At 38.2% G+C, this 57,671-nt stretch carries 52 protein-coding genes, 1 tRNA gene, 6 pseudogenes and 1 other annotated feature (1 of these 60 running past the window's edge); of the genes and pseudogenes, 43 read left to right on the forward strand and 16 right to left on the reverse strand.

Annotation, left to right across the window (positions count from 1 at the left end; genetic code table 11):
• Positions 1–307: 307 nt before the first annotated feature.
• Positions 308–549: pseudogene (locus WS44_RS09715) on the forward strand (DUF4767 domain-containing protein).
• Between the two features lie 143 nt (positions 550–692).
• On the opposite strand, the gene eno reads toward WS44_RS09715, so the two are convergent.
• Positions 693–1,979, reverse strand: coding sequence for a phosphopyruvate hydratase (gene eno / locus WS44_RS00365; protein ID WP_013437707.1), 1,287 nt, complete (start codon positions 1,977–1,979; stop codon positions 693–695).
• 226 nt (positions 1,980–2,205) lie between these two features.
• On the opposite strand from eno, the gene WS44_RS00370 reads away from it, so the two are divergent.
• Positions 2,206–3,039 (forward strand): DegV family protein, encoded by an 834-nt coding sequence (locus WS44_RS00370; protein WP_022087193.1) that lies wholly within the window; start codon positions 2,206–2,208, stop codon positions 3,037–3,039.
• A gap of 52 nt (positions 3,040–3,091) precedes the next feature.
• Here the strand turns inward: WS44_RS00370 and WS44_RS00375 are convergent, their stop codons facing one another.
• On the reverse strand, positions 3,092–3,667 hold the full coding sequence (locus WS44_RS00375) for a phosphatase PAP2 family protein (RefSeq protein WP_013437709.1): 576 nt from the start codon (positions 3,665–3,667) through the stop codon (positions 3,092–3,094).
• Positions 3,668–3,770: 103 nt separating this feature from the next.
• Entirely contained in the window at positions 3,771–4,748 is a 978-nt protein-coding gene (bsh, locus tag WS44_RS00380) for a choloylglycine hydrolase (protein WP_046432461.1), read from the reverse strand.
• Between the two features lie 129 nt (positions 4,749–4,877).
• On the opposite strand from bsh, the gene WS44_RS00385 reads away from it, so the two are divergent.
• From WS44_RS00385 to WS44_RS00405, 5 genes are all read left to right on the forward strand, one after another.
• Positions 4,878–4,966: transfer RNA gene (locus WS44_RS00385), tRNA-Ser, on the forward strand.
• Between the two features lie 134 nt (positions 4,967–5,100).
• Entirely contained in the window at positions 5,101–6,489 is a 1,389-nt protein-coding gene (locus tag WS44_RS00390; RefSeq protein ID WP_013437711.1) for an amino acid permease, read from the forward strand.
• A 127-nt stretch (positions 6,490–6,616) separates the two neighbouring features.
• Positions 6,617–7,573 carry a thymidylate synthase gene (locus WS44_RS00395; protein ID WP_014565772.1) on the forward strand — a complete coding sequence of 319 codons (957 nt, stop codon included), beginning with the start codon at positions 6,617–6,619 and terminating at the stop codon, positions 7,571–7,573.
• An 8-nt stretch (positions 7,574–7,581) separates the two neighbouring features.
• Entirely contained in the window at positions 7,582–8,088 is a 507-nt protein-coding gene (locus WS44_RS00400; protein WP_013437713.1) for a dihydrofolate reductase, read from the forward strand.
• Positions 8,089–8,169: 81 nt separating this feature from the next.
• Complete coding sequence (locus WS44_RS00405) at positions 8,170–10,587, forward strand: cation-translocating P-type ATPase (RefSeq protein WP_013437714.1); 2,418 nt, start codon at positions 8,170–8,172, stop codon at positions 10,585–10,587.
• A gap of 45 nt (positions 10,588–10,632) precedes the next feature.
• Here the strand turns inward: WS44_RS00405 and WS44_RS00410 are convergent, their stop codons facing one another.
• Positions 10,633–11,565, reverse strand: coding sequence for a DNA/RNA non-specific endonuclease (locus tag WS44_RS00410; protein WP_013641794.1), 933 nt, complete (start codon positions 11,563–11,565; stop codon positions 10,633–10,635).
• Positions 11,566–11,701: 136 nt separating this feature from the next.
• Positions 11,702–11,941, forward strand: a binding site (T-box leader).
• A 42-nt stretch (positions 11,942–11,983) separates the two neighbouring features.
• On the opposite strand from WS44_RS00410, the gene WS44_RS00415 reads away from it, so the two are divergent.
• The 14 genes and pseudogenes from WS44_RS00415 to WS44_RS09720 all read left to right on the forward strand — a co-directional run bounded on the left by WS44_RS00415 (position 11,984) and on the right by WS44_RS09720 (position 24,050).
• Positions 11,984–12,838, forward strand: coding sequence for a MetQ/NlpA family ABC transporter substrate-binding protein (locus WS44_RS00415; RefSeq protein WP_046432470.1), 855 nt, complete (start codon positions 11,984–11,986; stop codon positions 12,836–12,838).
• Between the two features lie 11 nt (positions 12,839–12,849).
• Positions 12,850–13,911 carry a methionine ABC transporter ATP-binding protein gene (locus WS44_RS00420; protein WP_013437717.1) on the forward strand — a complete coding sequence of 354 codons (1,062 nt, stop codon included), beginning with the start codon at positions 12,850–12,852 and terminating at the stop codon, positions 13,909–13,911.
• Positions 13,904–14,605, forward strand: coding sequence for a methionine ABC transporter permease (locus WS44_RS00425; protein ID WP_013437718.1), 702 nt, complete (start codon positions 13,904–13,906; stop codon positions 14,603–14,605). The genes WS44_RS00420 and WS44_RS00425 overlap by 8 nt, the downstream gene beginning before the upstream one ends.
• A 130-nt stretch (positions 14,606–14,735) precedes the next feature.
• Positions 14,736–16,139 carry a class II fumarate hydratase gene (locus WS44_RS00430; protein ID WP_046432472.1) on the forward strand — a complete coding sequence of 468 codons (1,404 nt, stop codon included), beginning with the start codon at positions 14,736–14,738 and terminating at the stop codon, positions 16,137–16,139.
• Positions 16,140–16,149: 10 nt separating this feature from the next.
• Positions 16,150–17,526 (forward strand): flavocytochrome c, encoded by a 1,377-nt coding sequence (locus WS44_RS00435; protein ID WP_046432475.1) that lies wholly within the window; start codon positions 16,150–16,152, stop codon positions 17,524–17,526.
• Positions 17,527–17,689: 163 nt separating this feature from the next.
• Entirely contained in the window at positions 17,690–18,616 is a 927-nt protein-coding gene (locus WS44_RS00440; protein WP_013437721.1) for an L-lactate dehydrogenase, read from the forward strand.
• 125 nt (positions 18,617–18,741) lie between these two features.
• On the forward strand, positions 18,742–20,058 hold the full coding sequence (locus WS44_RS00445; RefSeq protein WP_013437722.1) for a C1 family peptidase: 1,317 nt from the start codon (positions 18,742–18,744) through the stop codon (positions 20,056–20,058).
• A gap of 218 nt (positions 20,059–20,276) precedes the next feature.
• Positions 20,277–20,986 (forward strand): annotated as a pseudogene (locus WS44_RS00450) (anion permease).
• 59 nt (positions 20,987–21,045) lie between these two features.
• Positions 21,046–21,837, forward strand: a complete 792-nt coding sequence (locus WS44_RS00455) for an alpha/beta hydrolase (RefSeq protein WP_013641797.1) — start codon at positions 21,046–21,048, stop codon at positions 21,835–21,837.
• An 89-nt stretch (positions 21,838–21,926) separates the two neighbouring features.
• Positions 21,927–22,308 (forward strand): annotated as a pseudogene (locus WS44_RS10250) ([citrate (pro-3S)-lyase] ligase); the annotation flags it as partial.
• 173 nt (positions 22,309–22,481) lie between these two features.
• Positions 22,482–22,928 (forward strand): annotated as a pseudogene (locus WS44_RS00465) (collagen-binding domain-containing protein); the annotation flags it as partial.
• 56 nt (positions 22,929–22,984) lie between these two features.
• Positions 22,985–23,176 carry an LPXTG cell wall anchor domain-containing protein gene (locus tag WS44_RS00470; RefSeq protein WP_013641799.1) on the forward strand — a complete coding sequence of 64 codons (192 nt, stop codon included), beginning with the start codon at positions 22,985–22,987 and terminating at the stop codon, positions 23,174–23,176.
• Between the two features lie 222 nt (positions 23,177–23,398).
• A complete protein-coding gene (locus WS44_RS00475) occupies positions 23,399–23,854 on the forward strand; it encodes a DUF441 domain-containing protein (RefSeq protein ID WP_013641800.1) in 456 nt (151 codons plus the stop codon).
• A gap of 31 nt (positions 23,855–23,885) precedes the next feature.
• Positions 23,886–24,050, forward strand: a complete 165-nt coding sequence (locus tag WS44_RS09720; protein ID WP_013437729.1) for a hypothetical protein — start codon at positions 23,886–23,888, stop codon at positions 24,048–24,050.
• Between the two features lie 21 nt (positions 24,051–24,071).
• On the opposite strand, the gene WS44_RS00480 is transcribed toward WS44_RS09720, so the two are convergent.
• The 3 genes from WS44_RS00480 to WS44_RS00490 are packed head-to-tail and all read right to left on the reverse strand — an operon-like array spanning position 24,072 to position 27,176.
• A complete protein-coding gene (locus WS44_RS00480) occupies positions 24,072–24,905 on the reverse strand; it encodes an energy-coupling factor transporter transmembrane component T (protein ID WP_013641801.1) in 834 nt (277 codons plus the stop codon).
• A gap of 1 nt (position 24,906) precedes the next feature.
• Complete coding sequence (locus WS44_RS00485; RefSeq protein WP_013641802.1) at positions 24,907–26,607, reverse strand: ABC transporter ATP-binding protein; 1,701 nt, start codon at positions 26,605–26,607, stop codon at positions 24,907–24,909.
• Between the two features lie 11 nt (positions 26,608–26,618).
• Complete coding sequence (locus WS44_RS00490; RefSeq protein ID WP_013641803.1) at positions 26,619–27,176, reverse strand: ECF-type riboflavin transporter substrate-binding protein; 558 nt, start codon at positions 27,174–27,176, stop codon at positions 26,619–26,621.
• A 204-nt stretch (positions 27,177–27,380) separates the two neighbouring features.
• Between WS44_RS00490 and WS44_RS00495 the strand changes: the two genes are divergently transcribed.
• Complete coding sequence (locus WS44_RS00495) at positions 27,381–27,653, forward strand: hypothetical protein (protein ID WP_288145666.1); 273 nt, start codon at positions 27,381–27,383, stop codon at positions 27,651–27,653.
• Between the two features lie 239 nt (positions 27,654–27,892).
• Here WS44_RS00495 and WS44_RS00500 read toward each other — a convergent pair whose 3' ends face one another.
• Complete coding sequence (locus WS44_RS00500; protein ID WP_248616412.1) at positions 27,893–28,144, reverse strand: hypothetical protein; 252 nt, start codon at positions 28,142–28,144, stop codon at positions 27,893–27,895.
• 119 nt (positions 28,145–28,263) lie between these two features.
• Here WS44_RS00500 and WS44_RS00505 point away from each other — a divergent pair.
• A pseudogene (locus WS44_RS00505) lies at positions 28,264–29,334 on the forward strand (FAD:protein FMN transferase).
• Between the two features lie 3 nt (positions 29,335–29,337).
• Complete coding sequence (locus WS44_RS00510; protein WP_046432485.1) at positions 29,338–29,718, forward strand: DUF1828 domain-containing protein; 381 nt, start codon at positions 29,338–29,340, stop codon at positions 29,716–29,718.
• A 284-nt stretch (positions 29,719–30,002) separates the two neighbouring features.
• Here the strand turns inward: WS44_RS00510 and WS44_RS00515 are convergent, their stop codons facing one another.
• Positions 30,003–30,335 (reverse strand): hypothetical protein, encoded by a 333-nt coding sequence (locus WS44_RS00515; protein WP_046432488.1) that lies wholly within the window; start codon positions 30,333–30,335, stop codon positions 30,003–30,005.
• Positions 30,336–30,350: 15 nt separating this feature from the next.
• Complete coding sequence (locus WS44_RS00520; RefSeq protein ID WP_046432491.1) at positions 30,351–31,289, reverse strand: sugar-binding domain-containing protein; 939 nt, start codon at positions 31,287–31,289, stop codon at positions 30,351–30,353.
• A gap of 188 nt (positions 31,290–31,477) precedes the next feature.
• On the opposite strand from WS44_RS00520, the gene WS44_RS00525 reads away from it, so the two are divergent.
• Positions 31,478–32,824 carry a threonine/serine exporter family protein gene (locus tag WS44_RS00525; protein ID WP_046432494.1) on the forward strand — a complete coding sequence of 449 codons (1,347 nt, stop codon included), beginning with the start codon at positions 31,478–31,480 and terminating at the stop codon, positions 32,822–32,824.
• Between the two features lie 94 nt (positions 32,825–32,918).
• Here WS44_RS00525 and WS44_RS00530 read toward each other — a convergent pair whose 3' ends face one another.
• Both WS44_RS00530 and ybaK read right to left on the reverse strand, forming a co-directional pair.
• Positions 32,919–33,380, reverse strand: a complete 462-nt coding sequence (locus WS44_RS00530) for a hypothetical protein (RefSeq protein ID WP_205838287.1) — start codon at positions 33,378–33,380, stop codon at positions 32,919–32,921.
• 431 nt (positions 33,381–33,811) lie between these two features.
• On the reverse strand, positions 33,812–34,321 hold the full coding sequence (ybaK, locus tag WS44_RS00535) for a Cys-tRNA(Pro) deacylase (protein ID WP_013437740.1): 510 nt from the start codon (positions 34,319–34,321) through the stop codon (positions 33,812–33,814).
• A gap of 62 nt (positions 34,322–34,383) precedes the next feature.
• Between ybaK and prmA the strand changes: the two genes are divergently transcribed.
• The 6 genes from prmA (at position 34,384) to aspS (ending at position 41,871) form a co-directional block, all read left to right on the forward strand.
• Complete coding sequence (prmA, locus tag WS44_RS00540; protein WP_013641810.1) at positions 34,384–35,328, forward strand: 50S ribosomal protein L11 methyltransferase; 945 nt, start codon at positions 34,384–34,386, stop codon at positions 35,326–35,328.
• Positions 35,329–35,383: 55 nt separating this feature from the next.
• Complete coding sequence (locus WS44_RS00545; RefSeq protein WP_013437742.1) at positions 35,384–35,746, forward strand: hypothetical protein; 363 nt, start codon at positions 35,384–35,386, stop codon at positions 35,744–35,746.
• Between the two features lie 14 nt (positions 35,747–35,760).
• Positions 35,761–38,001 (forward strand): bifunctional (p)ppGpp synthetase/guanosine-3',5'-bis(diphosphate) 3'-pyrophosphohydrolase, encoded by a 2,241-nt coding sequence (locus tag WS44_RS00550; protein ID WP_046432497.1) that lies wholly within the window; start codon positions 35,761–35,763, stop codon positions 37,999–38,001.
• Positions 38,001–38,438: a D-aminoacyl-tRNA deacylase gene (gene dtd / locus WS44_RS00555; protein ID WP_013641812.1), complete on the forward strand. Its 438-nt coding sequence runs from the start codon at positions 38,001–38,003 to the stop codon at positions 38,436–38,438. The genes WS44_RS00550 and dtd overlap by 1 nt, the downstream gene beginning before the upstream one ends.
• Positions 38,439–38,728: 290 nt before the next feature.
• Positions 38,729–40,015 (forward strand): histidine--tRNA ligase, encoded by a 1,287-nt coding sequence (hisS, locus tag WS44_RS00560; RefSeq protein WP_013641813.1) that lies wholly within the window; start codon positions 38,729–38,731, stop codon positions 40,013–40,015.
• A 2-nt stretch (positions 40,016–40,017) separates the two neighbouring features.
• A complete protein-coding gene (gene aspS, locus WS44_RS00565; protein ID WP_014565780.1) occupies positions 40,018–41,871 on the forward strand; it encodes an aspartate--tRNA ligase in 1,854 nt (617 codons plus the stop codon).
• 59 nt (positions 41,872–41,930) lie between these two features.
• Here aspS and WS44_RS00570 read toward each other — a convergent pair whose 3' ends face one another.
• Complete coding sequence (locus WS44_RS00570) at positions 41,931–43,115, reverse strand: aminotransferase class I/II-fold pyridoxal phosphate-dependent enzyme (protein ID WP_014565781.1); 1,185 nt, start codon at positions 43,113–43,115, stop codon at positions 41,931–41,933.
• Between the two features lie 105 nt (positions 43,116–43,220).
• Complete coding sequence (locus WS44_RS00575) at positions 43,221–43,478, reverse strand: hypothetical protein (protein ID WP_013437748.1); 258 nt, start codon at positions 43,476–43,478, stop codon at positions 43,221–43,223.
• 96 nt (positions 43,479–43,574) lie between these two features.
• On the opposite strand from WS44_RS00575, the gene coaBC reads away from it, so the two are divergent.
• The 4 genes and pseudogenes from coaBC (at position 43,575) to WS44_RS00595 (ending at position 47,799) form a co-directional block, all read left to right on the forward strand.
• Entirely contained in the window at positions 43,575–44,771 is a 1,197-nt protein-coding gene (gene coaBC / locus WS44_RS00580) for a bifunctional phosphopantothenoylcysteine decarboxylase/phosphopantothenate--cysteine ligase CoaBC (protein ID WP_046432503.1), read from the forward strand.
• A gap of 386 nt (positions 44,772–45,157) precedes the next feature.
• Positions 45,158–45,953: pseudogene (locus WS44_RS10255) on the forward strand (aldo/keto reductase).
• Between the two features lie 46 nt (positions 45,954–45,999).
• Positions 46,000–46,809, forward strand: coding sequence for a sugar-phosphatase (gene yidA, locus WS44_RS00590; RefSeq protein ID WP_013437750.1), 810 nt, complete (start codon positions 46,000–46,002; stop codon positions 46,807–46,809).
• Between the two features lie 24 nt (positions 46,810–46,833).
• Positions 46,834–47,799: a 2-hydroxyacid dehydrogenase family protein gene (locus WS44_RS00595; protein WP_013641816.1), complete on the forward strand. Its 966-nt coding sequence runs from the start codon at positions 46,834–46,836 to the stop codon at positions 47,797–47,799.
• A 47-nt stretch (positions 47,800–47,846) separates the two neighbouring features.
• On the opposite strand, the gene WS44_RS00600 is transcribed toward WS44_RS00595, so the two are convergent.
• Positions 47,847–49,232 (reverse strand): amino acid permease, encoded by a 1,386-nt coding sequence (locus tag WS44_RS00600; RefSeq protein ID WP_013437752.1) that lies wholly within the window; start codon positions 49,230–49,232, stop codon positions 47,847–47,849.
• Positions 49,233–49,335: 103 nt separating this feature from the next.
• Entirely contained in the window at positions 49,336–49,950 is a 615-nt protein-coding gene (locus WS44_RS00605) for a DedA family protein (RefSeq protein ID WP_013437753.1), read from the reverse strand.
• A 137-nt stretch (positions 49,951–50,087) separates the two neighbouring features.
• Here WS44_RS00605 and uvrC point away from each other — a divergent pair, with 137 nt between their 5' ends.
• The 8 genes from uvrC to WS44_RS00645 form a co-directional block, all read left to right on the forward strand.
• The gene (uvrC, locus tag WS44_RS00610; RefSeq protein WP_013437754.1) at positions 50,088–51,890 is read left to right on the forward strand and encodes an excinuclease ABC subunit UvrC; all 1,803 of its coding nucleotides are present in this window, start codon (positions 50,088–50,090) and stop codon (positions 51,888–51,890) included.
• Between the two features lie 78 nt (positions 51,891–51,968).
• Positions 51,969–53,273: a GTPase ObgE gene (gene obgE, locus WS44_RS00615; protein WP_013641818.1), complete on the forward strand. Its 1,305-nt coding sequence runs from the start codon at positions 51,969–51,971 to the stop codon at positions 53,271–53,273.
• Positions 53,274–53,293: 20 nt separating this feature from the next.
• The gene (locus tag WS44_RS00620; RefSeq protein ID WP_022087819.1) at positions 53,294–55,213 is read left to right on the forward strand and encodes an acyltransferase family protein; all 1,920 of its coding nucleotides are present in this window, start codon (positions 53,294–53,296) and stop codon (positions 55,211–55,213) included.
• A gap of 18 nt (positions 55,214–55,231) precedes the next feature.
• Positions 55,232–56,167, forward strand: a complete 936-nt coding sequence (gene rnz, locus WS44_RS00625; RefSeq protein WP_013437757.1) for a ribonuclease Z — start codon at positions 55,232–55,234, stop codon at positions 56,165–56,167.
• Entirely contained in the window at positions 56,167–56,961 is a 795-nt protein-coding gene (locus tag WS44_RS00630; RefSeq protein WP_013437758.1) for an SDR family oxidoreductase, read from the forward strand. Before rnz ends, WS44_RS00630 begins: the two co-directional genes overlap by 1 nt.
• Before the next feature lie 5 nt (positions 56,962–56,966).
• Complete coding sequence (locus WS44_RS00635) at positions 56,967–57,218, forward strand: lipopolysaccharide assembly protein LapA domain-containing protein (protein WP_013437759.1); 252 nt, start codon at positions 56,967–56,969, stop codon at positions 57,216–57,218.
• A gap of 100 nt (positions 57,219–57,318) precedes the next feature.
• Complete coding sequence (gene rpmF, locus WS44_RS00640; protein ID WP_013437760.1) at positions 57,319–57,507, forward strand: 50S ribosomal protein L32; 189 nt, start codon at positions 57,319–57,321, stop codon at positions 57,505–57,507.
• Positions 57,508–57,566: 59 nt separating this feature from the next.
• Positions 57,567–57,671 carry the start of a bifunctional UDP-sugar hydrolase/5'-nucleotidase gene (locus WS44_RS00645; RefSeq protein ID WP_046432508.1) on the forward strand. 1,452 nt of this gene lie beyond the right edge of the window, so 105 of the gene's 1,557 nt are visible here — the first part of the coding sequence; it begins with the start codon at positions 57,567–57,569; the stop codon falls past the right edge of the window.

Below are 57,671 nucleotides of genomic sequence, written 5' to 3' on the forward strand. Positions count from 1 at the left end.
TATTTAACTCGATTCTCCGGGAGCCATTTCCCGATTAGGCCTGTATTTCAAAATAAAATTGCTTAAAATCGTTGATAACACTTGACTTAGAGTAGAAAAAGCAGCAAGTAGCAGTAGCAAAAAGTCAGTTAAAAAACTACTAAGAAAGTTGAAAAGACTAAAGATAAAAAGGCAAAAGATAAGAATAAAAAGAAAAAGTCCAAATCAAAAACTAAAAAGATAGTTAAAACTAACTGAAATAAACCAAAACTAAAAAACTGCAAGCTGCAGTAAATCATCTGGTCAAACTTATCGTTTCTACGATGGTATTCATCTTTTAAAGACTAAAAAGGGCGATACTTATCCGCAAGCTTTTACGCAAGCAAGATTTGTCTTGAAGAAAAAGCCAATCAAGATCGGTTGGAGTCCTTTAGGTAAAAATAAGTACCAATATAATGTTGTGCAATTGCTAATGATAACTTTAAATCTTGGCATAATACTTATTTATTCTGTTTAAAGAATAAGAAACCCGTAATTTTACTTGATCAGTCAAAAAAGGTGGAGTTGTAGTAGTTAAACAAGTTAATGATGCCACTTTAATTAAAGGCTTTAAAAAAGCTTATCAAAAATAAATCAGTTTAAAGATGAAACAAAAAAGCATGTAGAAATTAATCTACATGCTTTTTGTTGAAATTGTACTCGGTTAATCGAAATTAATCGTGGTCAACATCATCTGGGAAGAATGCAAGACGTTCGCCCTTGCCAAGTTCTTCTTCGATTTCAAGCAAACGGTTGTACTTTTCAACACGTTCTGAACGAGCTGGAGCACCAGTCTTAAGTTGACCACCGTTGATAGCAACAGCCAAGTCAGCGATGAAGGTGTCACCAGTTTCACCTGAACGGTGAGAAATCATAGTGTTGTAGCCGTTCTTACGTGACATACGGATAGTTTCAAGAGTTTCAGTAACAGTACCGATTTGGTTCAACTTGATTAATGAAGCGTTGCCGGCACCTTCCTTGATGGCCTTCTTCAAAAGTGCTGGGTTAGTACAAATGAAGTCGTCAAGAACGATTTGGATACGGTCCTTGTGTGATTGAGTGAACTTAACCATACCTTCAACATCGTTTTCGTCATATGGGTCTTCCATTGACATTAATTCTGGGAATTCGTCCAAAAGCTTGTCATAGTATGCAGCTAATTCTTCATCGTCAAGAACCTTGCCTTCAAGGTGGTACTTGCCGTCTTCTTTGTTGTAGAAGTATGAAGCAGCACAGTCACATGCAATACCGATATCTTCGCCTGGCTTGTAACCAGCCTTAACAATTGATTCGTGTAAAGCCTTTAAAGCTTCTTCTGAGTTCTTCATGTTAGGTGCGAAACCACCTTCGTCACCCAAGCCAGTTTCGTAACCCATGTCTTCAAGAACTTTCTTCAAAGTGTGGTATACGTTAACGATCTTTTCGAAACCATCACGGAATGAAGTCTTAGCAATTGGAGTGATCATGAATTCTTGGATGTCGATACCGTTGTCAGCGTGTTCACCACCGTTGATAACGTTGTGGAAAGTTTGTGGCATTTCAAGATCAATACCGCCAAGGTAACGGTAAAGAGGTTGGTGGTTAGCCTTAGCTGCAGCAACAGCAGTAGCCATTGATACACCTAAGATAGCGTTAGCACCAAGACGACCCTTGTTTGGAGTACCGTCTAAGTCGATCATAGTTTGGTCAATCTTAGCTTGGTCAAATGGGTCCATACCCTTTAAAGCGTCGTTGATTTCAGTGTTAACATTGTTAACAGCCTTTGAAACGCCCTTACCACCAAGACGTGAACCACCGTCACGTAATTCAACGGCTTCGTTTTCACCAGTTGAAGCACCTGATGGAACTTCAGCCTTACCTACGACACCGTTTGAAAGGGTAACGTGAACTTCAACAGTTGGGTTACCACGTGAGTCAAAAATTTCGAGTGCGTGTACATTTTCAATAACTGATTTGAGCATTATAAACCTCCTCAAAAATTATGGCATGTAACAAAAATTTTGCATGCCATACGGAACAATTTTTGTCCCGCTTACAATTCAAATTTTAGCCTAACTTTGTGATCATGTAAACATATGAAAGCGGTTTACATTTTAAAAATTAATAAAGGCAATAATAAATTACTATATCAATGCGCTATAATACATGTATTAAAATAATTGTCTATGATAAATAAGGAATTTGATTATGGAGAATATTAAATTAATTATTGATTCTAGTAGCAATATGAAAAGCGATCCTGACCACAACGTGGAAGTAGTACCTTTGACTATTTCTTTTGGCGGTAAGGATTATATTGACGATCAAAATTTGAATATCAGAGAATTTTTGAATGATATGAATCAAAATCAAGTTGCCGGTAAGACTACTTGTCCTAGCATTCAAGCTTGGCTTAATGCACTAGAAGGTACCGAAAAAGCTATCATCATCACGATGACTAGTGGTATGAGTGGTACTTTTTCCTCAGCACTTCAAGCAAAAACAATGTATGAGGAAAAGCATCCCACCAGTCAAATTATTGTAGTTGACTCAAGAAGTGCGGGCCCTGAATTAACTATTGTTTTGCACGGTATTGAGAAAATGATTCAAGGCGATATCCGCTTTGTTGATCTCGAAGAAGTAATTGCCAAATTCAGAATGCGTACGCATTTGCTCTTTATTCTGCAATCACTACATAATTTGTCTCTGAATGGGCGTGTCTCACCAGTCGCAGCCAAGGTTGCCGGTCTTTTGAAAATTAACTTGATCGGTACGGCAAGCAAGGAAGGTAAGCTTGAACCATTAACTAAGGCTAGGGGTATGAAAAAAGCAATGCGTGAATTGCTTAAATACATGAAGGACGACAATTATCACGGCGGTGAAGTGATTATTGACCACTGCGAAAATGAAAAAGATGCCGAGATTATCAAAGATAAGATCTTGGCTGAATATCCTGATGCTCAAGTTACAATTCGTCCAATGCGCGGCCTTTGCAGTTTTTATGCTGAAGAGGGCGGCATTATGGTTGGTTTTCACGAATAAAAGATAAATTAAAATAAGACGAGTATGTTCCAAGAAACATACTCGTTTTTGTTTAGAGTGCTAAAAATAATTGTTGTGAAATGCTAAAGCAAACGATTGCCAAACTAGTTGCACCAATTATGTCTGATGGGTAATGGGCTTTTAAACTCAAGCGAGAAATGATTACCATTATCCAAACAGCAATAACTGTGATGATGAAGGCGAGTCCTAAATCTTTAGCAAAAAGCTGCAATAGAATTAGCCCCATGGTCGTTGCTCCTAAAACGTGCCCACTAGGGAAGCTGTAGCCTTCTTCCATGTCTGAGTGGAGAATAGGACGCTTGCGCCGGATCAATCTCTTTAAAATGATGCCGGAAATATCCGCAAAACCTAAGGTACCCAATACCCAAAGTGCAGTTAAATTGCGCTCTTCATTTAACAAAAGGCCAGCTAAGAGCACGTCCCAAACGACCATCAATTTGGGATCGTTAATAAAGGCAATTACTTGCCATTTGTAACCACTGCGTTTTTTAACTAATTGATGGTGTAGCCAGTGGTCAAATAGATTAAAACGACGTGAGGTCTTGATATTAAAAATGAGTAACAATAAAACAGTTGCTGCAAGGAGCAACACTAAATAATTATTCATTGATGCACAATATCCCCAATAACTTATTTGTAAAATCTATTTTAACCGCAAAAGAAAAAATAATGCTAATCTTTAAACAAAATTAACATTATTTGCGCAATTTTTAGTTTTGATGATTAAATTTACCTTTAGTGAGCATATCGTAAGTAATTAAATCACTGCTGTCTAAATCTTCTTTATTCATATCAACTACGTTGATTTGCTTATTAGTGTAAGTAGTGTAGTAGAAGATACCTTTATCCAAATTGATACCATCAGAGTAAATAGTGTACTCAAAAGCATCTGGGCCGACTTGATCCAGGCCTTTTTGTTGTTCTACTGAATGCAGAATATGGAAGTAAGTGTCCACGTTTTCTTCTTCAGAATCGGAAGTAGGGGCGTTAAACTTGTTGAAGGCTACTCTGACAAAACGAGATTCTGAATCCATACCACCTGGCAAATTGTGTGAACCTAAGCCGCGGCTGTAGCCGTCCATTTTAACTTGATCTGAGAAGTTGTTCTTTGGCATTGCGGCAGAAACATCTGCGTAGTTGTTTAAGTTGAACAATTGCTTAGGGAATTGTGGGTTGTTAGTTAAGCAACCAACAGGGTTATCGTAAACATGCATACCATCTTTATCAGTTTCAACAACAATTGAAGTGCCGGTTTTATCGGCAATTAACCAGTGAAGTTTAGAAGCAACCATTTTTTCGCTAAAGTTGATGTCAGCAATGTTGATTTTGGCAAGCAATTTCTTAGCTTCTTCTACTGTAGCGCATTGGCCCAAAATCCAAGGGATGAATTCAAAAGAAGCAACATTGTCTTTGCCATCTTTGACGTCATAGTAAGTGGCATTGCCAGGATAATTTAGTCCGGCCATTCCCAAGCCCTTTTCATTAGCAGCATCAAAGTATAAAGGATAACCGCCAGCATTAAGGGCGATTCCTACCATAGCGTAATGTTGTTTTAATTCCGGCATCTTGCGGAACTTAAAACCATAGTTGCGAGGGGTAATCACGACTTGCTGACCGAAAGTTATTTCTAGGTCAAGATTACGACCAAAGTAGTGATCTTTAGGACTAAACACAATTGAAGTACACATATTAAAAACTCTTTTCTATATCTTATTTCAAATATTAGGTATACTCTAATTGTAACAATAAGTTATGCTGTGTAAAGTGAAAATAGTTTTGGACTATTTCTAACAATAAGGTTATAATATCAGTGTTATGGAGTGTTGGCAGAGTGGTAATGCACCGGACTCGAAATCCGGCGAACCAAGTTTTCCTTGGCGCGCAGGTTCAAATCCTGTACACTCCTTATTATTTATGAATTTTGATGAAGCTGCTAATTTATAGTGGCTTTTTTATTTTTGCCCTTGACAAAACGCCAAAAGCAAAAGTAAATTAATTCCAGTAATTAATAGGAATAGATTAATTATATGGAGTTGAGTTATGAGTAAAAAGAATAACGCGCCCCAGCTGCGTCGAACAATGACTGCTGGCCAAATGGAAATGATTTCACTTGGTGGAGCAATTGGTGTCGGCTTATTTATGGGGTCTACGTCAACAATTAAGTGGACTGGTCCTTCAGTACTTTTGGCCTATATGTTTGTGGGCCTGATTTTGTACATTGTTATGCGAGCACTCGGGGAAATGCTTTACATCAATCCGGGGACAGGTTCATTTGCGGATTATGCAACAGAATACGTTCATCCCTTAGCTGGATATTTAGCCGAATGGGCCAATGTCTTTGAATATATCATTGTTGGTATGTCAGAAGTGGTGGCCGCGACAGAATATCTGAAATATTGGTGGCCGAATATCAGTGCTTTATGGTCGGGGATCATCATTATTGCATTTTTGCTTTTAGCCAATTTAGCTAGTGCCAAAGCATATGCTTCACTGGAATTCTGGTTTGCGATGATCAAGGTAATCACCATTATTTTAATGATTGTTTTGGGCTTCATTGTTATCTTCTTCGGTGTTGGTAACGGTGGCAAGCCAACTGGTTTCAGCAATTTATGGGCTCATGGCGGTTTCTTTACTGGTGGCGTCAAAGGTTTCTTCTTCTCAATGTCAATTATCGTTGGTTCTTATGAAGGAATCGAACTTTTAGGTATTTCAGCTGGTGAAGTTGCTCACCCACAAGAAGCAATTGTTAAAAGTGTTAAGTCAGTTTTATTTAGAATTTTGATTTTCTACGTGGGTGCGATCTTTGTTATCGTGACTATTTATCCATGGAATAAATTGAGTAGTCTTGGTTCACCATTTGTAACTACTTTTGCTAAAGTAGGAATTACTGTGGCAGCTTCAATTATCAACTTTGTTGTGTTAACTGCGGCTTTGTCAGGTGCAAACTCAGGAATTTATTCATCAAGTCGGATGCTGTTTAAATTGTCACATGATGGTGAAGCACCTAGTCCTTTCAAGCATATTTCCAAGAGAATCGTGCCTGATCGCGCTATTATGGGTATCTCAGGTGGTATCTTTATTGGTTTTGTCTTGAACGTAATTGCCTCACAATTTAATCATTCTGCTTCAGACTTATTTGTTATTGTGTTCAGTTCATCTGTTTTACCAGGGATGATCCCATGGTTTGTGATTTTGCTGGCCGAACTTAGATTTAGAAGACACAATAAAGATAAAATGGCCACTCACCCATTTAAGTTGCCACTTTATCCATTCACAAATTATTTTGCCTTTGCCATGCTCTTAGTAATTGTAGTTTTCATGTTCATTAATCCTGATACGAGAATCTCAGTTATTGTCGGCGCATTGGTCTTGATTGTTGCAACAGTCGTCTACCTGATTAGACATAAAGGCGAATTTAAGAAAAATTAATGAAAAAGATGATTCAGTTCATCTATTTTATTTTGCTTAAAAATACTAAATCTTGTAGTTTACATTATCAAATACACCAGATCTATGGTATCTTAAACAAGATGAAAACTTGAAAGGTGTGTAGAAAATGGCAATTCTTGAACAACCATATTTGGATCTTTTGCAAAAGATAATGACTGAAGGCCATGACAAGAGTGATCGAACCGGTACGGGTACCAGAAGTTATTTTGGTGCACAAATGCGTTTTGATTTATCAAAAGGCTTTCCATTATTAACGACTAAGAAGGTTCCCTTTGGTTTGATTAAAAGTGAACTTCTCTGGTTCTTACGTGGCGATACCAATATTCGCTTTTTGCTAGAACATAATAATCATATCTGGGATGAATGGGCCTTTAAAAATTGGGTAACTAGTGCTGAATACCAAGGCCCCGATATGACTGATTTCGGTTTGCGTAGTCAAAGTGATCCGGAATTTAATAAGGTCTACCAAGCAGAGATGAAAAAATTTGATCAAAGAATTCTCGATGATGAAGACTTTGCTAAAAGGTATGGCAATTTAGGCGATGTATATGGTGCACAATGGCGTCATTGGCAAAAACGTGATGGTGGTTTTATTGATCAAATTGACAATGTAATTAAGCAAATTAAGGAGACCCCAGATTCACGTAGAATGATCGTGACTGCATGGAACCCAGAAGATGTGCCAACAAGTGCACTGCCACCATGTCACGTCATGTTCCAGTTTTATGTGGTTGATGGAAAGATTAGTGTTCAACTTTACCAAAGAAGTGGTGACATGTTCTTGGGTGTGCCATTTAACATTGCTTCATATGCACTTTTGCTTAATATGATTGCACGTGAGACTGGTCTTGAAGTGGGTGAATTTGTTCATACTTTGGGGGACGCACACATTTACCGCAACCACTTTGATCAAGTAAAGGAATTGCTTTCCCGTAAGCCTTATGATTCACCACAACTTTGGCTCAATCCTGAGAAGAAGCACATTGAAGATTTTAAAATGAAAGATATCAAGGTAGTAGATTACAAGCACCATGGTACGATTAAGGCACCAGTTGCGGTTTAGGTGATAGCATGATCGAATATGTTTGGGCAGAAGATAAAAAAAGACAAATTGGCGTAGATGGGCACTTGCCTTGGCATTTACCAGCTGACTTAAAGCATTTTAAAGAAAAGACAATGGATCATCCAATTTTAATGGGTAGGAAAACTTTTGCTAGCTTACCCAAGTTATTGCCAGGACGAAAGCACATTGTTTTGACCCACAATGAAGAAATGAAAAGTAAATGGAAAGATAATAACCAGGTAGAGATTTTGACATCAATCGATGAAATGAATGAATATCTTTCCAATCATCAAAGTGAAAAGATATGTGCGATTGGTGGCGTATCAATTTTTAAAGCCTTGCTTGATCAGGTTGATATCCTTGAAAAAACTGAAATTGAGGGCGCCTTTAAAGCAGATACAGTTATGCCAGAGATTGATTACTCACAGTTTGATTTAGTGCATCAAGAGCATCACGATGCCGATAGCAAGAATAAATATCCTTATACTTTTTTGACTTATATAAGAAAACACTAAAATAAGCTCGCAGATTTGCGAACCTTTTTTATTCTTGGTTATAATGGAATATATTAACTATTTATTTACCGGGTAATAAAAATGAGTGAAGAAAAAATAAATTTAGAAACAGGCTTAACTAGTAGCCAGGTTGAACAGCGTATTCAAGCTGGTGAAGTCAATAAAGCCGTTGATGATCAATTTAAAACAAATAAACAAATCATCCGAGAAAACTTGTTTACTTACTTTAACTTGATTTTCTTGGTACTCTCAATTTTGCTAGTCTTAGTTGGCGCATATAAGGATTTGACCTTCTTGCCAGTTATTGTGTTAAACACGGTAATTGGTATTGTTCAGGAAATCCGTGCTAAAAAGATCTTAAGTAAATTGAACGTCATGAATGCAACAGAGATCGTGGCATTACGTGATGGTAAAGAAGAAAAAGTCCCAATTGAGAAACTAGTTAAAGGAGATCTGGTTTTACTTAAAACAGGGGATCAGATTCCTGCCGACGGCCAAGTTGTCAAAGGTGACATCAGGGTTAATGAATCTCTTTTAACTGGTGAATCTGATGAAATTACTAAAGATGTTGGCGATCAGCTAATGTCTGGCTCCTTTGTAGTTTCGGGCTCTGCTTATATGCAACTAGAAAAAGTGGGTAAGGAAAGCTACATTTCTAAGCTGACGATTAAAGCTAAAGCCATGGGCAGCAGTGAACAGTCAGAAATGGTTCGCTCAATTAACAAATTGATTAAATGGGTCGGCATTATCATTATTCCCCTGGGAATAGCACTGTTCTCGATGAGTTTCTTTGTCAACCACATGTCTTTATACCGTAGTATCGTTTCCATGGAAGCTGCGATTATCGGTATGATTCCAGAAGGCTTGTACCTTTTGACGACTATTGCATTAGCACTTTCTGCAGTTCGTCTAGCACGGAAGCAGGTAATGCTCCACGATATGAAGAGTGTTGAAACTTTAGCTCGAGTTAATGTACTTTGTGTTGATAAAACAGGTACGATTACCGAGCCAAAGATGAGCGTAGAAAAAGCAGTTGCTTCTAAAGACTTTAAAAGAAACAACTTAGACCAACTCATAGGTGATTTTGCTGCTAGCATGCCGGCAGATAATGCGACAATGAAGGCTGTTCACGAGCATTTCACTGAAAATACTGGTAAAACAGCCAGCGGTATTCTGCCATTTACTTCAGTTAATAAATATAGTGGCGTAATTTTTGACGATCATACACTTTTAATTGGCGCACCAGAAATGGTTTTGCGTGACCAGTTCGATCAGTATAAGGATGAATTTGAACAATATGCCGCAACTGGTTATCGTGTTTTAATCGTAGTCAATTATCCAGGTGTTTTAACTGAAGACGATTCTAAATTATCTAAACCAGTTGAAGTTTACGGCTATATTCTCTTGTCTAACCCAATAAGAAAAGAAGCTAAAGCAACCTTTGAATACTTTGCTAAACAGGGTGTAGAAATTAAGGTTATCTCAGGTGATAACCCTGTAACTGTCTCAAGAGTTGCTAAGCAAGCTGGTATTAAAAATTCTGATAAATATATTGATGCACAGGAAATACCTGATGATGGTTATGAAGATGCAGTGAAGAACTACAGTGTCTTTGGTCGAGTTAAGCCAGAACAAAAGCGTAAGTTTGTTAATGCTTTGCAAAACTTAGGCAATACCGTTGCTATGACTGGTGATGGTGTTAACGATATTTTGGCAATGAAGAAAGCAGACTGTTCAATTGCGATGGCATCCGGTAACAGTGCGGCTGTTCAAGCCTCTCAAGTAGTATTGCTTGATTCAAATTTTGCTAGAATGCCTAAGGTGGTAAATGAAGGTCGGCGCGTAGTTAATAACATTCAGCGTTCAGCCAGTTTGTTCTTGGTAAAGAATATCTTCTCATTTTTGATGGCTATCTTCTCACTCGTAATGGTTATTGATTATCCATTACAGCCATCACAGATTACCTTGATTTCTGCCTTCACCATTGGCTTGCCATCATTCTTGTTGGCTCTAGAAAGTAATCACAATAGAATTCGCGGACAATTTATTCCCAATATTTTGGCAAGAGCAATCCCTGGTGGGGTAACCGATATGCTGGCGGTAAGTATTTTGGTGGTTGCAGGCGGCTATATATCGCTTGATCATAATGATGTAGGTACAACGGCAACACTTTTATTGGTGGCAGTGGGAATGATGGTACTTTACCACATTTCAGCTCCATTAAATAAATTCCGTTTATGCGTAATGATTGGATCATTCGCCGGGTTAGTTTTAGCGATTATCTTCTTACACAATCTGTTCTCACTGACCATGATTTCTGATAAGGCAATGTTCATTCTATTTGTCTTGTTCTGTGCGGCAACTACAATTTTCCGCTGGTTATCAAGAATTTTGGATGGTGTGCAAGAAGTATTGGTTGTCTTTGATCAAAAGGGTAAGAATATGACTTTTGCGGAACTGCATGAAGCTTATCAACGCGGGCGCAAGAGCGTTCAATAAAAAAATAAGAGCTATCTGTTTAAAAAAGCAGATAACTCTTTTTCATTATCTTAATGATTTACGATAACCAGCACGTCTAGCAGCAGCTTCTGAAGGGAAGTAAACTGCATTGGCTGAACTCATATGATAGTTTTCACCACTGGCAACATGATAAATCTTGCTGCGTTTGTTACCAATTACACGGTAATTTGCAGTAGAAATCTTGTGCTTAATGTTATGAATGGTTCTTGCTTTAGTCACATGATGGCTTCTAGCTTTTACATGTTCAGCAATCGTACTTGAACCATGTTTAACGCGACTAGTACCATCTTTGTAGTTTAAGATTACGCCAGGTTGCTCATTGAAAATATAAACATTGAAATCAACAGCATTGCTGCCGATTGATTTAGCTTCCATTTCAACACCGTTTGCTAACAAGTCATTACCTTTGAAAATTGGTGTAACTCTGTAGCGAACGTAATTACTTGAAGAGTCTTTCAAATAATCGGCAACTTCATTTTCGTACTTGAGCATGTCTGGATCGTTTAATTCACGTGTTCCAGTAATTAGATTGCGCGGATTATTATTTTGACCGGTTAATTGATAGCCAACTAGGTGACAACGGTTGTAAAGCCAGCCACTAGCAATGCGTTTGTTGTGCCAACCAGTTGGATCCCAAGTCAAACCGGCTCTTGGACTATGGGGCATCAATCTCTTATTCAAAAGGGCATTAGCCGCCTGAGCTCTATTTAAGTAATCTAAATTACTGTATTTTTGCCAGGGACCATTTTTCTTTGACAACGTACTTTTAGAGAAGCGCGGTTCATTATGGTCGACCGTAACAATTTCTTGTTTATGAAATTTCAGATTAGCGAGTGATTTATCTGAAACGGCATAAACGGTTTGGTTATTGCATGGGACATTAGTATTGGCAAAGGAAATCAAGCCTACTGCCGCTACTAATAAGAGAGCCAAACTTCGAAAGTGATTTTTCTTCATTTCTTTCTCCTTAGCAATTATTAAATTATAAGATATAACCACATTATAAAATAAAACCGCTTACTCAGAAGAATAATTAAAAAATATGTTGACTAGATTAAAAAGTGATGATAACTTATTTATAACAAATTATTAATCAAACATCTTGAAGAGCTGAGTAACTAGTTCCCTATTTATAAAGAGAGCTAACGTGGTGGTGAAAGTTAGCAAATAGGCCCTAGCGAATATGGGCTTGGAACGATGACTGATAGTGATATTTAGCTATCAGCGGATTTGCACCCGTTAACAGTGCAGGCTATTAATTTGATAGCTAATGAGATTTATCGCGTGAGTGATAAATGAATTAAAGGTGGTAACACGAGCATTCGTCCTTTTAGGATGAATGCTTTTTTATTTTCATTATTAGGAGTTGAGTTACATGCGTAAGCGTAGACGGAGAAATACAATTATTTGGACAATTATCGGCGTTTTAATCTTAATTGCTGGTTGGTTTAGTTTTGGACCAGGAATTCCAAGTAAAACCCAAGCCAAGACTGTAACAGTTGGTGTTGTCTCACAAAGTAAACAAGATGCAGCTATTTGGAAGAGCGTTGCTCAAACGGCTAAAGATAAATATGGTATTACGATTAAGATAAAGAATTTTACTGATTACAACCAGCCAAACAAGGCTTTGAAATCTGGCGATGTTGATTTGAATGCTTTCCAACACTACGCCTTCCTTAAAGCATGGAACAAGTCAAATGGTGGTGGTGTAGTTTCAATCGGTAAAACTTATATTGCACCAATTCGTTTGTACTCTAAGAAATACAAGAAGTTGTCTCAATTGCCAGATGGTGCAACTATTGCCATTCCAAATGATGCAACTAATGAATCAAGAGCATTGTTTGTTCTTAAAAACGCTGGCTTAATCGGTTTAAGAAAGGGCAAGACACTTGTTACTGTAGCCGATATCACTAAGAACCCACGCAACCTTAAGTTAAAGGAAGTTGGTGCTGAACAAACTGGTCGAGTAATCAACTCAGTTGATGCTTCAGTAGTTAACAACGACTATGCTGGTCCAGCTGGTTTAGGCGATAAGCAAACTATTTACGTTGAACCAGTTAACAAAGATTCTAAGCAATGGATCAACATCATTTGTGCTAAGAAGGGTCAAGAAAACAACCGACTTTACAAAGATGTGGTTAAGGCCTACCAAACTGAAAAGACAAAGAAGATGACTAAGCACTACTACGGTAATTCACAAATTGCTGCTTGGGATATCAAGATTAAGTAGGAGGGGTTAGAATGAGCATTATTCAATTAGATCATATTGATGTAGATTTTCCTCAAAAAAAGGGTAAAGTTGTCAAAGCAGTTAGCGATGTAACTTTGCACGTTGAAAAAGGCGATATTTATGGAGTTGTCGGCTTCTCTGGTGCCGGTAAGTCAACCTTGGTTAGAACGATTAACCTCCTGCAACATCCTAGCAAGGGTAATATCAAGGTCAACGATGTCGATTTTGTTAAAGAGGGCAAACAAGTTATTTCTAATAAACAATTGCAACTGGAACGTCGAAAAATCGGTATGATTTTCCAAGGTTTCAACCTATTGAATGAAACAACGGTTTTAGAAAATGTTGCTTTTGCATTAAAGCACGCAAAACTTTCCGATGAAGAATTAGAAAAACGTTCATTAGAATTGCTTGATTTAGTTGATTTGAAAGATAAGGCTAACTTTTATCCAGTTGAATTATCAGGTGGTCAACAACAAAGAGTAGCTATTGCTCGTGCTTTGGCTAACCACCCCGATATCTTGATCTCTGATGAAGCTACTAGTGCGCTTGATCCACAAAATACACAACAAATTTTGGATCTATTGAAACAACTCAATAAGCAATTAGGTTTGACTGTAGTTTTAATCACCCACGAAATGGATGCCGTTAAGAAGATCTGTAATAAGGTTGCTGTAATGGAACACGGTAAGATGATTGAAAAAGGCAATTTGCGTCAAGTCTTCTTGCATCCTAAGAAGGAATTGACTAAACGCTTTGTTGGTGGTGGCCTTGAAGCTATTCAAACTTTAGAGGCCTTGAACCTTGGCAAGCTAGAAGCAAATGAAGAGGTATATCAACTGGTTTACAGCATTGCTAATGTGACTAAGTCCATCATTATTGAACTTTACCGTCAAATTGGAGTAGAGGTTTCAATGCTTTATGGTAACGTGGAACTGTTAAATGGCGAAGCGATCGGTACTTTGGTTGTTTTGGTTAAAGGGGATGCCGATAAGCAAAAGCAAGCTAGAGAATTCTTGGAGAAGCAAAACGTTACTTTGACTAGATTGGATGAAAAGGGGAATTTAGATGATTAGTTGGTTTGAAAAAGTTTGTCCAAATGTCGTACAACTCGGCTGGGGCGGAGACGCTGGCTGGGGAACTAGTATCTTTCAAACATTATTCATGACTTTTTGGGCCACAATCTTCGGTGGCATTCTCGGAATTATTTTTGGTGTTTTGCTTGTTGTAACCAAAGAAGACGGTATTCGTCCAAACAAGTTCTGGTATAACGTTTGCGATAAGATAGTTTCAATTTTTAGAGCTATTCCATTTGTAATCTTGCTTGCCTTTGTTGCACCTGTTACGCAAAAGATTGTTGGTACTCAAATCGGGATGAAGGCAGCCTTAGTTCCATTAACTTTAGGTGTTTTCCCATTCTACGCTCGTCAGGTACAAGTTGCCCTTGAAAGTGTTGATACAGGTAAAGTAGAGGCTGCTCAAAGTTTAGGCGCAACTGTTTCAGATATAATTTTTGATGTTTACTTACGTGAATCACGTTCAGAATTAATCCGCGTTTCAACAGTAACCATCATTTCATTGATTGGTTTAACTGCAATGGCTGGTGCCATCGGTGCCGGTGGTTTAGGTAACACAGCTATTTCATATGGTTACAATCGTTTTAACAATGACGTTACCTTAGTTGCTACTGTCTTAGTAATTATTTTGATTTTTATTGTACAAATTGTTGGTGACTTCTTTGCTAAAAAGATGAACCATCAAAATAGGTAGAAATTTTTAAGATGAGATCTAGGCTATCCTAGATCTTTTTTCTTTAATTGAAAAAGAAAGCCTTTACAGGTATCATAAAAGGTGATTGAAAACTAACAAAAACCTTATGCTTATGTAAGGAGGAAAAATAATGAGCGAAGAAAACTATCGTATTGAAAGCGACACCATCGGTCCTGTAAAAATTCCTAAGGATGCTTTGTGGGGTCCACAAACAGAAAGAAGTCGCAATAACTTCCCAAGCGGTGAATTAATGCCAATTCAAATCATCCGTGCCTTTTTGCATTTGAAGAAGGCCGCAGCTGAATCAAACGTTGAGGTTGGGGATGAACCTAAAGAAAAAGGTGAAGCAATTGAAGATGCAATTGATCATCTTTTAGCACTTAATGATACAGATTTAAGAAAAGACTTCCCATTACACGTACTTCAAACTGGTTCAGGTACTCAAAGTAACATGAACGTTAACGAAGTAGTGGCTAACTTGGCCAACAAGCTTCACCCAGGTTTAGGTATTTTGCCTAACGATGATGTTAACCGTGGTCAATCATCTAATGATACTTATCCAACTACTATGAATATCGTTGCTGTTGAAGCCTTAGACAAGCTTGAACCTGCTATCAAGCATTTGATTGATGAATTAGTAGTTAAGGAAAAGAAGTACTGGAAGACTGTTAAGGTTGGTCGTACTCACTTGCAAGATGCAACTCCACTTACTTTTGGTCAAGAATTATCTGGCTACATTTCCGCATTGAAACATGATCTTTCATACATTCAAGAATTGAAGCCAACTCTTTATGAATTGGCTATCGGTGGTACTGCTGTAGGTACCGGACTTAACGCTGCACCAGGCATGACTGAAAAGATTGCTGGTAAATTATCAGAAGTATATGGTCATGAATTCAAGGTTAAGACCAACAAGTTCTGGGGCTTAGCTCACCACTCAGGTCTTGATGTTGTTCATGGCGCACTTAAGACCTTGGCTGCTGATATGTTTAAGATTGCTCAAGATGTTCGTATGCTTGCTTCAGGTCCTCGTGCCGGTTATCACGAATTAAATATTCCAGCTAATGAACCAGGTTCAAGCATTATGCCAGGTAAGGTTAACCCAACTCAGGCAGAAGCCGTAACTATGGCTGCTGCTAAGGTATTCGGTAATGATACAACAATTACTTTTGCTTCAAGCCAAGGTAACTTCGAAATGAATGTCTTTAAGACTGTAATCATTGCAGCATTTCTTGATTCATGTGACATTTTGACTGGTACAATTACTGGTTTTGCTGATAAAATGATACATGGCTTAACTGTTAACGAAGAGCGTATGGATGAATTGCTTGAAAATTCACTTATGACAGTTACCGCATTGTCACCACATATTGGTTATCATGCAGCTGCCAAAATTGCTCAAACTGCTGATAAAGAAGGCACTACCTTGAAGGAAGCTGCCTTAAAGAGTGGTAAAGTTACAGAAGAACAATATGATAAATGGATGGATTACATGAAGATGACTAATGTTGATCAATCCACTCCAGAAGAATAAGGGATGTAGTATGCCAAATAATAAAGAATTAAAAAATAAATATGATGCAATAATTGTTGGTTCAGGTGGTACTGGTTTAACAGCAGCACTTCAAGCTCGTGAACTTGGTTTGAATGTTGTTATTTTGGAAAAGAACGGTAAAACTGGTGGTAACACTAGTCGTGCTTCTAGTGGTATGAACGGATCTGAATCATTGGTTCAACTTGATGAAGGAATCATTGACAACAACCGTGACTTTTACGAAGAAACTTTAAAAGGTGGCGGTTTATTAAACGACCGTGCAATGCTTAAGTACTTTGTTAACCACTCCGCTATTGCAATTAGCTGGTTAATGAAATATGGCGTTCGTTTGACTGATTTAACCATTACCGGTGGGATGAGCGTAAAGAGAGCTCACCGTCCAGGTTCAATGGAACCAGTTGGCTTTTATTTGACGTCACGTTTAACTAACCAAGTTAAAAAGGCCGGTGTAGATATCTTTACTGGTGCTAAAGTAACTAAATTGTTGCAAGACAAGAATGGCAATGTTAACGGCGTAGAAGTTGAAACTGATAAAGGCGTTAAAACAATTAAGGCTAAGGCAGTTTTGCTTGCTACTGGTGGCTTTGGCGCTTCTAAAGAAATCATCAAGAAGTATCGTCCAGATTTAGTTGACTACAAGACTACCAACCAACCAGGTGCTACTGGCGATGGGATTAAGCTTGCTAAAGAAATTGGTGCGCAATTGATGCAAATGAACTTTATTCAAGTTCACCCAACTGCAGATACTGATAACCCACACGTTTACTTAATCGGTGAAGGTTTACGTGGTGAAGGTGCTATTTTGGTTAACAAGGCCGGCAAGCGTTTTGTTAACGAATTAAACACCCGTAAAATTGTTTCAAGTGCGATTACTGGTTTAAACGAAGACGGTGCATACTTGGTCTTCGATTCAGGTGTTCGTGCTCATTTTGCAGCTGTAGAATTTTATGACCACATTGGCTTGGTTAAGGAGGGCAGCACTTTGGCTGACTTAGCTAAGGAAATTGATGTTGATCCAGAAAACTTAGCTGCCACAGTAGATGAGTGGAACAAGGCCGTTGAAAACCACAAGGATAAGGAATTTGGCAGAACTACTGGTATGGATCGTGAATTAAACCGTGGACCATACTACGCTATTCACATTCACCCAGCTATTCACTACACTATGGGCGGAATTCATATTAACACCGAAACTCAAGTATTGGATACCAACGGTAACGTAATTAAAGGTCTTTATGCAGCTGGTGAAGTTTCTGGCGGACTTCACGGCAACAACCGTATTGGTGGTAACTCAGTTGCTGAAACGGTTATCTTTGGTCGCCAGGCTGGTATTCAAATGGCTAAATACGCTAGAGAACACAAATAAATCTAACCGAAAAAGAGACAATGAGAGTTGTCTTTTTTTCAATATATTTGTTAAGAAAAGCACAATATTAACGTAATTAATTAATAAATAGTGTCTAATGTAAGCGCTTAGTGTATAATGGAATATGTAGAAAATTACGTTTATGAAAGGACTAATATAACTTATGAGTAGAAAAGTATTTCTTGTTGGTGATGGTGCCGTAGGTTCAACTTTTGCAAATGACTTATTGCAAAACGCTACTGTTGATGAATTGGCAATTTGCGATGTAGCTAAGGATCGTCCAGTTGGTGACTCAATGGACCTTGAAGATATCACTCCGTTTATGGGTCAAACCAACATCCACCCAGCTGAATACAGTGATGCTAAAGATGCTGACGTTTGTGTAATTACTGCTGGTGTTCCTAGAAAACCTGGTGAAACTAGACTTGATTTGGTTGCTAAGAACGTTAAGATTTTAAAGAGCATTGTAGAACCCGTTGTTGAATCAGGATTTAAGGGTGTATTCGTTGTTTCCGCAAACCCAGTAGATATCTTAACTACTTTAACTCAAAAGTTATCAGGCTTCCCTAAGAGCCGTGTAATTGGTACTGGTACTTCACTTGATTCAATGCGTCTTCGCGTTGAACTTGCTAAGAAGCTTAATGTTCCAGTTGCCAAGGTTAACTCAATGGTTCTTGGTGAACATGGTGATACTAGTTTTGAAAACTTTGATGAATCAACTGTTGATGGCAAGCCGCTTCGCGACTATGCAGAAATTAATGACAATGTTTTAAGTGAAATTGAAACTGACGTCCGCAAGAAGGGCGGCAAGATCATCGCTAACAAGGGTGCTACATTCTATGGTGTTGCAATGATGCTTACCCAAATCGTTAGTGCCATCTTGGACAACCGTTCAATCTGCTTGCCATTATCAGCACCAATTAACGGCGAATATGGCATTAAGCACGACTTGTACTTAGGTACTCCAACTGTTATCAACGGTGAAGGTATTGAACAAGTAATCGAAACCAAGCTTTCAGATGCTGAAAAGGCTAAGATGCTCAACTCAGCTGATAAAATGCAAGAAGTTTTATCTGGTATTGAACTTTAATTGATATAGATATATTAAGAAAAAGGCGTTCATTGAGCGCCTTTTTTTGCTTGCTAGATAATACAAAAGAAGGTATTATTATGATTAAAGAATTAATAAGAAATTAGAGACTAACGAGGTAGGATATGACAGTTATTTCTGATCAAGAGATCGCAGACTTTTCTGCCGATTTCAATACTAATAGCAAAAATCAAGTTGCTTCACGTGCTGCTCGTCGTAGCGGATTACTTGAAGCATCCTTTAACGATCGCGTTTCAGAACGTTTAAACCATGTTTTTTCAACTGAACTTGATGTAGGTGGCGTAACTGACCAAAAGCATTCTGGTCGTTGCTGGGAATTTGCCACATTGAATGTTTTGCGTCATTACTTTGGCAAGCAAAACAAAGTAAAAGATTTCACTTTCTCACAAGCTTATAACTTTTTCTGGGATAAGATTGAACGTGCAAATGCCTTTTATAATGCAATGATCCGTTTGGCTGATAAGCCACTTAACGACCGCGAAGTGCAATCATGGTTAGCTTTTGCTGGTGAAGACGGCGGCCTTTGGAGCATGGCCATCAACCTAGTTAAAAAATATGGTGTTGTACCTTCATACGCAATGCCTGAAAGTTTTAACTCCAACAATACTACTGGTTTGATCGATTCTTTAGCACGTAAGGAAAGAAAAGATGCTATTGCTTTACGTAAATTAGTGAGTGAAGGCAGTTCACAAGATGAACTTGAAAAGGCTAAGAAGCACTTTTTGAATGAAGTTTACCGCATGGTATCTGTTGCCTTAGGCGAACCACCAAAGAAGTTTGACTTGGAATACCGCGATGACGACAAGAAATATCACTTGGAAAGAGACTTAACTCCACGTGAATTCGTACAAAAGTATTTCAAGGATTTTAAGTTTGATGATTATGTAGTTTTATCAAACTGTCCTAACCACGAATTTAACAAGCTTTACCATATGCCACTTTATGACAATGTTGATGGCGGTGATCAAATTAAGTTTTTGAATGTGCCAATTGAATATTTGGCTCAAGCTGCTGTAGCACAACTTAAGTCTGGGGATGCCGTAATCTTTGGTAACGACGTTTTGAAGCAAATGGAAAGAAAGACTGGTTATCTTGATACCGAACTTTACCAAACCGATAAATTATTTGGTGTTGATACCAAGATGAGCAAGGCTGATCGTTTAGCGACTGGCGAAGGTTTTGCTACTCACGATATGACCTTAGTCGGCGTTGATGAAGATCACGGCCACATTCGCAAGTGGAAGGTTGAAAACTCTTGGGGCGATAAATATGGTCACAAGGGCTTCTACGAAATGAGCCAACCATGGTTTGAAGATTATGTTTACGATGTCGTAGTTAGAAAAGAATTTTTGACTGATGAACAAGTTAAATTGGCAGAAGGTCCAGCAATCGACCTAAAGCCATGGGACAACATTGGTTAATAGCTCAAAGCCTAGTTCTTACTAGGCTTTTTTCTTTTGCCTATAAAAATAACAAGTTATTTATGAACTAATTTCACAAGTTAATATATTTTTATAAAATACTAAAAAATCGATATTTATTTAAAGATGCTTAAATTTCGAATAAAAAGTATATAATACTATGTGAAAACATTCATTTTTAAAATTTAGTTTATTAAAGCTAAGCAGGGGAAGAAAAAATGAAATATCTAGAAAGAGTAAACTACAAAGGCTTTATTTGGCCTTTAGTAATGGGGATTGTGTTGTGGCTGATCACTCCGTGCGGCCTAGTGGATTAACTCCTCAAGCATGGGAAATGTTTGCTATTTTCGTAGCGACTATTGTGGGATGTATAACAAAGCCGCTCCCAATTGGTAGTACCACGCTTTTAGGGATGGTTGTAACTGTCTTGGTTGGAATTGCTCCAGTTAAAGACGGGGTTAACTCAAAAGGTGTTGTCGTTCAAACTGGTATTTTGAGTTCATTCGGTAACTCAGCTGCCCGGTTAATTGCGATGGCCTTTATCATGGCTCACGGTATTAGCAAGACTGGTTTAGGTAACCGTGTCGCATACCTCATGATTAAACGTTTTTGTAAAAAATCAATTGGTATCGGTTATGCGATTACTGGTTTGGAATTGATTATGGGTGCTTTGATTCCATCAAATAGTGCTCGTACTGGTGTGTTACTTGGCTAGTAGTTGAATCAATTTCTAATGCTTTTGGCATTCACTGGCGCAATCAACGCATCAACCACGCACTATGCTAACGGTCCAGCTTCTATTTTGGCTACGACGGGCTATGTCAAACAAAATGAATGGTGGAAGATGAACTTTGTTTTAGGTATCGTCTACATCTTGATCTTTGGTATTGTTGGTACTTTATGGATGAAAGTTATTGGTGTCTGTTAAAAGTAAAGTCAATCTGGGATAACCGGGTTGCCTTTTTGTGTAATAGAAAGTAAGGAAAAATGGAATTTAAAACAAATGATAATGTAACTTTACATTACAGTGATACTGGTGAAAAAGATAAGCCAGTTTTGCTCGGAATCCCAGGAATCGGTGGTTCTAGTCAGATGTGGCGCGATTTAATTAACTTATTTAAGAAGGATTATCGCTTCATTATGCTGGATCCAAGAAACCAAGGAAAATCTGAACGTACTTATCGCGGACAACGCATTAGTCGTCATGCCGCAGATCTAGAAGAATTACTAGTTAAACTAGACTTGCATGATGTTGTTGCAATTGGCAACTCCATGGGTGCCGCCAACATCTGGGCTTATTTATCCATCTATGGCAAGGGTAGACTCAAGGCAATGGTTGACTTGGATCAATCACCAAAGATGATCGCCGACAAGAATTGGAAGTATGGTTTTAAAGATCTAAATTGGGATAACTATCCTGAAATGTTAAAGCTAGATTTTGGCAAGGCTTTTTATCACCATATTGATGACGAAATGTTTGAAGCAGCTAAGAAGGAATATCAAGAATTTCCTTATGATCCGGAAGAAAACTATAAATGCTTAGTTGAACATGCTGAGCAAGATTGGCGCGACGTGGTCATGGATATGCCTGTGCCACTTCTTGTAATTGCTGGGGCTAAATCGCCATATTTCAATCCTGATTTCATTAAGGCGGTTAAATTCTTAAATGATCAGGTAGAAACTGCTCTAATTCCTGAATGTGGTCACTTACCACAGGCAGAACAACCTGAAAAAACACATGAGATCATCGCTGATTTTTTGAAAAAATTAAAAATTTAGTGATTAAATTAAAATAATTAAAATTTGGGAGTACACTGAATTTGTGAAAATAATTACTTGTTATTAATGCTTAGTAAGGTGGCATGTTTATGGACAAAGTCGTTGATTTATTTTTAAACGACTCCTCGACTAGAAAAAAGTGGGAACTGGTAGTGTTAGTGGCAATGTTTTGAAGTATATCGGTGTTAAAAACGATAATGCTTGAACAAGGTAGTCACCAATTTGATGAATTACCTAACCCAAGAAAAGACTTTCCATTCCTTTATTTTTACGAAAGCAAAGTATGCGGCAAGCTTTGAACACTTGCACTTCAATCTCTTGGCGAAAACTGACGAGGCAGCCTTTCTTGAAAATGGTACGCCTGATATCCAAGACTACTTGCATGACTTGCCCAAGATTGACGATCAAGCTAATAAGAAGATAGCTGCGATTGTGATGAATGCTAATCCGTTCACGCTAGGTCATAAACATTGACTTCCGGTACAATAACATTTCATGGCCTAACAGATACTAAAGAATCTCCATTGATTATTATTAATGTTGGAAAAAATGAAAATCTGACTTCATTATCGTCTGCTGCCAATATGGATTTATATTATGGTAATGAAAAAATCGATTCATAAGAATATCATAAATATTCCAATCGTATTTTATGGAATTTTGGTAGCAATTTACAAGAATTGAAAATTGCTAATGGTCATTTCATGGGAAGTATTTTAGCTCCAAATGCTGTATTTGATACTGGATTTAATGTAGATGGTAACATAGTAGCTAAAGAAGTTACTATTGGTAGTGAAAATCACCGTTGGGATTGGATGATGCCAGCTTATCCAGTTGTTCCTAATCCCCAACCAGAACCTGAACCAGAGCTCCAACCTAAACCAACACCAAATTCTGATCCTGAACAACCTAACTTCTTCCCACCAGCTCTAAAGATTCAGACGAGCCGGAAACACCTCAATTTGGTGAACCCCAAGTCAAAACTCATTTACCTGATGCAGGTACAGTTAGCCAAGCTCCAGCGACCAACAATAATGAGGAAGTATTCTTTCAACCTCAAGCAAAACGCCATTTTGGCAAAGCAGTACTGACCGATAAAAAGACAAAAACAGTTAAAAAAGCCAAGACTGCTACAACCGCAGTTAAGGTGGATAAACCAGTTATCAAACATATCTCAGTAAAAAAGGTAGTCACTCCTCAAGTTAAAAAAGTAAATAAAAAGGTGGCAACTACACTTCCACAAACTGGACAAAAGCAAAATCATGTTACTTTACTTGGTTTGGTCTTAGGCGCTGTATCAATAATGATCGGCTTCTTCGATCAAGCCAAGAAAGAATAAATTAATCCTTAATAAACTTATGTCCCAAAAAGTCCGAGCAATCGGGCTTTTTCTTTTACAAACAAAAAAGTCCACGTTTCCGTGGACTATATTTGCGTATACAATATTCATTCCTTGCGTATTTTTATTATTGCATATTTGGAATTAGATTTCACTTATTTTGTCTTGAAAACAATTTTTTGTTAAAGTAAGAAAATAAGTATTTTTGAGGGGGAAAAGTAGATGGAGAGTTGGCTATTTTTAGCCTTAATTTTAGTAGTAGCATTAGTTGGAAAAAATATGTCATTGATTATTGCGACAGGGGTTGTGATGCTATTCAAATTACTACCTTTTACCAGTAAATGGCTGCCAACAATTCAAGCAAAAGGAATCAACTGGGGCGTGACTGTCATCTCAGTCGCAATCTTAATCCCTATTGCTACCGGACAGATTGGTTTTAAAGACCTAATCAAAACTTTTAAAACACCAGCAGGATGGATCGCAGTTTTAGCAGGTATCTTAGTCGCTATTTTATCTAGATATGGCGTTGACCAATTAGCCGCCGTACCACAAGTGACCGTTGCCTTAGTGCTCGGTACGATCATCGGTGTGGTGGTCTTCAAAGGCGTGGCAGCTGGCCCCGTAATTGCCAGCGGTATGACATATCTAGTGATCACCTTATTTAATCTGCACTTTTAGATGTATAATTAGAAAAAAGAAGGTGGACTAAATGACAATAATTGTTCACGAAAATATAGGTAAAGAACTAGACGATTATCTAGAACGACGTTTGCGCAATTATGAAGTAATTACACCGCCAATACCTAAAAAGCCAGAGATCGTTACCTTAGAAGACGACGATAAAAAGAAGAAACATCATAAAAAGGATCGCTAAATTGATAGCGATCCTTTTTAATTATACAAATGGATTATAGAAGCGGCCGTGATCAAGTTGCCAAAGAAGTACGACAAGTAAAACTAGTACAACGGCTAATCCCATTACCCAAAAATCATCTTTTTTAAATGATTCTGCAACATACCAAGTACGCTTTTTCTTGGAACCAAATCGTCTGAGTTGCATTGCCGTACTGATTGTATCGATTCGATCCAAACTAGTGAAGATTAGTGGCATGACAATGTTTAATGTGCCCTTGATTCGTTTAGATAATTTAGCTTTCTTAGATAGTTCAACACCACGTGCCTGTTGTGCGGCCGAGATGGACCAATAAGAATTTTGAATATCAGGGATGTAGCGCAATGCCAATGCTACGGCATAAGAAATCTTATAGCTGATACCGATGCGATTTAAACTTGCCGCAAATTGACTTGGATTCGTTGTGAGCAAGAAAAGCAGCACGACTGGAATTGAGCAGACGTATTTCAAGAATAAATTAAATAGGTAGAAAACTTCTTGAATGGTCAATGTAAAGTAACCAGCATGAATCAAGATACTCTTTGAATGATAGATATTTTCACCATAAGTTGGTTGGAAAAGGTAAACAAAGAGCAAATTCAAAATCATGAAAGCAACGATAAATTTAACGATAAAAGAAATTTGGCGCCATTTGATGTTTGCTTCCTTAAAAAGATAGATCGAGAGAATACCAATCGCAACTAGAAAACGGGTATCGTAAGTAATCATACAAGCTGCCGAAACTAGCAACATGAAAACTAACTTGGTCGTGGCATTTAGCTGATAGATAAAACCACTCCCTGGTTGATAGCCTAGTATTTGACTTTCATCATGCATATTACTTGTTCCTTTCTGAATTGATGTATGAGCGAACGAATGCGTCAGGATCCCTTAACTGATATTTTTTAGCTAAATCATATAAGCTGGTTCGCTTTAAAGCTGCCTTTCTGATTAAGCTCTTTTCAGTTAAAAGCTTGATTGGCAGAGTATCTGCAATTAATTCACCATCCGCAAAAGCAAGTGAGCGATTGGTGTATTCCATCATGAGGTACATGTCGTGAGTGATAATCATGATCGTTTTGCCTTGCTCATTAAGTTGATTTAAGAAGCTCATGATCTCAGTGTAAGTCTTCCAATCTTGTCCTGCAGTTGGTTCATCCAAGATAAGCAGATCAGGTTCAAGCACCAGAATTGCAGCAATTGTCACACGCTTTTTTTGACCGAAACTTAAAGCAGAAATAGGCCAGTTACGGTAAGGGTAGAGGCCACAAATCTTTAGCGCATGATAGACTTTTTCTTTGATTGCTTCCTTATTATAGTTGCGCAAACGTAAACCCAATGCGACTTCGTCAAAGATCATCTTTTGGGAGATCATTTGATTAGGATCTTGCATGACGTAGCCAATTTTTTCTGAACGTTCTTTGATTGAGAGTGAGGCTAAGTCATCACCGTTAAAAAGAACGCGTCCTTCGTTTGAGATGAAGCCACAGATAATACGGCAAAGGGTAGTTTTACCAGCACCATTTTGACCAACGATTGAAACAAAGTCGCCTTTGTTGATGGTAGCTGTGACATCGTGCAATGGATTAACCTGCAATTTGTTGTAGCGGTGACCAACGCCTTTTAATTCAAGCAAAGGAGTAGTCTCTTCTTTTTCACCTTCCAGTATGCTGTGATTAACCCAGTCTTGCAATTGATGACCGATTTCGGGTTCATCGGGCAGAGCTACAACGGAAGTTAAGTCAGGGATGTTGGCAATATCAATATTGGCTTTTTCCAACGCCTTTAAATAAAGCGGACTTCTAACGCCAATGTCTTCTAATCTGTTTTCGTGTAAAAGATCATTCGGCTTTTTATCAGCAACGATTTCACCATCATTAATTAAAATAATACGATCAAGTGATTGACGCATCACTTCTTCAACGCGGTGTTCGATGATGATTACCGTGGCATTTAATTCCTTTTGAATTTGATCAATTAAGGCCATTGTTTTAACGCCAGAAGCAGGATCCAGGTTGGCTAATGGCTCATCAAAAAGCAGAATAGGTGATTCATCAATTAAGACACCTGCTAAAGCCACAATTTGTTTTTGCCCGCCTGATAAATTCTGGGGTGATTGTTTTAATAAGTGCGAAATATTAAGCTCATCAGCCCAGCGATGTACCGTTTGACGAATCTTGTTTTGCGGCTTGCAGTCATTTTCCAAAGCAAAAGCAATGTCCTCCCCAACGGTTAATCCAATAAACTGACTGTCAGTATCTTGCAAAATAGTTGAAGTAGTAAAAGATAAATCGAATAAATTAGTATTCTGGATATTTTTACCGTCAACCAGGCATTCACCTTCGATATCACCTGTATCGATATTAGGAATCAAGCCGTTAAGACAGCGACCAATCGTTGATTTACCACTACCTGATGGTCCGGCAATGAGAATCTTTTCGCCTTTATTAATATCTAAGTTAATATTTTTCAGCGTTGGAAATGCCTGACTATCATATTTAAATGTAAAATTCTTGAATGAGATAATTGGTTGGGTCATAAAACGCCTTTCTAATCTTCTTTGCGCAAACTGCCTTTTTTGATTTTGGTTCCCGCGTATGCTTTAAGTAGCAGTGTACCCACAATCATGATAGTAATTCCGTTAGAGATCGTTGCGCTGATGCCCTGCACGAATACCTTATTGGCAGGTTCACTGTAAATCAGAATATCGCCGACTGGTGCAACAGCAATCCAGGCGATAGCGTTAGCCAGAATTTGCACGATATTAAAGAAAATAATTTGTTTAAAACCAAAAATGCCGTTTTTAAGATCCAATGGTTTTCTGGAAAGCCCAATTATCAAACCGAAGATTCCTGTGGCTAGAACCCAGCTCCACCAAGTTTGTCCATACATAATAAAGTCAGATAAAGCATGACCAATAAAACCTACTGCAAAGCCAACTTTAGCGCCATAGATTGCCGCAAGTAGGGCAAGAAAAGGGAAGACGAGTTCAATATTGGTGTTAGGAATAGGCGTAGGAATTGAAGTAAAACGGGCTAAAATGACATAGATAGCCGAACCAATTCCGATCGCTACAACGTTTTTAACTGATAAGCCTCTAGTTTTCATAAATTTCTCCAAAAATTAGTATAGGTAAAAGGTATAATTAGAAAGCGGTTACTGTCAAGGCGGGATGCTTTTTCAGATTATTCACATAAAAGTTATTTAATTTGAATATTTTAGAATAATTTATAATAAAATAAGTTACACTTTTCACATTATGTTAAAACAGAACTATATGAATGAAAAAGGGTTAGAAGAATGTTCGCAACGGTGTTTTATTGGTGTGTTGTAGTTGCAGCATGTGCTTGGTCATTAGCAAAGTATGAGAACGGCAACTTATGGATCTTTGCCATTATCAATGCTTTAGGCTTAATTGCATTGGGTATTTTATACTGGATTTATAGTTCACAAGACAACCAATGGTACTGGTTTGCTTCGAAGCAACTCGATATCGCTGGCTTAGTTTATGTATTTTACTTCTACATTGTTTGGGTTGTCTTCCAAGCTATTGCAGGAATTACTAAAAAGACGAAAAAAGCTTAATTGGTTTGGTTAGAAGTAGTCTGGTTCGTTGAATCAGGCTACTTATTTTTGAAAAAAAGAGAATGTCACTAAAAAAGCATTTTAAATTTGTTGATATCAAAACATCCATTCTTTCCCTATATGCTTATGCGCTAGAAGCAGCGTTTATTTTCTATTATTTAGGGGCAAAATGCCTTGGTTTTCTTTTTTGCTGAAATGATTCAGGACAACATGGTAACAGGTATTAATAATGTCATGGATTATCGCCATGCTAAAACTGCATAATCATATGGATATTCGCCGTTTTTACCGATAACCTTTTTAGACTTTTGGTCAATCTTGGTAACTTCATCTGTAACTACATCAACATGCTTTCTACGTGAAAACAGTCTTTGTAAGTCGTACTTAAGTGCGCTAGGATCAACACGATCTGCAGCAACTTCGTGCAAAGAAGTCATCATTGATACTTTAAGCAAAGAATTTAAGGCTAACGGCGCTAACGTAAACGGCATTCAAGTAGTTTCAGGTGCTACTGAATCTTCAAACGACTTCATTACCTATGTATCACAATTGTTGAACGCTGCTCAAAAAGGTAGTATGAAAGCTACTCTTTTTTATTGGAGATTTAAAATTGAAAAGAAAATTACCTGTTGTATTCTTGCTTTTAGTAATGCTTCTTTCTGTAGTTACGGGATGCAGCACGAAGAGTAAGACGCAAAATAAAAGTACAATTAACCTAACCACTAAGCCGACTGAAGACACGCAATTTTTTATGGGTACTGTTTGTACGATCAAGGTTAATAACAAGAATAAGAGTGCAGCGCTAGATGATGGTTTGGCTCGTATTAAAAAACTAGCCGATGAGATCACTATTAACCAAAAGGGCAGTGAAGTTGATAAGATTATTGCTGAAGCCGGTCAAAGTTTCCGCTGATGTTTATGATTTATGCAAGAAAGCATATTACTACAGTCAAAATTCGGATGAATCCTTTGCCATGGCAATTGGGCCAATTACTAGTTTATGGCGGATCGGTTTTCCAGATGCCCATAAGCCAACGTAAAAGCAAATTGATGCTCGCTTGCCACTAGTTAACTATCGTAATGTTAAGTTCAATGATGCAAAATGCACCGTTTATTTAACTAAAAAGAATATGAAACTAGACCTAGGCGGAATTGCCAAGGGCTATATTACCGACCAAGTTAAAAAAATTTTGGTTAAAGATGGTGTAACAAGTGCAATTATTGATCTAGGTGGTAATGTATATGTATTAGGTCCTTCACCAACTAACCACAGTAATTGGACGGTCGGTATTCAGGTCCTAAGAAGAGTCGTGGTACCGCTATTGGTTCTATCCCAGAAATGAATAAGACAATTGTTACCTCAGGTATTTATAAACGTTACTTGAAGGTTGGCAAGACCGTTTATAGTCATTTGATGGATCCTAAGACTGGTTATCCTTTCCAAAATAATTTGATGGGCGTTTCTATTGTGACCAAGAATTTGGTTGATGGGGATGCACTTTCAACTGCTACCTTTGATAAAGGACTGGAAAAAGGCTACCAGTACATTGAACAAAAGAGGGGTACCGACGCAATTTTTATCACTAAGGATAAGAAAGTTTATGTAACTAGTGGTTTGAAGAATAAATTCAAGCTGTTTAAGGATTCAGGCTACAAGTTAGCTCAGATCAAGACGAGGTGAAAAATGAAACAAGAAGAGACAAAGGCATTAAGCAGAGAAATCGGTGATTATGTAGCTGCAAATACCAATGTTATTTGGGTAGATGATCATACGATGCAAATTGCCACAATGATGATTGATGCTTATGGTGATACGGTTTATGTCTGGGTAGACGAAGCAGAAGATCATTGTCGTGTTAGTGACGGCGGTCGGATTTTATTCAAGCTTGACCCTAATGATGAAGACGTAGAACTAAATGATACGGCAAGAGAAATTGCTTTAGGATCAGGTTATCAATTTGACGATGAGCACTTTGAAATTTATGTCGATGTTGATCGCAAAAATGTTGCTCAAGCTGCGATGAAATTAGCACAATTACAAGTAGCGATTTCATATTTAGGCTAAAAATACATCCCTAAACTCCAGTTTTAGTAGTTCAGGGATGTATTTTTATCTTCAGTTTTCTTCGGACATCATTAATCATTAGCAGGGATCCTTTCTACATTAACATCTTCCGGCTTTTGCCCATTTAAATCAAAATTAGCAACAGTCTCATTTAAGTTCATCATGCTTTCTACATCTGGAATACAAGATTCAGTTCAAAACTCCTTATATATCACCTCACTGCCGTTGTAAACCGCTTACAATAAAAAGCTTAAGAAAAGCCGCAACTTTTGTTGCGGCATTTTTTAAGCTTTTTTCTTATTATCGTGTTGCATAAAAATAAAGAAAGCAGAAATAATGTTGATGATTACGGCAGGCAAAGCCAGGACAGCGGTAAAGCCATAAAGAGCATTACCAACCACGCCTAATATTGGTCCAATCATGGAAATTTTTAAATTATGTGCTTGAACAATGGCAATAGCATTAATAATTACGCCGGCCCAAGCAAATAGGTAGTAGAACATCGCCATTCTAGTGGTGAAACTTGCGCCGAAAATAGCGAACCATGAAGCGATGAATAAGAGGCAGTTAAACAGGTTAATGGCCCCGATCCATAGGTCGAATTTAGTTTTTTTCATTTTTTCCTCCAAAAATTAGTCTTCATGTTGCAGTACTCGCTCTGCGATAGCATCGTTGATTACCAAGTGAGTGATAATACCGCTACGAAGTGCTCCAAGCAAGGCCTCTGACTTAAAGCGATTGCTTACAACGCAAAAACGAATTGGTGTTTTCATGATATCCTTCATTGAAATACCACAGATATGCTTTTCAATGGAAGGAAAGAAGTTGCCATTGATATCGTAAGGACGGCCCATTATCATGCCTGCCACTTTATCTTGAGGGATATCTTTAAATAATTTTGGTCCGTAGTTAGTAAGTAAGAATTGGTTAGTTCTGAAAGAATCAAAGTTTCCTAAGCCAGTAAACAACAATTCAAGATCATGGTAGCAGTTTTCAATTATCTTGAAGTATGGTTCAGTTCTTAAAATAGGAATGATCTTAGGATTAATGATATATAGTGGTGCAGGCAGATTTAAACTGTGTGCATGCAAACTGTCAGCCGCTTCTTGAGCTAATGGATTCTTACGTCTGTTAGCGTTGATTGGTTGACCTAAAAGCTGCACGAAGTAAAGCTTAGTCAAAGTTCCTTCAGAAAAATCATTGATTATGCCGCGCATGGTTGCCCCCCAACTAACTCCAGCTATCTTAGTATTTTGTAAGTAGTTTTCGATTTGTTTAGAGGCAAAGTTGATGACAGCTTCACTATCGTCTTCCTTATCTTCATAGCAGTGCAAGATGAAGACTTCTTTTAAACCAAATTTCTTCTGAAATTCGCGCTCTAATAACTGATTGCGTTTGACGCCTTGGGTAATTTGAATTTTAACAATACCGCGCATTTCGGCATCATCCAGCGCCTTAGTAATTAAGTAGCGTGATAAATTGTATTTTTGTGAAATCTCGCCAATGTTTAATTTGCTTAAATAAAAATCATGAGCAATATCGGCTAATTGTTCATCTGTTAATTGTGCCACTTTAAATTTCTTCCTTTATGTCTATTTGTCTTACTCTCTAAAAAATATTATAAGTTTAAAGTAATAAAAAAGGAGTACTTATTTTTAAAAATATAAAATTTTATGCCGGACTTGATAAAAATCCTGTGGTAGAATAAAAGAGCTATAATTTTGCTAAAAATCAAGGATAGAGGAAAGTAATCATATCAATGAATGAAAAGGAACAAGAACATCATTTATCTGAAAAGCACCATATGAAAATTCTATGGGAAGAGTTCTTCAAGAGTGATGATGATACACTGGCCCAAGATGCAACCCTAGTTGAAAAAGCTTCGATTGTAGGTAGAGTTGGCATCATGCTTTTAAGCTGCGGTACAGGAGCTTGGCGTGTGCGTGATTCAATGGACACAATCGCAAGAACGCTCGGCATCACTTGTTCAACGGATATTGGTTTGGTATCGATTGAATATACTTGCTTTGACGTTGATAATGAATCATACTCGCAAACCTTGTCTTTGCCAGCTACTAGTGTAAATATGACCAAGTTGAATGAGTTGGAGAAATTTGTCCGCCAATTCGAAGCTGGTGATGGACAATGGACTATTGGTCAAATTCATAAACGTTTGCGTGAAATTGCAAATCAAAAGTCGGCTTATTCTTCTGTGATTGCTGGGTTAAGTTCTGGTCTTGCTTGTGCTGGATTTATTTTCTTGTTAGGTGGCGGCTTGCCAGAAGTTATTTGTGCCTTTTTTGGCGCGGGAGTCGGTAACTATGTCCGTTCACTTATGGGTAAACGGAAAATCACTTTGGTAGCCAAAATTGCAGTTGCAGTTGCGGTAGCCTGCGTAGTTTACTTTGCCTGCTTCAATTTAGGTACGCTACTCTTTCACTTGGATCACCACCATGCCTATGGTTATATTGGCGCCATGCTGTTTGTTATTCCGGGATTCCCATTCATTACGTCAGGACTCGACATGTCCAAACTGGATATGCGTTCAGGACTTGAACGACTTACTTATGCAATTTTGATCATTACGATTGCGACCATGGCTGGTTGGGCGGTAGCTACTGTTTTGAATCTCCATCCAGGTTCTATGCTTAAGCTTAAGATCGATCCAGGCATGTTAACATTCTTGCGTTTGATTGCCAGCTTTTGTGGGGTATTCGGCTTCTCGATTATGTTCAACAGTCGACCAAATATGGCGGCAACAGCAGCGATTATTGGTGCGATGGCTAATACGCTTCGTTTGAGTTTAGTCGACTACGCTTACATGGCTCCAGCTTTGGCAGCCTTTATCGGTGCGCTACTGGCTGGACTTTTGGCAAGTGTTGTACGACAAAAGGTTGGTTTTCCAAGAATTGCGATTACGGTTCCATCAATCGTAATTATGGTTCCAGGACTATACATGTATCGTGCAGTATTCAATTTTGGGATTACCAACATCAACATTGGTGCCTTCTGGATTACTGAAGCATTAATGATCGTGATTGCTTTGCCTTTAGGACTTCTTGCTGCTCGTATCTTGACTGACAAGAAGTGGAGACATGCAGATTAATATTTAAGGACGAACCATGTGGCTCGTCCTTTTTTTGCTAAATGAGGAAAGAGAAATGCATTATTTTATTACTAGTCAAGAAAATCTTACTCCTTCAGCGATTGAAATTGCGCAGATGCAGCGAGTTCATTACTGGTGAATTTCTGGGATTTTCAACCGCGGCGTCAACTTGAATGAAGTAGGCGTGTCTACTATAAGAAGTGTCATTTTGACCATTAGAAGGAACATGAAAAGAACCGTCACTTGATTGATCAACAGAGAAGTCAGATGAATTTGAATGAGCTTTTAGATAATCCTCAAAAGCTGTTTGTTCATCTGGATGAGTAGTTAAGTAACTATAAATATTTTGTTGATCGGAATCTACTGTTTGAGCATTTTCTTTAACTTCAGTAGTTTGCTGAGATGCATTATTTTCGTCTGCGTGAACAAGGTGACTATTGCTTAAGAAAAATGTAGTAATAAGTGCTACTGCAGCTAGGCCAGCTGACAATTTACGAAAACCAAATTTTTTACCGTAAAGTTTGGCATTAAAATCTAAATCATTTTTATGTTCCATAATATTTAAACCTTTCTTGGAAATTAAGATTTTTTATAACACCTTTACAATAATATTCTTAAATAACAAAGTTACACAAAAAATACAAAAAATCTTATAGAAGTATATGGGCATAGCTATAGCTATGATTACAGATTGGTAGGGATTTCATTTAATAATATAAAATAACAGCGATTTTATATAAGTATATAAAAAAGAAGCAATATAAAATTACTCCTTTTTAAATATAAATATTATTTTAGTCGTTGTTTATTTTGCGATTGCTAATGCGGTTACCACGAAAGCGGCAATCATTGCAACTGTAAAACCAATGATACCCAATAAAATATTCATTTCAGTCATCTTCCTCTATATATGTTACTTCTATAAATGTGGCATAAATTAAGTGTAACATAAAAATCGTCCAATGACTGAATAAATTGTAAGCGTTTTTATTCAAGCAGATCAGCAAACTTAGCTTCTGTAACTTTGGCCAAGTCTTCTGGATTTAAGAAAACACTGCGTCCAAGTTTGCCACTTGAAACACCAACTTCGTCTGTTTCCTTCATTGTGTTATCTAGATAGATAGGGAAGTGGTGCGTAAAGTGAATACCAATAGGAGTATTAGCACCATGAACGTAACCCGTTGTCTTTTCTAGTTTCTTTAAAGGAAGCATTTCACATTTCTTATTTCCAGAAACCTTAGCAAGTTTTTTCATGCTTAAATGTTCAGTAACTGGTACAACTCCGACAAGTGGGCCGGTTTTATTTCCTTCACATACCAAGGTCTTGTAGACGAATTGCTCTTTGTCCCTTAGAATAGAGGTGTCCATTTGCGCAACTCCACCTTTATCTTTGGTGACCGCAAATTCGGCTTGACGATACTTGACCTTATGTTGGTCTAATATTTTTTCGACTAATGTTTTCTCAAGTTTATTCTTTTTATTTTTCTTCTTTGACATATTTATCACCTTTAACCATGATAGCATTGCTCAAAGAAAATCCCAAAGGAGTTTATATATTAATGAAGTTACTTATTATTAAAATTGACACAAGTCATGAAGTAGAAGATGCTTTAGGCGTTTATGCTCAAGACAACTTAAATGCACTCGGCATTGAATCAAGAAAGCGCAGCGACTTTGAACAAGCCGGTTGGCTTCATGATTCGACTGTCGTTGAGATGGACGACATCAAAGATTTGCCTAAGGACACCTATTTCTATGCCTACTTTGATGAAGAAGCTGATAAAGATGAACTTGTTAGGAAATTCCAAGCTAAGCTCAAGGAACTTGCAGGTTATGGCTTAAACATCGGTGAAGGTAAGATCACTACTTCTTATATCAAGGATCAAGACTGGAACACTGCTTGGCAAAAGTATTACCACGTAATCGACTTTTCAAGACACTTGGCTATTGTACCTGAATGGGAAGACTACAAGCCTGCCTTTAGCGATCAACAATTGATCAAGCTTGATCCAGGTCTTGCCTTTGGTACAGGTAACCACAAAACTACGCAACTAGCTATGATGGGACTTGAACGTGCCATGATTAAGCCAATGAGCGTAGTTGATGTAGGTACTGGTTCTGGTATTTTGGCTATTGCTGCTTCCAAGCTTGGCGCAACCGATGTTTTAGCTACCGATATTTCAGATGAATCAATGACTGCAGCTAAACAAAACTCAGCTTTGAATGATTTAACCAACATTCGCGTACAAAAGACTAGTTTGCTTGCTGATGTTAAGGGTAAATTCGATATTATTGTAGCTAACATTTTAGCTGAAATCTTGCTCGACTTAATTCCACAAATGGATGCTCACTTAAATGATGGTGGTCAAATCATCTTCTCAGGTATTGATTACTTACAATTGCCTAAGATTGAAAAAGCCTTAGATGAGAATGGTTTTAAAATTGACTTGACCATGAGACAAGGTCGCTGGATTGGGTTAGCTATTACTAGAAAAGAAAAATAAACGTGGTAAAATATTATCAATTAAATTAAACTTTGATGAGAGGCACAAATTTTTAATGAAAAAAATTGGGGATAAGATAAAAGAAATTTCAGTAATCAAGAAGTTAAATGCCCATGCATGGATGCCGCTTGTCTGGTGGAGTATTTTGGTGGCAATTTTGCCATACATTTTCAGTATATGCCGTTTGCCAATAGTTTTTAGAGTTGGTTTGCTGTTTTTCATCATTAATGGCGTGATTGCCTATCATTTAGGCAGTTTAATCAGTCGTTTGAACTTAAGCAGATGGTGGTTAATATTGATGCCAGTCGTGTTCGATTTAGCGATTTTGCCAAAATTTGCTCTGTATAATTTAATGTTTGGTTTGATTTATCTAATAATCGAACTCTTCGGACTACTGAATAAAAATATTTACCGTTAGAGGGGATGACCTTAATGTCCAAATATGTTGAAATGACTCATGATCAGGTAATTGATGCCTGCAAAAAATATATGAATGATAAGCAAGTAGCTTTTGTAGAGAAAGCATATGAGTTTGCCAATAAAGCTCATGCTGGACAAAAAAGGGCATCTGGCCAACCTTATATTATTCACCCTACACAAGTTGCCGGAACGCTTGCAACCTTAGGCCTTGATCCAGATACAGTGGCTGCAGGATTTTTGCACGATACTGTTGAAGACACGCCAGTAACCAATGATGAATTGAAAGAAAAATTTGGCGAAGACGTTGCTTTTATTGTTGATGGCGTAACCAAGTTAAACAAGTACGAATATAAGTCACACCAAGAATTTTTGGCTGAAAATCACCGTAAAATGTTGATTGCGATGGCTAAGGACCTGCGGGTAATCATGGTTAAATTGGCTGACCGTTTGCACAACATGCACACATTGCAGCACCTGCGTCCAGACAAACAACGCAGAATTGCTTCAGAAACCATGGATATTTATGCTCCGCTGGCCGATCGTTTAGGTATCGGGACGATCAAGTGGGAGCTGGAAGATATGAGTTTCCACTACTTAAATCCTGAAGCTTACTACCGTATTGTTAACTTGATGGATGTTAAGAGAAGTCAACGTGAAAAGTACATTGCTGATACGATCAAAACGCTTAAGAAAACTTTAGATGAATTAGGCATCAAGTACGAAATTTACGGTCGTCCAAAGCATATTTACTCCATCTACAAGAAGATGGTGAATAAGCACAAGGACTTCGATGAGATCTATGACTTGCTGGCTGTTCGTGTAATTGTTAAAAATGTCCGTGATTGTTACGCAGTTTTGGGTGCCGTTCATACCGAATGGAAGCCAATGCCAGGACGTTTCAAGGACTACATTGCTATGCCAAAGGTAAACGGCTATCAATCACTTCACACTACCATCATTGGACCCGGCGGTCGTCCACTTGAAATTCAAATCAGAACTGAAGCTATGCACCAAGTTGCTGAATACGGTGTTGCTGCCCACTGGGCATATAAGCGTGGCAACTTCAATGGGGTTGAAGCTACTTCATCAGGTAAAAAGCTAGACATGGTTCGTGAAATCCTTGAATTGAAGGATGAAACCAAGGACGCCGGCGAATTTATGAAGTCAGTTAAGAGTGATATCTTCTCTGACCGTGTTTACGTCTTCACGCCAAAGGGCGAAGTTTACGAATTGCCAAAGGGCTCTGTAACTTTGGACTTTGCGTACGCAATTCATACCCAAGTAGGAAGTCATGCAGTTGGTGCCAAGGTTAACAATAAGTTGGTGCCACTTGACTACAAGTTGAGAAATGGTGACGTCATTGAAATTATGACGCAAACTAATGCCACACCATCTCGTGACTGGGCCGACATGGTTAAGACCTCAAGAGCACGCAACAAGATTCGCCGCTACTTCAGAGGACAAGACCGTGAAGAAAGCATCAATCACGGTGAACAAATGGTAGCCAATATGATTCGTGAAGAAGGACTTGCTCCTAAAGACTTCATGGATAAAGAGCACATTGAAAGATTATTGGACCACTTCAATTACCATACTGAAGAAGAATTGTATGCCGCAGTTGGTTTTGGCGATTTGTCAGCTCAAGCCGTTGTTAACCGTTTGACCGTTGACTTGCGTCGTGAAGACGAGAAACAAAAGCAAAAGGAACTCGAAGAGAAGATTTTGAATTCTGGTCAGCAATCTGTTCAAGAAGAGCAGCCAAAGAAGAATTCAAATTCTGTCATGAAGGTTAAGCATAAGAATGGCGTCATGATTCAAGGCGTCAGTGACTTAATGCTTCACTTGGCTAAGTGCTGTAACCCAGTTCCTGGTGATAAGATTATCGGTTATGTTACTAAGGGCCGTGGTGTTACTATTCACCGTACCGATTGCCGCAACATTACCAAGGAAGCTGAAGAACAAGGGCGTTTGATTGATGTTGAATGGGAGAATGTTGAAGAAAACAGTGTTCAATCATTCAATGCCAATATCGAAATCTTTGGCTACAACCGTTCAAACTTGCTTAGCGACGTCATTAACAAGTTGAACTCACTTACCAAGAACATCAATAATATTTCTGGTAAGGTTAACGAAGACAATATTGCTCATATTTATGTCACAGTTGCGGTTAAGAATGCTAACCAGCTTGATGAAATCTTGAGCAAATTGCGTGATATTCCAGATGTTTATGAAACAAAGAGGTCAGATAATTAATGCGAGTTGTAATTCAAAGAGTCAATCATGCGCAAGTCGATATTGCTGGCGAGACAGTTGGCAAGATTGGCAAAGGATTTTTGCTACTAGTTGGTATTAAAGAAGGGGATGAACTTCCCGTAGTCAAAAAGGCAGCCGATAAGGTTGCCAAAATGCGTATTTTTGAAGATGAAGATGGTAAAACTAATTTGTCTTTAAAAGATGTACATGGTGAAATTTTGAGCGTTAGTCAATTTACTTTGCTTGCTAATACTAAGAAGGGTAATCGCCCTAGTTTTGTTGAAGCAATGCGTCCACCAAAGTCCAAAGAACTTTGGGAAGATTTCAATCATGAGCTTGAGCAAGATGGCTTCCATGTTGAGACTGGTGAATTTGGCGCCGACATGCAAGTTAGCTTAGAAAACGATGGTCCATTCACAATTGTGTTAGATCTTTAGAGAAAATCGCTTTCAAAGGTTGACTTTAATACAATAAAAATATAAGCTAAAAAAGAATTATCGATGACAAAGAATGAAGATTAGCAAAGATCTATTTAAAGAGACTGCTCATTGTGGTGAGAGAGCAGATAGATAGCGGTCTGTGACACCTTTAACAGATAATGGATCGTCTGGCGAGCGTTAATCGCAGCAACCAAAAAGGTGGTACCGTGCTAATTTAAGCGCCCTTGATTTTAGTTCAAGGGCGTTTTTTTATTAATAAAGTTATCAAAATAAAAAAGGATGATTAAATGAGAGTACAAAAACCAAAAGGTACAGTCGATATTTTGCCTGAACAATCCGGTTCATGGCAAAAGGTCGAAGAAACTGCAAGAAATTTCTTCAACCGTGCCAACTACCGTGAAATTCGTACGCCAAGTTTTGAAAACTACGAAATTTTCTCACGTTCAAGCGGTGATAGTTCTGAAATCGTAGAAAAGCAAATGTACGACTTCAATGATAAGGGTGGTCGTCATATTGCCCTTCGTCCAGAAGGAACTGCCGGGGTAGTTCGTGCTTACGTTGAAGATAAAATGTACGCACCAGAAGTAGTTAAGCCATTTAACGTATTTTACATGGAATCAACTTTTAGATACGAACGTCCTCAAGCAGGTCGTCAACGTGAATTCCACCAAATCGGTGTAGAAAGCTTCGGTTCAAGTAATCCACTTGCTGATGTTCAAACCATTATGATGGGTCACGACTTGCTTGCTGAATTAGGCGTTAAGAACTATCAACTTCACATCAATACTTTGGGCAATGAACAAGTACGTAAGGATTACCACGATGCACTTGTAAACTACTTCACTCCAGTTAAGGATGAATTATCTGAAGATTCTCAAAGAAGATTGCGTGATAACCCATTACGTATTTTGGATTCTAAAGATGATCGCGACAAGAAGTTCTTGCCAGATGCTCCTAAGATTCGTGACTTCCTTGATGATGATTCAAAGCAAAACTTCGAATCAATTTTGAAGATGCTTGATCAATTGGGCATTGACTATGTTATCGACGATGACTTGGTTCGTGGTCTTGATTACTACACTGGCGTAATCTTTGAATTCATGGTTGAAGATAAGAGCCTTTGGGAATCAGCTACTACTATTTTGGGTGGTGGTCGTTACGATCACTTAGTTGAAGAATTCAACGGCCCAGCTACACCAGCTGTTGGTTTCGGTATTGGTGAAGAAAGATTAATGCTTGTTTTGGAAAAGCAGAATCCAGCTTTATTTGAAAATAGAGGCATTGATTTCTTCATCACTAATATTGGTGATGGTACTGCTCAAAAGGCTATTGAAATTACTAGAAGTTTGCGCAAGCAAGGCTTTGAAGCTGATTTTGATGTTAACCAAAAGAAGCTTAAGGCACAATTCAAGAAGGCTGACCGTGATCATGCTAAGTATGTAATTACTTTAGGTGAAAAGGAACTTGAAAACGGCGTTTTGAATATCAAGCGTTTAGCTGATGGTAAGACCATTGATTTAAGTCTTGAAGACATCAATGATATGAGTAAGGTAATGAAGGATTTAGAGGATTAACAATGGAAAAGATCGAAGAAAGAACAGACTATTGTGGCAATATTACTGAAAAATATATTGGCCAAGATGTAAACCTTTATGGTTGGGTACAACGTGTACGTAACCTTGGTAACTTGGTTTTCATCGATTTGCGTGATCGTGAAGGTTTAGTACAAATCGTTGTTAACAAGGATTCCGGTAAGGAATTGATGGATATTGCTGACTCACTTGGTAACGAATACGTTCTTCAAGTTAAGGGTAAGGTTGTTAAGCGTTCAGAAGTAAACCCTGACATGAAGACTGGTCAAGTAGAAGTTGATGCTACTGAAATCATCATCTTGAACAAGGCTAAGAACCCTCCGTTTGAAATTAAGAATGGTGTTGATATTTCTGAACAAACTAGATTAAAGTACCGTTACCTTGATCTTCGTCGTCCAGAAGTTCAACAAGCTATTATCTTACGTTCAAAGATTTTGCGTGCTACTCACGAATTCTTTGACGAAAACGGCTTTATCGATATTGAAACTCCAATTTTAGGTAAGTCATCTCCAGAAGGTGCACGTGACTACTTAGTTCCTTCAAGAATTTACCCAGGTAGCTTCTACGCACTTCCACAATCACCACAATTGTTCAAGCAACTTTTGATGGGTGCTGGCTTTGATAAGTACTACCAATTGGCACGTTGTTTCCGTGACGAAGACTTACGTGGTGATCGTCAACCAGAATTTACTCAAATCGATATGGAAATGTCATTTGCTGACGAAGAAACTATCCAAGGCTACACTGAAGGTCTTTTGAAGAAGATTATGAAGGATGTTAAGGGGATTGACCTTAAGACTCCTATTAAGCGTATTACTTGGACTGACGCAATGAACAAGTACGGTAGTGACAAGCCTGATACTCGTTACGGCATGCTTATCCATGACTTAAGCTCAATCTTTAAGGACAGCGACTTCAAGGTATTCTCAGGTGCAATTGCTGATGGCGGCTTTGTTAAGGGTATTGCTGTTAAGAACGGTGCTAAGGAATACTCACGTAAGAAGCTTGACAAGAAGGCTGACTTCATCAAGCGTTTCCACGCTAAGGGTTTAGCTTGGGTTAAGTACGAAGATGATGAATTCTCAGGTCCTGTTGCTCGTTTCTTGACTGATGACAACAAGGAAGCTTTGAAGAAGGAATTCGACCTTGAAGGCGGCGAATTAGTAGTATTTGTTGCTGACAAGTGGAAGGTAATTTGTGACTCATTGAACCACCTTCGTCGTGAATTCGCTAAGGAAACTGGTATTATTCCTAAGGGCGTTTATGACTTTGTCTGGGTTGTTGACTGGCCATTATTCGAATACGATGAAGGTCTTGGCCGTTGGGTAGCAGCTCACCACCCATTCACCATGCCAGATGATGAAGGTGTAAAGCTTTTGACTACTGAACCACACAAGGCACACGCACGTAGTTACGACATCGTTATGAACGGTGACGAAATGGGTGGTGGTTCAATCCGTATCCACAAGCGTTCAATCCAAGAAAACATGTTTAAGGCACTTGGTTTCACTAAGAAGCGTGCTTACGAACAATTTGGTTACTTAATGGATGCTTTGGACATGGGCTTCCCACCACACGCAGGTCTTGCAATTGGTCTTGACAGATTTGCTATGATGCTTGCTAACAAGGATAATATTCGTGACGTATTGGCATTCCCTAAGAACGCTAGTGCTTCAGAACCAATGATGCACGCTCCAGCTCCAGTAGCAGATCAACAATTAGCTGACTTAGGTATTGAAGTTGAAGATAAGTACCAAGACAGTGTTAAGGCAACTGAAGAACGTCTTGAAAAGATGGCTGCAGAAGATGCCGAAGAAAACTCAACTTGGGACAAGTAATCTTTAAATAAAAGCAAAAAATAGACTTCCGAAAAGGAAGTCTATTTTTTGCTTTTATTTTATAAATCGTTAACGAAATCGGTAATTCGCTTTAAACTTTCGTGTAATTGTTCAGTTGATGATGCATAAGATAGTCTTACGTAGCCTTCGCCGCCTTTACCAAAATAACGACCAGGAGTTACGCCAACTTTAGCCTTTTGTGCCAATTCAAAAGCAAATTGTTCATCATCGATGCCATATTTTTCAGGAATTTTGGCAAAGATATAAAAGGCACCTTGTGGCGTAGCCATTTCAAAACCAAGCTTTTCCAAGCCGGTTTGCATAAATTGCAGCCGCTTTTCATAGATTGCTCTTGCTTCAGCAGGATCACTTTGACCATTGTTCAATGCCTCAACGGCAGCCATTTGCACATTGTCAGTCACAGAGGTTACTAAAAAGGCATTAACTTTTTGAATGCTCTGCATGATTTGCTTAGGAGCAGCGATGTAACCTAAACGCCACCCAGTCATTGCGTATGCTTTAGATAAACCAGAAATTAAAATATTGCGATCTGGAATATATTCGGACAATGAATGATGTTCCGCATTGCCATAAACGAGTTCAGCGTAGATCTCATCAGTAATTGAATAGATTTTGTATTCTTTAATTACTTCGGCTAGTTGTTGCAAAGTTTCTTTAGCATAAACACGGCCGGTCGGGTTGGATGGGTCGGTCAAGATGATTGCCTTTGCTCCCTTGCCGCGACCGTTTAAAACGTGACGCAAATGTTCAGGCGTTAAAATGAAACCGTCTTTTTTAGTATCAAGTTGAATAGGGGTAGCACCAGTCATCTTGATCAACTGGAAGTATAGTGCCCAAACTGGAGTAGGAACGATAATCTTGTCCCCAGGATTAAGCAAAGTCATAAAGACGTCGTTTAAAGCACCGGTTGCACCAACAGTGACGCAGATTTCATCTTTGGGATCATAATGAACACCGATGGAACGGTCAAGGTAGCAGCTGATTGCTTTAAGTAGTTGAGGTTTACCAGCTTGTGGTGCGTAGTGTGAGTCATCATCGTTAATGTCGCGAATGGCAGCCTTTTTAATATGATCTGGTGTAGCAAGATCAGGCTCACCAATAGTTAACTTGATAATGCCAGGGATGCCTGAAACTTTTTGATCAAATGCACGAATTTTTGAAGCGGATAAGTTACTAAGGTTAGTATTGATAATTGATTTTAAATCACTAGATAAATTTGGCATATAAGTAAAGTTCCTTTCTGTATTAATATAGATTCTAAAGTACAGAAATGAAGATGACAACCTTTTTATACTCAATCAAAAAAGAAGTTACTATATGTCACTCCTCTAAGAATTATCTTTTAAAATACCATTAGAATTGGTATAAATCGCTTTCTTTTCGTGAACTGGTTTTTGCCATGGAAGTAGCGGCAAAGGTCTAGTAGGTGGTTTAACTCTATTCTTCTTTTTCAAAGAAACTGGCTGATTAATTACTTTAACTGTAGTAATTTCTTTGTTAGGTGGTTTTGGTTGTGCCTGCTTGCTACAGCCAGCTAGTGAAGCAAGACTTAAGGCAACCAGCGATAATTTTATTATAAGCTTCATTTTATCCTCCAAAAATTTATCCCTAACCGTTATTCTACTATTTTTAGCAATAATGATAAAATAAAAATAAATTTGTTTGAGAAGAAGGAATAAAAAATGGCAAAAGTAGCAGTCTATATGACAGGCGGCATTGCTATGTATAAAGCCGTGCAAGTCGTGCGAAATCTTGAAAAAAGTGGTCATGAAGTACGGGTAGTAATGACTAAAAATGCGGAACGTCTGGTTACTTCTAATACATTGGCCGCATTGACTAAGTATCCAGTATTGGATAATCTATGGAAAAAAGAAAATGAAGCTAGCATACCGCATGTTCATTTGGCTCGCTGGACTGACTTAGCCTTAGTTGTTCCAGCAACGGCTAACTTTATTGCTAAAATGGCTAATGGTCTAGCTGATGATGCCGCTAGTACCACGATTCTGGCAACAAGCGCACCAAAATTGGTTGTGCCTGCAATGAATGATCAGATGTGGAGTAATCCTGCTACTCAACGCAATTTGCAATTTTTAAAAGAAAATCAAGTGCAGATTATGGAGCCAGCGGTGGGAATGCTGGCGGAAGGATATGCTGCTAAAGGTAGAATGCCTGAGACAGAACAAATCTCTGCTTGGGTAGAAAACTTTTTGCAACAAAAAGAAATCTTAAAAGATAAAACCATTATCGTCACCGCCGGAGGAACAGAAGAAGCAATTGATCCAGTTCGCTTTATTGGGAATCGTTCTAGTGGCAAAATGGGAATTTCTATTGCTCAAGCCGCTGCCGAGATGGGCGCAAAAGTAAAATTAATTTATGGGAATGTTACAGTTGCCTTGCCGCAAGATGAAAAGATTGAATTGTATCATACTGCAAGTAGCGAAGAAATGTTAACAAAAGTAAAGCATGAATTTACCAAAAGTGATGTGTTAATTATGGCGGCTGCCGTAGCTGATTGGAAGATGGCTAAAGTGGCCGACCATAAATTGAAAAAGCAGGCAAATCAAGCTACTTTGAAATTAACTTTAGTTAAAACGAAAGACATTTTACGTGAAGTGGCCAAACATAAAAATCCAGGGCAATTAGTAGTTGGTTTTGCTGCTGAAACAAATGATTTGCTAAAGAATGCGGAAAAGAAGCTGCATGAAAAAGGAGCAGATCTGATCGTGGCTAACGACGTTTCGCAAAATGTCTTTGGCAATGATAATGATAAGGTGACTATCCTTAAGCAAGATGGCACGATCGATGAATGGCCTGAGATGAGTAAAAAAGTAATTGCTAAGAAATTATTGATATACGTGAATAACTTTATGCATAAATGATTAATGTAATATTTTTGTAACATAACGCAAGCAATCTATACAAATAGCATTGCAATAGGACTCTGACTATAAAAAATAACCAAAATTGTGCAAAGATACGATAATTGTGCTTGTTTTAGTACAGAAAACTAGTATTATAGGTTGCGGGAATTAAGAGACTGAAGAGAAAGAGTTGATGGTTTATGAAATCAGCCCTTTCTTTTTTTGGATATAAAATCTCGTCTAAGAAATTACTGATAATCTGCAAAGAAATATCGCTAAAGCCTATTTCATCGCGTTTTTTGCTCTGTTATTTAAAATGACAATTTTGTTAAAAAGTAAAAATTATAAGTATATGTATAGGATTTGAATAATATTTGGTGTATGCTATTCACAGCAGGTTCTGTATGTACTCTGATAAAACTTTAACGCTTAACAACGGAATAAAGATTCCTCAGATACAATTAGGTACTTGGCTAATCAATAATGATGACGTAAAAAAAGTCGTTCGTCAGGCCATTAGTGTTGGTTACCGCGCTTTTGATACCGCAAGAGACTATGGTAATCAGAATGGCGTAGGCAAGGAAATTTGGAATTCCGATGTTTAACGTAGTGATATATATTTAACAACTAAATTGCCAACTGCTGTCAAAGACTATGAGGGCACTAAGAAGGCAATTGATAAAGCTTTGGATCGCTTCAGCTTAGAATACATTGACATGCTTCTGATTCACTCACCGCAGCCTTGGATTGAAGTAAATAGAACCAATGACCGTCACTTTGAAGGCCGGTAAAGTTAGATCAATTGGTGTGTCTAATTTCTTGCAAGAAGATGTGGCTAACATTGTTAATAATGGTACGATTAAGCCAGCTGTTAACCAGATCGAAGTTCATATTGGACATGTGCCAACAGATTTGATGAAATATTGTGAGAACTTAGGAATTCAAATCGAAGCATATTCACCACTTGCTCACGGACGTTTACTTAAGGATCGTAAGATCAATGAATATGCTAAAAAATATGGCGTAAGTCCTGTACAATTGATGCTTGCCTTCGACTTGCAACTAGGCTGTATCGTTTTACCGAAGAGTGACAATGTCAGTGAAATGAAAGATAACTTGAGTGTTGATTTTGAAATTAGTAACGAAGATATGGACGAACTAGTTAAATTAAAAGAAAACACTCAGGCCATGTCAGTTTAATAAGCATTGCTGAAAAAGCGGTGCTTTATTTATTTTAAAAAGAAAAATGAAAAAGATAGATTTAATCGCCATTGATATTGATGGTACTTTAGTAAACTCTAAAAAAGAAATTACCCCTGCCGTTAAAAAGGCAGTGTTAGATGCCAAAAATCAAGGTAAACAAATAGTGATCTGCACAGGAAGACCATTATCTGGTGCACAACGTTATTTGGATGAATTAGGTTTAAACAATCAAGATAACCAATATGTAGTCAGCTTTAATGGCGCAGTAGTTGAATCAACCAGTGGCCAAGTAATTTTTAAACAAGGGCTAAGATATGAAGACTATGTTGATCTAGAAGCAATTGCACGCAAATTGAATCTGCATTTTCATAGCGTTAGTTTAGATCGAATTTACACCTCTAATCGTGATTTAGGACACTACACGATTTATAACTCGCGGGTGGTTAAACTGGAAGTCTCATATCGTACACCAGAAGAAATGAAGCAAATACCGATTATCAAATGCATGTACATTGATGATCCAGATTATTTGGATAGTAAAATTACCAGTCCGCTTTTTGAGCAAATGAAAGATCGCGTCGTTTTCTCCAAAACTGAACCATTTTATTTTGAAGCAACGGCAGCCGGCGTTGATAAAGGAACTGGTCTTAAGCGCCTGTGTGATTACCTTAAGGTTAAACCAGAAAACGTGATGGCTTTGGGTGATCAAGCAAATGATATGCCAATGTTAAAATATGCTGGTTTAGGTGTGGCGATGGGCAACGCAGTGGACTATACTAAAAAGCATGCAGATGAAATTACTGCAGATTGTGATCATGACGGAGTGGCGGTCGCAATTAACAAAATTTTATAAAGGATATGGAATAGAGGCTTCATAATGAGTAAAGCAAAGATTTTAATTTTGGGTGGATTGAGAAAAGATTCGCTTACTGATTTAGAAAAGGAATGCGATGTTACAGTTGGTCCAGCAGGCCATCGCTTACATGATGATCGTGAATGGGTATTAGATCATATTGCAGATTATGACGGTGTCATTGTGGCAAAGATGGCTTTTGATAAAGAAATGATTGATGCTGCCAAGAATTTGAAGATAATTTCTACTTACGGTGTAGGTTTTGATCATGTAGATGTGGAATACGCTAAGGAAAAGGGAATTGTTGTTTCAAACTGTCCTAAGAGCGTATTGCGTCCAACTGCTGAATTGACTTTAACCATGATTATGGCTTCAGCTCGTCGCTTGCGCTATTATGACCATGCTTTGCGTGAAGGCGTATTTTTAGATGCTGACGAATATGATAACCAAGGCTACACGATTGAAGGCAAGACTTTAGCTATTTTAGGTATGGGCAGAATTGGCCAACAAGTAGCTCGTTTTGCTAAGGCATTGGGGATGAAGGTTATTTACCACAATCGTCACCAACTTGATAATGAATTAGAAGCAGAATTAAATGCTAAGTACGTTGACTTTGATACCTTAATTAAGGAAGCCGACTTTTTATCATTGCATGCTCCAGCAACTGATGAAACTTACCACATTATTAATGCTGATGTCTTTAAAGAAATGAAAGAAACGGCATATTTGATCAATGTAGCTCGCGGTTCACTAGTTGATAGTGATGCTTTGATTGCCGCTTTAAAGAATGGTGAGATTGCAGGTGCAGCTTTAGATGTCTTTGAAAATGAACCACATCCTAAGCAAGAATTGGTAGACATGGATAACGTAATCATGACTCCACACGTCGGCTCAGCTACTCACGTTGCTAGATTCAATTTATCTAAAGAAGCAGCTAACAATGTTTTATCATTCTTCAAAGATGGTAAAGCTGTTAACCAAGTTAACTAAAATAAGTTAGAGTAAAACAAAAAAGCGGCTAAGCCGCTTTTTTTATTTTATTCATGTTCTAGTTGACTGTGACGATAACCATAAACGAAGTAGATAACTGTCCCAAGGATTAACCAAATTGCAGCCATTAAGTAAACTTCTGAGCTTAAGTGACAAATCATAAAGATACAGATTAAGCCAGAAATGATTGGCAGGTATGGATAACCAGGAACCTTGAAACCGTCGTTAACGATATCTGTCCTCTTTCTTAATTTTAAAATACCAAATGATACTAAGGTGAAGGCAAATAATGTGCCAAAGTTAACCAAGTTGGCTAATTGATCTACTGAGAAGAATGCCGCACCTAAGGCAATAATAATTGTTACTGCAACTAAGGCATTTTGAGGAGAATGGTGCTTTTTATCAAGCTTACTGAAAGTTGCTGGTAAAAGACCATCTCTAGCCATGGCGTAAATTAAACGCGAACTTGAATAGATCATCGTGAGCATCATGGTTGCCATTCCTAGCATGGCACCAAATGATAATAATTCGGCTACCCAGTCTTGGTGGACATATTGTAAGGCAAAAGCAACCGGATTAGCTACGTTTAACTTGGTGTATTTAACCATTCCTGTCAAGACAATGGAAACGCCAAAGTAAAGGACAGCCGCAATTGCTAGAGTACCAATAATGCCTAGTGGCATATTCTTCTTAGGATTCTTAACTTCGGCAGCTGATGAAGAAACAACGTCAAAGCCTAAGAAAGCAAAGAAAACGGTAGTTGCACCTTTAATCACACCAGAAGCGTGGTATGGCAAGAATGGGTGATAATTGCTTGACTTAATAAATTGCATCCCCACAAAGATGAAGATCAAAATAATCGCAATCTTAATGAAAACCGCAACAACGTTAATCTTGATGGAATTTTTCATTCCACGTGACAGCAGGATACTAATAATCAAAATTATTAAAACAGAAACAAGGTCAAAGTAAACGCCATGTGACAAATTCATTGGCCCTGAAACGGCCTTAGGAATTTTTAAGCCAAACGGACTAATAAATGAACTAAAGTATGATGACCAACCTGCGGCAACGGTAGCCACAGATAGCATGTATTCCAAGATTAAGGCCCAACCAATGATCCAACCGGTGAACTCGCCGTAAACGATGTTACCGTATGAATAAGCACTACCAGCAACTGGAATTGCGGAAGCAAACTCGGCATAACACATTCCGGCAAAGGCGCACACGATTGCTGCGACCATGAATGACAAACTAACTCCAGGCCCAGCAGCTGTAGCAGCTACCGTACCAGGCAGAATAAAGATCCCAGTCCCGATAACTGCACCAACCCCAAGTGACATTAGGTCGAGGGCATTCATTGTTTTGGAAAACTTGATATCTTTTCCTAAGTAGTTTTGAATGCTTTGTTTTCTAAATATGTGAAATTTCATCGCAACATTCCCCTCTATGTAATATGTAAAGATAGATTAATTTTACATGATATTTTTAATTTCTTGAAGGGCAAAAAAGCACTATTAAAATAGTGCTTTTAGTCTAATCAGCCTTTATTTTTGTTTTGTACCATTTAAATGAGCCATAGATAAGGGCAATGATGATGAAAACGGCAATGATCAATGAGTATTCTTCAAAGATATTCACGATGACTTGCCAATTTTCACCCATGTAGGATCCTAATGAAACTAAAATGATGTTCCAGATCAAACTACCAAGAGTAGTGTAAATTAAAAACTTGGAAAGCTTAACGTGAGCGGTACCTGCTGGAATAGAGATTAAACTTCTGATAACGGGGATGCAACGACCATAGAAAATTGCGCCTGTTCCATATTTATCAAACCAGGCAATTGCCTTTTTAACATCACCCTTTTTGAAACCAAGCATCTTGAACATTTTATGATTAAATACTTTTTCAAGACGGTCCTCACTCAGTAAAGTTCCGATCCAATAGAGAATGATTGCTCCTAAAGTGGCACCGATTGTGGCGGCGATTATCACTAAGGAAACGGTCATTTGCGAGTGATGCGTCGCAAATCCTGCAAATGAAAGGATTACTTCTGAAGGAATAGGCGGGAAGATATTTTCAACCGCAATTAAAAAGCTGATGGCCATGTAGCCAAATTGGTTAATTAAATCAAAAACTATATTAGTCATCGGTATTTCTCCTAAGCGTTTTCTTTTAATATAGCAAGTTTTGGTCTAGATAGCTATTTCTATAAGCAAAGTTAATATCTTCTTAAAAAAGCTGTGTTAAACTATTTAGTGCGAATTTTTTATTGGGGTGCGATAGAATGGCAACACAATTAATTGAGAATAAGTTGAAGCTATTACCAGAAAAACCGGGCTGCTACTTAATGAAAGATATCAATGGCACGGTTATTTATGTTGGTAAATCCAAAAATTTAAAAAATAGAGTGCGTTCATACTTTAAGAGTAAGCAAGTAGGACGGCGTGCTGAATTAGTGCGTGAAATTCGAGACTATGACATTATTACGGTTTCTACTGATAAGGAAGCTTTTTTACTAGAAATTACTTTAATTAAAAAATATCAGCCATATTACAACGTGCAGTTAAAGCAGGGGACAGGCTATCCTTACATTGAAATTACGCGCGAACATGATCCGCAAACGCGCCTGACCAGTATCGTGCATAAGGATGGTGGTTATTACTTTGGCCCATATCCTAACGTTTATGCGGCCCAGGCTACGTTAAAGTTTATCCAAAAAGTTTATCCATTAAGACGCTGCCATGGCTACCAAGGCCGCCCGTGTCTTTACTATCATATGGGGCAGTGTTTAGGGGCCTGCTTTAAAAAGGTGCCGCAAAAAGAATATGACGAGCAAATTAAGAAGATTAAGAGCTTTTTGAATGGTGATATTGCAGAAGTAAAGCAAGACTTGACCGCCAAGATGGAAAAGGCTTCTGAGCAGTTGGAATTCGAACGCGCAGCCGAAATTCGAGATCAATTGAAGTATATTGAAGAAACGGTTGAAAAGCAGAAAATCATTTCTAACGACAACACTCAACGCGATATCTTCAACTACTACGTTGATAAATCTTGGATTTCAATACAGATTTTCTTCTTGCGTCAGGCTAAGCTACTTAGAAGAGAAACCAGAATGTTTCCTTTAACGGATACAACTGATCCAGAAGATGCATTTACTTCATTTATTGTGCAATTTTATGGGCAAAGAAACCGCGTTTTGCCAAAGGAAGTCTTAGTTCCTACTGGCCTTGATAACGATACTTTGGCGGAAGTATTAAAAGTTCCAGTTAGAACGCCGCAAAGAGGACAGAAAAAAGCGTTGCTTGATATGGCTAAAGATAATGCCAAGTTGAAATTAGATGATAAGTTTAGACTACTTGAATTAGGTAATCGTAAAACTAAGGGTGCGCAAAAAGAGATCTTTGATGCTCTAGGTTTGCCATATGGTCATATTATTGAAAGCTTTGACCACTCGCATATTCAAGGTGCAGATCCAGTTTCGGCCTTAGTTGTTTTTAAAGATGGTGAACCAGATAAAACTTCGTACCGAAAGTACAAATTAAAGGGTGAAGTTGAACACCAAAATGGCGGCGATGAAGTTCGTAACACCAGGGAAGTTGTTAGAAGACGATATGGTCGACTTTTACGTGAAAATAAAAAAATGCCTGATTTAATCCTGATGGATGGTGGTCAAATTCAAGTAGATGCTTGTGAAGACGTTTTGCGTAACGAATTAAACCTAAATATTCCTGTTGCCGGGATGGTTAAAGATGATAAGCACAGAACAAACCACTTGTTATTCGGCGATCCGATCAATGGTATTCCGTTGAAACTGATCCCGCTTAATCCTAAGTCAGAAGGTTTTTACTTAATGACAAGAATTCAGGATGAAGTGCACCGCTTCGCCATTACTTTCCATAGAAGACGTCATGCCAAGAATGCTTTATCAAGCCGATTAGACTCGATTAAAGGCATTGGTCCTAAGAGTAGAAATAAGCTGCTCAGAAACTTTGGTTCATTAAAGAAGATTAAAGAGGCATCGGTTGATGAGCTTCGAGCTGCCGGACTTACTTTGACCCAAGCACAGACAATAAAATTGACGCTGTAAACCTAGAAAACGCCCAAGAATGCGCGTTTGTGTGGTATAGTAATAAAAGTTAGATTAAGACGGAAGGAAGAGATAAACATGCCAACATTTGTTGATCAGACTAAAATTGAAGTACAAGCCGGAAAAGGCGGCGATGGCATGGTGGCTTTCCGCCACGAAAAGTACGTTCCAAATGGCGGACCAGCTGGCGGCGACGGTGGTCGCGGCGGCAGCATTATTTTTGTTGCTGACAGCGGTTTGCGTACATTGATGGATTTTCGCTACCGTCGTAAATTTAAGGCGGACAATGGCGAAAATGGTCGCATCAAGTCTCAATATGGTAGAGCTGCTAAAGACCTTTATTTAAAGGTGCCTGTTGGGACAACAGTTTATGATTTTAATACCGGTGAATTAATCGGTGATTTAGTAGAAAAAGGACAAGAATTAGTTGTAGCTCACGGTGGCCGTGGCGGTCGTGGTAATATTCACTTCGCTACTAGTGTTAATACGGCACCTGAAATTGCCGAAAACGGTGAACCAGGTGAAGACCGCGTTTTACGCCTAGAACTTAAGTTACTAGCTGATGTAGGTTTAGTTGGTTTCCCATCAGTTGGTAAATCTACGCTTTTGTCAGTAACAACTAAAGCTAAGCCAAAGATTGCAGCTTACCAATTTACTACTTTGACTCCAAACTTAGGGATGGTAATTTTACCTGATGGTCGTGACTTCTCTATGGCTGACTTGCCTGGTTTAATTGAAGGTGCTAGCCAAGGTGTGGGTTTAGGTATTCAATTCTTGCGCCACGTTGAAAGAACTAAAGTAATTTTGCACTTAGTATCAATGGATCCTAATAATGGTCGCAAAGCAATTGACGACTATCACACCATCAGAAAGGAATTGCAAAATTATGAAACTGATTTGTCTAAGAAGCGTGAATTAATTGTCGCTTCACAAATGGATATTCCAAGTGCAGAAGACAAGCTCAAGGAATTTAAGGAAGCTTTGCAAAAAGAAGGTAATGACGAACCAGTTTATGAAATTTCTAGTGTAACGCACCAAGGCGTATCCAAGTTGATGAGCGATACTGCTAACTTGGTTGCCGAAGTCGAAGAAGAACGTGCACAAGAAGAACCTAAGACTGTTGAAAATACTAAGGAATACAAGTACAAGGCACCACAAAAGAACGAATTTACTGTTGAAAGAGTTGGCGAGCATGAATTCGTTGTTAAGGGAGAGCAATTGGAGAGATTAGTACAAATGACCAATTTGGATCACCAAGATGGTATCATGCGTTTGGCTAGAAGACTTAAGCGTTTAGGCGTAGATGATGCCTTGCGTGAAAAGGGTGCAGTTAACGGAGACGATGTTGCAATCGGCAAGTTTGTCTTTGAATTTGTACAATAATATGTGAGTAGAGATAGATTATGAGAAGAAATCGGTTTATTACAGGGTATTCTGGACTTAGAGCATTAGCGGTGATCGGAGTAATACTCTATCACCTTGATTCTAATTCGTTTATGGGAGGATATCTGGGTGTGCCAATTTTTTTCGTGCTCTCAGGTTACCTCGTCACGGATCATATACTTAATTCATATGACAGAACGGGAGATTACGATAATAAACACTTTTATTTAAGTAGAATAAAGAAGATTTATCCGCAGCTGATTTCGGTTTTATGGTTCAGTGCGGCGTATATTTTTCTGTTTCAACGCAATCTTTTAGCTAAGCTGAATCAGATCGTCCTGGCTAACCTACTGAATGTCTACAATTTTTGGCAAATTCATAATGGTCAAAGCTACTTTGAACGTTTTGCGGCTAATGAATCGCCTTTTATTAACCTATGGACGATGTCAGTAGAAGGGCAATTCTACATTTTGTGGCCGATTGTCATTTTCTTACTGGTAAAACTAGTAAAGAAAAAGAAGAATATTTTTGGGATTTTGATTGGACTTTCATTAGCATCTGCAATTGAAATGCTGGTTCTATATTTAATGAAAGCTGACATTAACCGTATCTATTATGGAACGGATACGCGGTTCTTCTCATTAGGTTTAGGAGCCGCATTAGCAGTTATTTGGCCAATAGAGCAGCTGAATCCTAATGTGACCAAAAAGGATACACGAATACTTGATTTGGTTGGACTAGTTTCCTTTATTTTGATGCTGGTCATGTTCTTCTCAAAGGCAATGAATCCGCAACAGGCATTTGCTTATTGTGGTGGGATGCTTTTGTTTACTTTGATTGTCTGCGTGTTTGCCGGAGTAATTGCGCATCCAGGCAGTCACTGGAATAGAATTATGACTAATGTCATTTTCGATTGGATTGGTTCAAGAAGCTATGGGATTTATCTTTACCAATTTCCAATCATGATCTTTTTTGAAGATAAATTTACTAATATTGGTGATCATCCGGTACTGTACCATGTGATTGAAATCATCTTGATTTTGCTAGTAAGTGAAATTACTTACCGCTTAATTGAAAAGCCAATGGGCAAGATTACGTGGAGTAAAACCAAGGCCTACTTTGCTCGAATTTTGGATTTAGAGACTAAGGATTACATCAAAAAGACGCAAGCAGTTTTTGCAGCATTTATTTTGATTTTAGGTAGCATTGCTATTGCTGTTTCACCTAGAGCAAAGGCAGAAGATTTTAATAAGACTCAACTTGCTCAAAGAATTCAAAAGAATACCAAAGAGCAAAAGAGCGACAATGCTAAGCTGATCAAGAAGTTAAAAAAGCAAAAGCAAAAAAAAGAAGATAAGTCGAAAATCATTAGACAAGCGGAAAAAGATGCTAAAAAGCACCCAGTTAATAAATCATATGTTAAATATGGTATTTCGCAGCTTGATTTGCAGTTAGCACAAAAAATTCAAGTTACTGCAATCGGCGACTCTGTCATGGCCGGTTCAAGTGACAACTTAAAGAAATTAATGCCTAAGGCCTTAGTTGATGCGGCTGTTTCTAGACAATTAGATGTTGCATTTGGCCTACTTGACAGTTATCAAAAGCAGGGAGTTTTAGCCGATAACGTATTGATTGGTTTAGGCACAAATGGACCATTCTCGATGGATGACTTAGATCGAATCATGCATCAAGTTGGGCCTAAGAGAAAAGTTTTCTGGATTAATGTTCATGTACCAACTAGAGATTGGCAAAAACCGGTGAATGATTTGCTAAGACAAGGTGCAAAACGGTATCATAATCTTATAATAATTGATTGGTATTCATATTCGAAGAATCATCCAGATTGGTTTTATGGTGATCACACGCACCCTAATATAAAAGGATCGAAATATTATAGTGCGTTTATTACCAAAACAATTGTTAAACATTCAAAATTTTAAGATAGAAATAGGATTTTCATGGAATTACAATTTTTAGGAACAGGTGCAGGGCAGCCATCCAAGCAGCGCAATGTTTCTTGTGTAGCGTTAAAGCTACTAGATGAACTTAACGGGATCTGGCTGTTTGATGTAGGGGAGGCTACTCAGCATCAAATTTTAAGAACAAATATTAGACTACGCAAAATCACTAAAATTTTTATCTCACATAACCATGGCGATCATATTTTTGGCTTGCCAGGATTGCTATCAACCCGTTCTTTTCAAGGGGATGTTGGACCATTAACGATTTATGGTCCGGCTGGAATTGAGCAATTTGTGCGTACGTCTTTACAAATATCAAGAACCAAAGTTTCTTATCCCATTAAGTTTGTTGAATTATCTGAACCAGGATTAATTTGTGAAGACAAGGGCTTTCGCGTTTATACGGACAGACTAGATCACCGTATTCCAAGCTTTGGTTTTAGAGTAGTTGAGGCTACTCATCCAGGTGAACTTTTAATTGATAAATTAGCAAAGTATAATATCCCTAACGGGCCAATTCTTGGTCAACTAAAACGAGGCGAGCAAGTGACCTTGGCTGATGGGACCGTCTTAAATGGAAAAGATTTCTTGGGACCAGAAAAGCCTGGCCGCATCGTCACGATTATTTACGATACCCGCTCAACGCCAAGCATTGCTCGTTTAGCAAAAGATGCGGATGTTTTAGTTCATGAATCAACTTTTGCTGGAGACGAAAGCAAAATGGCTCGCAATTATTACCACTCAACTTCTGTTCAGGCAGCTAAAATTGCTAAACAAGAAAATGTTAAGAAGTTGTGTTTGAACCATATATCTGCTCGTTATATGGGAGCAAAAGCTAAGAAATTAGAGAATCAAGCTAAGAAGGTATTTCCAAATACAGTTTTGGTAAATGACTTTGATCGTATTGAAATTCCGATGAAAGGCGCAGAATAATGAAAGATTCACTAAGAAATAAAGTTGTTATTATTACAGGTGCTTCTAGTGGCATTGGTCGTTCAATTGCTCTTGAAAGTGCTGGCCGTGGTGCTACTGTCATTTTGATTGCCAGAAGAAAAGATCGTCTGGAAGAAATTGCGGCAGAAGCTAGAGAATTATCAGGTGCTGAAGCTTATGTCTTCCCAACAGATATGGGTAAGCCTGATGATATTGAAAAGACCTTTGATGAAATTACCAAGCAAGTAAAGCATATTGATTTCTTAGTCAACTGTGCCGGTTTTGGTAAATTCGAAGAATTTATGGAACAAAAGATGCAAGACGTAACCAACATGTTCCAAGTAAACATCTTAGGCTTAATGTACTTCACTAGACTTGTTGGCCGTGTCATGATGGAACAAAAGACTGGTCAAATTATTAACTTTGGTTCAATCGCTGGTAAGGTGCCAACTACTAAATCAGCTGCTTACAGCGCATCTAAGGCTGCAGTCATTCAATTTTCAAATGTATTGCGCCTAGAACTTAAACCATTTGGCGTCAAGGTAATGACCGTTAACCCTGGTCCTGTTTACACTAACTTCTTTAACATTGCTGATAAGTCTGGCAATTACGTCAAAAACGTTCAGGAGTTTATGCTTGATCCAGACGATGTTGCTTGGCAAGTGGTTCACTTCTTTGGCAGTGACAAGCGTGAGCTTAATGTACCACTTAGCTTGGCAGTATTAGCTAAACTTTACAACTTGTTCCCAGTCATCGGTGATGAACTTTCCTTGAGATTTGCTTCTAGGAAGTAGTGGCGATGGAAAAACAAAGAAACTTAATTATTGGCTCAGTCGTTGCCCTAATTGCAGTAATTTTCGTGGTGCTTAATACTTCACCAGTTGCTATTAACTTTGGCTTTTTCAAGGTTAGATTGCCCTTGATTGTGGTGTTAGTAGTGATGGTGATCATCGGAATGATTATTGCCTGGTTTTTCGGACGCGATAGCCAAGAGCATAAAGCACAAAACAAGGTTGCTTTTTTGAATAAAAACAAGAAGAAAACTGAATAGATCTTGATTTATTCTTAATTGAATAGTATCATTGAATCACGTGAGTAATTCAGGGCGCTCAGTCCTGAAGCTTAAGACTACAATAAAGGAGATCAATTAAATGGCAGTTCCTGCAAGACATACTTCTAAACAAAAGAAACGTTCACGTCGTGGTCACATTAAGTTGAGTGTTCCAGCAATGCACTATGATGCAACTACTGGTGAATACCGCTTAAGCCACCGTGTTTCACCAAAAGGTTATTACAAGGGTCGTCAAGTTGTTAACAGCAACGATAACGGCAATAACTAATTAAAAGACACCTGTAATGATGGTGTCTTTTTTTATGCCTAAGAAAAGGATTTAGAACAATGAAATTAGTATTTTTGCACTCAAGTGATACGCATGGCTTTTTATTGCCAACTGATTACCATAATAAAACCGACTATGATGCACCCATCAGCTTAAGCCGAGTA

Source organism: Lactobacillus sp. N54.MGS-719, assembly GCF_000980505.1.
Taxonomy (GTDB): Bacteria; Bacillota; Bacilli; order Lactobacillales; family Lactobacillaceae; genus Lactobacillus; species Lactobacillus amylovorus.

What these genes read in the sequence shown, in the direction of transcription:
- dtd (WP_013641812.1), top strand. Translation starts at nt 38,001, where the DNA reads ATGCGAGTTGTAATTCAAAGAGTCAATCATGCGCAAGTCGATATTGCT.
- WS44_RS00375 (WP_013437709.1), bottom strand. Translation starts at nt 3,667, where the DNA reads ATGAATAATTATTTAGTGTTGCTCCTTGCAGCAACTGTTTTATTGTTA.
- WS44_RS00510 (WP_046432485.1), top strand. Translation starts at nt 29,338, where the DNA reads ATGAAACAAGAAGAGACAAAGGCATTAAGCAGAGAAATCGGTGATTAT.
- WS44_RS00455 (WP_013641797.1), top strand. Translation starts at nt 21,046, where the DNA reads ATGGAATTTAAAACAAATGATAATGTAACTTTACATTACAGTGATACT.
- prmA (WP_013641810.1), top strand. Translation starts at nt 34,384, where the DNA reads ATGAAGTTACTTATTATTAAAATTGACACAAGTCATGAAGTAGAAGAT.
- WS44_RS00445 (WP_013437722.1), top strand. Translation starts at nt 18,742, where the DNA reads ATGACAGTTATTTCTGATCAAGAGATCGCAGACTTTTCTGCCGATTTC.
- WS44_RS00440 (WP_013437721.1), top strand. Translation starts at nt 17,690, where the DNA reads ATGAGTAGAAAAGTATTTCTTGTTGGTGATGGTGCCGTAGGTTCAACT.
- WS44_RS09720 (WP_013437729.1), top strand. Translation starts at nt 23,886, where the DNA reads ATGACAATAATTGTTCACGAAAATATAGGTAAAGAACTAGACGATTAT.
- WS44_RS00395 (WP_014565772.1), top strand. Translation starts at nt 6,617, where the DNA reads ATGGCAATTCTTGAACAACCATATTTGGATCTTTTGCAAAAGATAATG.
- WS44_RS00550 (WP_046432497.1), top strand. Translation starts at nt 35,761, where the DNA reads ATGTCCAAATATGTTGAAATGACTCATGATCAGGTAATTGATGCCTGC.
- WS44_RS00515 (WP_046432488.1), bottom strand. Translation starts at nt 30,335, where the DNA reads ATGAAAAAAACTAAATTCGACCTATGGATCGGGGCCATTAACCTGTTT.
- WS44_RS00635 (WP_013437759.1), top strand. Translation starts at nt 56,967, where the DNA reads ATGGAAAAACAAAGAAACTTAATTATTGGCTCAGTCGTTGCCCTAATT.
- obgE (WP_013641818.1), top strand. Translation starts at nt 51,969, where the DNA reads ATGCCAACATTTGTTGATCAGACTAAAATTGAAGTACAAGCCGGAAAA.
- WS44_RS00605 (WP_013437753.1), bottom strand. Translation starts at nt 49,950, where the DNA reads ATGACTAATATAGTTTTTGATTTAATTAACCAATTTGGCTACATGGCC.
- rpmF (WP_013437760.1), top strand. Translation starts at nt 57,319, where the DNA reads ATGGCAGTTCCTGCAAGACATACTTCTAAACAAAAGAAACGTTCACGT.
- WS44_RS00545 (WP_013437742.1), top strand. Translation starts at nt 35,384, where the DNA reads ATGAAAAAAATTGGGGATAAGATAAAAGAAATTTCAGTAATCAAGAAG.
- WS44_RS00425 (WP_013437718.1), top strand. Translation starts at nt 13,904, where the DNA reads ATGATTAGTTGGTTTGAAAAAGTTTGTCCAAATGTCGTACAACTCGGC.
- WS44_RS00630 (WP_013437758.1), top strand. Translation starts at nt 56,167, where the DNA reads ATGAAAGATTCACTAAGAAATAAAGTTGTTATTATTACAGGTGCTTCT.
- WS44_RS00490 (WP_013641803.1), bottom strand. Translation starts at nt 27,176, where the DNA reads ATGAAAACTAGAGGCTTATCAGTTAAAAACGTTGTAGCGATCGGAATT.
- WS44_RS00600 (WP_013437752.1), bottom strand. Translation starts at nt 49,232, where the DNA reads ATGAAATTTCACATATTTAGAAAACAAAGCATTCAAAACTACTTAGGA.
- bsh (WP_046432461.1), bottom strand. Translation starts at nt 4,748, where the DNA reads ATGTGTACTTCAATTGTGTTTAGTCCTAAAGATCACTACTTTGGTCGT.
- WS44_RS00525 (WP_046432494.1), top strand. Translation starts at nt 31,478, where the DNA reads ATGAATGAAAAGGAACAAGAACATCATTTATCTGAAAAGCACCATATG.
- hisS (WP_013641813.1), top strand. Translation starts at nt 38,729, where the DNA reads ATGAGAGTACAAAAACCAAAAGGTACAGTCGATATTTTGCCTGAACAA.
- WS44_RS00475 (WP_013641800.1), top strand. Translation starts at nt 23,399, where the DNA reads ATGGAGAGTTGGCTATTTTTAGCCTTAATTTTAGTAGTAGCATTAGTT.
- WS44_RS00500 (WP_248616412.1), bottom strand. Translation starts at nt 28,144, where the DNA reads ATGCCGTTTACGTTAGCGCCGTTAGCCTTAAATTCTTTGCTTAAAGTA.
- WS44_RS00420 (WP_013437717.1), top strand. Translation starts at nt 12,850, where the DNA reads ATGAGCATTATTCAATTAGATCATATTGATGTAGATTTTCCTCAAAAA.
- WS44_RS00480 (WP_013641801.1), bottom strand. Translation starts at nt 24,905, where the DNA reads ATGCATGATGAAAGTCAAATACTAGGCTATCAACCAGGGAGTGGTTTT.
- WS44_RS00575 (WP_013437748.1), bottom strand. Translation starts at nt 43,478, where the DNA reads ATGAAGCTTATAATAAAATTATCGCTGGTTGCCTTAAGTCTTGCTTCA.
- WS44_RS00435 (WP_046432475.1), top strand. Translation starts at nt 16,150, where the DNA reads ATGCCAAATAATAAAGAATTAAAAAATAAATATGATGCAATAATTGTT.
- WS44_RS00595 (WP_013641816.1), top strand. Translation starts at nt 46,834, where the DNA reads ATGAGTAAAGCAAAGATTTTAATTTTGGGTGGATTGAGAAAAGATTCG.
- coaBC (WP_046432503.1), top strand. Translation starts at nt 43,575, where the DNA reads ATGGCAAAAGTAGCAGTCTATATGACAGGCGGCATTGCTATGTATAAA.
- WS44_RS00620 (WP_022087819.1), top strand. Translation starts at nt 53,294, where the DNA reads ATGAGAAGAAATCGGTTTATTACAGGGTATTCTGGACTTAGAGCATTA.
- uvrC (WP_013437754.1), top strand. Translation starts at nt 50,088, where the DNA reads ATGGCAACACAATTAATTGAGAATAAGTTGAAGCTATTACCAGAAAAA.
- eno (WP_013437707.1), bottom strand. Translation starts at nt 1,979, where the DNA reads ATGCTCAAATCAGTTATTGAAAATGTACACGCACTCGAAATTTTTGAC.
- WS44_RS00415 (WP_046432470.1), top strand. Translation starts at nt 11,984, where the DNA reads ATGCGTAAGCGTAGACGGAGAAATACAATTATTTGGACAATTATCGGC.
- aspS (WP_014565780.1), top strand. Translation starts at nt 40,018, where the DNA reads ATGGAAAAGATCGAAGAAAGAACAGACTATTGTGGCAATATTACTGAA.
- WS44_RS00370 (WP_022087193.1), top strand. Translation starts at nt 2,206, where the DNA reads ATGGAGAATATTAAATTAATTATTGATTCTAGTAGCAATATGAAAAGC.
- WS44_RS00390 (WP_013437711.1), top strand. Translation starts at nt 5,101, where the DNA reads ATGAGTAAAAAGAATAACGCGCCCCAGCTGCGTCGAACAATGACTGCT.
- WS44_RS00400 (WP_013437713.1), top strand. Translation starts at nt 7,582, where the DNA reads ATGATCGAATATGTTTGGGCAGAAGATAAAAAAAGACAAATTGGCGTA.
- ybaK (WP_013437740.1), bottom strand. Translation starts at nt 34,321, where the DNA reads ATGTCAAAGAAGAAAAATAAAAAGAATAAACTTGAGAAAACATTAGTC.
- WS44_RS00405 (WP_013437714.1), top strand. Translation starts at nt 8,170, where the DNA reads ATGAGTGAAGAAAAAATAAATTTAGAAACAGGCTTAACTAGTAGCCAG.
- rnz (WP_013437757.1), top strand. Translation starts at nt 55,232, where the DNA reads ATGGAATTACAATTTTTAGGAACAGGTGCAGGGCAGCCATCCAAGCAG.
- WS44_RS00530 (WP_205838287.1), bottom strand. Translation starts at nt 33,380, where the DNA reads ATGGAACATAAAAATGATTTAGATTTTAATGCCAAACTTTACGGTAAA.
- WS44_RS00410 (WP_013641794.1), bottom strand. Translation starts at nt 11,565, where the DNA reads ATGAAGAAAAATCACTTTCGAAGTTTGGCTCTCTTATTAGTAGCGGCA.
- yidA (WP_013437750.1), top strand. Translation starts at nt 46,000, where the DNA reads ATGAAAAAGATAGATTTAATCGCCATTGATATTGATGGTACTTTAGTA.
- WS44_RS00430 (WP_046432472.1), top strand. Translation starts at nt 14,736, where the DNA reads ATGAGCGAAGAAAACTATCGTATTGAAAGCGACACCATCGGTCCTGTA.
- WS44_RS00570 (WP_014565781.1), bottom strand. Translation starts at nt 43,115, where the DNA reads ATGCCAAATTTATCTAGTGATTTAAAATCAATTATCAATACTAACCTT.
- WS44_RS00485 (WP_013641802.1), bottom strand. Translation starts at nt 26,607, where the DNA reads ATGACCCAACCAATTATCTCATTCAAGAATTTTACATTTAAATATGAT.